This is a genomic window from Duganella sp. GW821-FHT01E12 (assembly GCF_059422325.1).
Map to the genome: position 1 here is coordinate 1 of NZ_JBWKWR010000019.1, position 47,799 is coordinate 47,799.

The window sequence follows — 47,799 nt, forward strand, 5'->3', positions numbered from 1 at the left end:
TAGAGCTCGTGTCCGAATGTCAGACTTGACCCCCAGCCCACGGCACAGGCCGTGTCCGAATGTCAGACTTGACCCCATCGATTGTCAGGCAACTAGTTGCACCACCACCTTGCCCTTGGCGCGGCCTTTTTCCAGATACGCCAGGCCGTCCTTGGCCTGCGCGAACGGGACCACCGCGTCGATCATCGGACGGATGTGTCCGGCCTCGATGAGCCGGGCGATCTCCGCGAGCTGCCCACCGTCCGGGCGCACGAACAGGAAGGAGTACGTGGCCCGCTGCCTGGCCGCGAGGCGGATGATCTTGCGGCTCAACAGGCCGAACACAAAGGTCATCAGGAAGTTCATGCCGCGCGCGCGGGCAAACGCTGCGTCCGGCGGGCCGACTAGCGAGACCACCGCGCTGGCAGGCTTGAGCACACCGACCGCCTTTTCCAGGCCGTCGCCGCGGGTCGTGCCGAGCACGGCGTCGTAGCCTTTCAGCACCTGCTCCACTTCCTGCCGGGTGTAGTCGACCACCTCGTCGGCGCCCAGGCCGCGCACCAGCCCGACGTTGCCGGTGCTGGTGGTCGTGCCCACCGTGGCGCCGAGGTGCTTGGCCAGCTGGATCGCGAACGTGCCGATGCCGCCGGAGCCGGCCGGAATGAACACCTTCTGCCCGGGCTTGAGCCGCAGCCGTTCCTTGAGCGCCTGCCAGGACGTCAGCCCGACCATCGGAACCGAGGCGGCCTGTACGAAGCTCAGATTGGCCGGCTTGAGCGCGGCGGCGGACTCGGGGACGGCGGCGTATTCCGCCAGCGAGCCGGTGCCCAGGTCGAAGATACTGGCGTACACCTCGTCGCCCACCTTGAACCGGCTCACGCGGCTGCCCGCTTCCACCACCACGCCCGCCAGGTCGCTGCCCATCGTGGCCGGCAGCTAGAACTTCAGGATGGGCTTGAACATGCCCTTCGGTATCATGTAGTCGATGGGGTTGAGGCCGGCCGCGTGGACCCGCACCAGGATTTCGTCCGGCTTGATCGCGGGACGGGGGATGTCGGCGAATTCGACCACGCCGGCCTTGCCATACCGCTTCAGGATGAGTGCTTTCATGTTTGCCTTTAATCGTTGTTTGCTAGCGCCGGCTTATGCCAGCCGCAAGTCCTTGCGTATGCCCGCGTCCATCACGCCGGCCGGCGCGAAGGTGCGCAGCAGGCGCAGGCGCCCCGCCAGGCCGCCGGCGGTGTAGCGCAGCTTGGGCGTGCGGGCCAGGGCCGCCTTCAGCACGGTCGCCGCCACCACTTCCGGCCCTTCCGCGACGGCCATGACTTCCTGCACGCGCCGGGTGACGGCGGCACGCACCTCGCTGTAGGCGTCGAGCTTGGCGTCCGCCGCCAGCATGTTGGCGTCGAACGGGGTGCTGGTGTAGGCGGGCTCGATGACGACGGCGCGGATGCCCCAGTTGCGCAGCTCGTGGTCCAGCGATTCCGTATAGCCTTCGACCGCGTGCTTGGTGGCGGCGTACAGCGCGCTATACGGCATCGGCAGGAAGCCGAGCACCGAGCCGATGTTGATGATGCGGCCGGCGCGCTGCGCCCGCATGTGCGGCAGCACGGCGCGTGTCATGCGCACCAGGCCGAAGAAGTTGGTGTCGAAGATGGACTGGGCCTGCCCGATCGAACTTTCCTCGGCGCCGGCCGGCGCGACGCCGACGCCGGCGTTGTTGACCAGCAGGTCGATGCGCCCCTCGCGCCGCATCACCTCGCCGACCGCCGCCTGCACCGAGGCGTCGCTGGTCACGTCCAGCGACAACATCTCGTAGCCCTGCCGCGCCGGCTGCGCGCCGCGGCGGCTGGTGCCGTACACCTTGAAACCCGCCTCGGCCAAACGCTGTGCCGTGGCGGCCCCTATGCCGGACGAGGCGCCGGTGACCAATGCGATCTTGCTGCTCATGGTGTTTCCTTTAAAGTGAATATGATGATCATCATATTTTCGTGCAAAAAAAAACGGCCGCCCGCCGCTTCAGGCGGCCGCCGGGGCGAGTTGTTTCAGGGTGGCCGCGCACAGCGCCGCCGACAGCTTGGGGTCGTCCACGGCGCGCGCCATCATGGTGGTGCCGATCAGGGAGCACACCAGCGCCATCGCCCGCTCGTGCGCCTGCGGCTGGCCCCAGTCGGGCATCTGGCGGGCGAACAGGTCGATCATCTCCTTGATGTGGATGGTCGCGGCGCGCCGCACCTCCGGCGCCTGGCGCGGCATTTCCGACCCCAGCGCGGAGACCGGGCAGCCGGTCTCGATGGCGCCGATGTGCTGCGGCGACAGGTAGGCCTGCATCATCGCCTGCAGCGCCTGGCCCGGCGGCGCGGCGGCCGCCACGCGCGCGGCCAGCGCGACCGACTCGGCGCCGGCGCGGTCGCCGGCCTCGGCCAGCAGCGCGTCGCGCGACTCGAAGTGCGCGTAGAAGCCGCCGTGCGTCAGGCCCGCCTCCTTCATGATGTCGGCGACGCCGGTGCCGTCGTAGCCGCTGCGCCGGATGGCGCGCGAGGCCACCTCCACGATGCGTTCGTGGGTGGCTTCCTTGCGGCTGACGGCTGCGCGTCGGGTTGATTTCGATTCCATGATGGTCATCATATCCTATTTTTTGGCGGCGTGCACGCGGCCGCGCAAAACCCGCTTGACACGGCGGCCGTCTTTGCCAATACTATACCTTATGGTTAACTATAAAGACGCCCAGCTGGACCTGATCTTCGCGGCCCTGTCCGATGCCACGCGGCGCGGCGTGCTGGCGCAGCTGGGCGAAGGCAGTTGCTCCGTCACGGAGCTGGCGCAGCGCTACGAGATGTCGCTGCCCGGCTTCATGAAGCACCTGGCCGTGCTGGAGACGGCCGGTCTGATCGCCCGCTCGAAGGAAGGACGCGTGGTGCGCTGCGAGCTGCAGGCCGCGCCCATGCAGGACGCCGCCGCGTGGATCGCCCATTACCAGCGTTTCTGGACCGAACAGCTCGATGCGCTGGGCCGCTATCTCTACCACCAGGAGGAAATCGCACCATGTCAACCACCGAACAACCCGCCCACGTCAGCCTCCGGCGGGTCTACCCCGTCGCCCCCGAAAAAGTCTGGCGCGCGTGGACCGACCCGCAAGCGCTGAGCCAGTGGTTCGGCCCCGGCCAGGCCTCGCTGACCAGGGCGGACATCGACCTGCGCGTGGGCGGGCAATACCAGCTCGCGTTCGCCGGACCCGACGGCGGCCTGAATCAACTGGCCGGCGTGTATCAGGAGGTGCAGCCCTTTACGCGGCTGGTGTTCACGTGGGCCTGGCACAGCACGCCGGAGCGGATGTCGCGCGTCAGCATCGACCTGACGCCGGTGGCGGAAGGCACGGAACTGCGCTTTGTGCACGACCGCTTCTTCGACCAGCAGGCGCGCATCAACCACGAGCGCGGCTGGGCCCTATTCTTCAACAGTCTTGATCGTTACTTTTCAGGAGGTGCGCTATGAAATACCAGGGAAGCTGCCATTGCGGCAGGGTGAAATTCGAAGCCGAAGGCGAGATCGCGTCGGCGCTGTCCTGCAATTGCTCGATGTGCCAGCGCAAGGGCACGCTGATGTGGTTCGTGCCGCGCCCGGACATGCGCCTGCTGACGCCGGACGACAACGCCAGCACCTATCTGTTCAACAAGCACGTGATCAAGCACCGCTTCTGCCCCACCTGCGGCATTGCGCCGTACAGCGAAGGCACGGCGCCCAACGGCGACCCGGTGGCGGCGATCAATCTGCGCTGCATCGAGGGCATCGACCTGGACGCCATCCCCGTCCATCGCTACGACGGCCGCTCGATTTAATGCGCTCGACCTCCTGAAGATTTGCTTTTAAAATAAGATGCTGCAAAACTACAGGAGGCTGAGGCATGAAGCGCTGGTCGATTCCGTTTGCCGTGCTGGCCGGGGGCGCCGTGGCCGGCGCGCTCGATATCACGTTCGCGATTTCCTTTGCCGTCTACAACGGCCTGACGCCCGAGCGCCTGCTGCAGATCGTGGCCAGCGGGCTGCTGGGCAGCGCGGCCTTCAGCGGCGGCGCGGCGACCGCGGCGCTGGGCATGCTGAGCCACTTCGCGCTCAGCTTCGTGTGGATGGCGCTGTTCCTGCTGGCGGCGCGGCGGGCGCCGGCCTTGCTGGCCAGGCCGCTGCTGTCGGCGGTGCTGTTCGGCGCCGTGGTGTTCCTGGCGATGCGGCTGGTGGTGCTGCCGCTGTCGGCCTTCCCCCGCCCCGTCACGTTCCAGCCGCTGGCGACGGTGCTGGACCTGGCTTCCCATATGTTTTTGTTCGGCCTGCCGATCGTGTGGGCCACCCGCAAGGCAATGCTCTCAAAAAGGTAAGGCATGAAATCGAGCTCCACCGATGCAACTGAAATGCTGTTCTCCTACGGCACGCTGCAACAGCCGGAAGTGCAGATGGCGACGTTCGGCCGCCTGCTGTCCGGCCGCCAGGACAGCCTGCCGGGCTATCGCCTGTCGGCGGTGGCGATAGACGATCCTGTCGTGGTCGCCACCAGCGGCAAGACGCATCATCCCATCGTTTCCCGCAGCGGGTCGCCGGACGACCAGGTAGCCGGCGCGGTGCTGGCGGTGACGATCGAGGAGCTGCGCGACTCGGACCGCTACGAGGTGGCGGCCTACCGCCGCCAGAGCGTGACGCTGGCTTCGGGTACGCTCGCCTGGGCGTATGTGGACGCGCGCGATGCAGCAGTTCTACCGTAAAAAGAGTTCTACAGGGATTTTCCGGGATGGGCTTCGCAGCGCGGCGCTTCCTGCGGCGGGCATTTCTTCCGAAATTAGTATTTTTTAGTTCCGAAAATAGCGCGAAGTCGCACGAAATATCGATGGTTAGTATTGGGTAGTAGTGGTTAGCGGGTTTTAGTAAAAGCCGAAAAAATAGCTCCCGCCCTGCACCTGTCCTCGGCGCGGCAATAAAAAAAGGGCAGCCCCGGCTGCCCTTCTCCCTACCAAACTACGCTAGATTCAGATCGCTGCAATCGCCGCGTTAAAGGTCGCGCTTGGACGCATGACCGCTTCGGTCTTGGCCGGGTCCGGATAGTAGTAGCCGCCGATATCCATGGCCTTGCCCTGCACCGAGTTCAGCTCTTCGACGATCTTGGCTTCGTTGGCCGCCAGCGACTTGGCCAGTGGCGCGAAGTAGGCTTGCAGTTCAGCGTCCTCGGTCTGCGCCGCCAGCGCCTGGGCCCAGAACAGCGACAGGTAGAAGTGGCTGCCACGGTTGTCCAGCTCGCCGGTGCGGGTCGATGGCGACTTGTTGTTGTCCAGCAGCTTGCCGGTGGCCTCGTCCAGCGTCTTGGCCAGCAGCTTGGCCTTGGCGTTGCCGGTCTTGATGCCCAGGTCTTCCAGCGACACCGCCAGCGCCAGGAACTCGCCCAGCGAATCCCAGCGCAGGTGGTTCTCTTCCACCAGCTGCTTGACGTGCTTGGGCGCCGAACCGCCGGCGCCGGTCTCGTACATGCCGCCGCCAGCCATCAGCGGAACGATGGACAGCATCTTGGCGCTGGTGCCCAGTTCCAGGATCGGGAACAGGTCGGTCAGGTAGTCGCGCAGGATGTTGCCGGTCACCGAGATGGTGTCCAGGCCGCGGAAGGCGCGCTCCAGCGTGTAGCGCATGGCGCGCGTCTGCGACATGATCTGGATGTCCAGGCCCTTGGTGTCGTGGTCCTTCAGGTAGACCTGCACCTTCTTGATCACTTCGTTCTCGTGCGGACGGTAGCTGTCCAGCCAGAACACGGCCGGCATGCCGGAGTTGCGGGCGCGGGTGACGGCCAGCTTGACCCAGTCGCGGATCGGCGCGTCCTTCACCTGGCACATGCGCCAGATGTCGCCCGCTTCCACGTTCTGGGTCAGCAGCACTTCGCCGGTGGCCAGGTCGGTGATGTTGGCGACGCCGGCTTCCGACACCTCGAAGGTCTTGTCGTGCGAGCCGTATTCCTCGGCCTGCTGGGCCATCAGGCCGACGTTGGGCACGGTGCCCATGGTCTTGGGATCGAAGTTGCCGTGCCATTTGCAGAAGCCGATCATCTCCTGGTAGATGCGGGCGAAGGTCGATTCCGGCATCACGGCCTTGACGTCCTTCGGACGGCCGTCGGCGCCCCACATCTTGCCGCCGATGCGGATCATGGCGGGCATGGAGGCGTCGACGATGATGTCGTTCGGCGAGTGGAAGTTGGTGATGCCCTTGGCCGAGTCGACCATCGCCAGTTCCGGACGGTTGGCGTGGCAGGCGTGCAGGTCCTTGAGGATCTCTTCCTTCTGCGAGGCCGGCAGCTTCTCGATCTTCTCGTACAGGTTGGCCATGCCGTTGTTGACGTTGACGCCCAGCTCGTCGAACAGCGCCTGGTGCTTGGCGAACGCTTCCTTGTAGAAGATGCGCACGCAGTGGCCGAACACGATAGGGTGCGACACCTTCATCATGGTGGCCTTGACGTGCAGCGAGAACATCACGCCGGTCTTGAAGGCGTCGTCGATTTCCTTCTCGTAGAACTCCAGCAGCGCCTTTTTGCTCATGAACATGCTGTCGATGATCTCGCCGGCCAGCAGCGAGACCTTCGGCTTGAGCACGATGGTCTTGCCGGAGGCGGTGATCAGTTCCATCTTGACGTCGCGCGCCTGGGTCAGCGTCAGCGATTTTTCTCCGTGGTAGAAGTCGCCATGGTGCATATGCGACACGTGGGTGCGCGACGCCTGGCTCCATTCGCCCATCGAGTGCGGGTGCTTGCGGGCGTATTCCTTGACGGCCTTGGGCGCGCGGCGGTCGGAGTTGCCTTCGCGCAGAACCGGGTTGACCGAGCTGCCGATGCACTTGCCGTAGCGGGCCTTGAGTGCTTTTTCCTCGTCGGTCTTGGCTTCTTCCGGGTAGTCCGGCAGCTTGAAACCGCGCGCCTGCAACTCGCGGATGCAGGTGGTCAGCTGGCCGACCGAGGCGCTGATGTTGGGCAGCTTGATGATGTTGGTGTCGGCGAGCTGGGTCAACGCGCCCAGTTCGGCCAGGGTGTTGGGGACTTTCTGCTCTTCGCTCAGGTATTCGGGGAACTCGGCCAGCACCCGCGCCGCCACCGAGATATCGCTGGAGGTCACGTTTACACCAGCCGATGCAGCAAACTTCTTGATAATAGGCAGCAGCGAATAGGTCGCCAGCATGGGCGCTTCATCGGTCAGCGTGTAGATGATTTTAGATTTCTGTGTTGCCATGTTCATTCCATGTCATGCGGGCGATACCCGCCGATTGAATTTCTCCGTTTCGGATTGCAAGATGATGTGTCGCAATCCGGCAACGGCCCCAGACTGCATTTTAGACCTGTTGGCGGCCCATGCCCAGTGGCGGTTTCTGCTTATGGTCTTTTTGTCCACCGCCCATGTCAAAAGAGCATCCACTTGAGTTGCCGCACGGCATCACTTTCGCAACTAATAGTTTCAAACATTGATCTCAATACATATTTCATTGTTGCACCAGTGTTGAAAGTGATTATGTGAGAGTTTCCTAGCCTCATAGGCCCACTAAGATCGTGGAAGCGTTCCACCAAATTCTCATTTGGATATTTGGAAGGCACATAAGCCCCAAGGAGGCGATATGAAATTTCAGAATTGGACCATAGCGAACCGGCTGGGCCTGGGTTTTGGCCTGTGTGCCGTGTTTCTGTTGATGATCATCGGGCTGGCCCTGGCCAGCATGCGCCAGATCCAGGGCCGCCTGGACGAGATCACCAAAGTCAACGACGTTGAGACCAAGCTGGCGCAAATAATGGACCTGACGGTTACAGAACGCGCGCTCGCCACACGCAATCTGATCCTGCTCAAGGAAGACAAGGAAATCCAGATCGAAGTCAGCCGCATCGCCGAGCAGGAGAAGAAATACGCGGACGCCCAGGACAGGCTGGGCCAGATGTTCACCAAGCTCAGCGGCACCTCGAACGAGGAAAAAGAGCTGCTGGACCAGATCCGCAAGCAGGCCGACCAGGCCACGCCCTTCGTCCAGCGCGCCGCCGCGCTGGCGCTGGAGCAGAAGCAGGACGAGGCCTACAAGCTGCTGCGCTATGAGTTCCGGCCGGTGCAGAAGCGCTGGTGGGAACTGCTGCGCAAGCTGATCGCGGTCGAGGAAAAGCAGAACACCGAGGCGGCCGCGGCGGCCGAGGTGGCCTACGGCGAGGCCCGCACCGTGATGCTGCTGATCGGCTCGCTGGCGCTGGTGACCAGCGTGGTGGCGGCCTGGCTGATCACCCGCGGCGTCACCCGCCAGCTGGGCTGCGAGCCGGGCGAGGCGGCCGAGATCGCCGGCCAGATCGCCGCCGGCAACCTCACCGTGCGGGTCGAACCCAAGGCGGGCGACGAGGCCAGCCTGCTGTACGCGATGCGCTCCATGCGCGACAGCCTGGCGCGCATCGTCAACCAGGTGCACGCCAGCACCGAGACCATCGCCGCCGCCGCCGGCCAGATCGCCTCCGGCAACCTGGACCTGTCCTCGCGCACCGAGCAGCAGGCCAGCACGCTGGAGGAGACCGCCTCGTCGATGGAGGAGCTCACCAGCACCGTGCGCCTGAACACCGACCACGCGCGCCAGGCCAACGGGCTGGCCGAGTCGGCCTCGGACGTGGCGGCCAAGGGCGGCGCCGTGGTGGCCCAGGTGGTCGACACCATGGCCGCCATCGACGTCTCGGCGCGCAAGATCGTCGACATCATCGCCGTCATCGACGGCATCGCCTTCCAGACCAACATCCTGGCGCTGAACGCCGCGGTGGAGGCGGCGCGCGCCGGCGAACAGGGGCGCGGCTTCGCCGTGGTGGCCACCGAGGTGCGCAACCTGGCCCAGCGCTCGGCCGCCGCGGCCAAGGAGATCAAGGACTTGATCGGCGACTCGGTCGACAAGGTGCAGGCCGGCAACCGGCTGGTCGAACAGGCCGGCACCACCATGCACGACGTGGTCTCCAGCGTCAAGCGCGTCACCGACATCATGTCCGAGATCATGCTGGCCAGCCAGGAGCAATCGTCGGGCATCGAGCAGATCAACACGGCCGTCACGCAGATGGACGACGTCACCCAGCAGAACGCCGCGCTGGTGGAGGAAGCGGCGGCCGCCGCGCACGCCATGCAGGACCAGGTCAACAGCTTGAACGAGCTGGTCAGCGTGTTCCGCACCGACGCCCAGGCCGGCGCGGCGCGGCCGGCGCTGCAGCGGGTGGCGGTCGCCGTTCCGGCGGCGATGCGCGCCCCGGCCCTGACCACGGCAGTGCGCCCGCGCGGGCCCGCCAAGGTCGATACGCAAGAGTGGGAACAATTCTAAAGCGGAGGAATGGGAATGGGTAAGCTGGACAAGATCGACGATACGGGCTTGCGCGGCGCGCAGCATATTTTCTGGCACGGCAGCCAGGTGACGGCCGACGCGCGCGCCCGGCAGGCCGGGCAGCGCGCGGCCACCGTCTGGCTGACCGGCCTGAGCGGCGCGGGCAAATCGACGCTGGCCAGCGCGCTGGAAGGCCGGCTGGTGCACGCCGGCCACCCGGCCTATGTGCTGGACGGCGACAACCTGCGCCACCACCTGAACCGCGACCTGGGCTTCTCGCCGGCCGACCGCCAGGAGAACATCCGCCGCAGCGCCGAGGTGGCGCGCATGATGAACGACGCCGGCCTGATGGTGATCTGCGCCTTCATCTCGCCGCTGCGCCAGGACCGCGAGATGGCGCGCCAGATCATCGGCGAGGACAATTTCCTGGAGACCCACATCAGCACCTCGGCGGCCGTGTGCGAGGCGCGCGACCCCAAGGGCTTGTACAAAAAGGCCAGGGCCGGCCTGATCCCCGAGTTCACCGGCGTGTCGGCGCCGTACGAGCCGCCGCTGGAACCGGCGCTGTCGCTCGACACCGGCATGCTGTCGCTGGAACAGTCGTGCGAGCGCCTGTTCCAGCAGCTGGCGCGCCGCTTCATCTGAGCCCGCCATGACACGCTACGACGTCTTCAACGGCGACGCCGACGGCATCTTCGCGCTGCACCAGCTGCGCCTGGACGCCCCGCAGCAGGCCGAGCTGATCACCGGCGTCAAGCGCGAGATCGAACTGCTGCAGCGGGTGCCGGGCGGCGCCGCCCGGGTGACCGTGCTCGACATCGCACTCGACAGCAACGCCGCCGCGCTGCGCCGCCTGCTCGACGACGGCGCCGAGGTCGAGTACTTCGACCACCACTCGGCCGACTGCGCCTTCGCCCACCCGCGCCTGCGCCTGCACTGCGACGGCTCGCCCGAGGTGTGCAGCAGCATCCTGGTGGACCGCCATCTGCAGGGGCGGCACCGGCCGTGGGCGGTGGCGGCGGCCTTCGGCGACAACCTGGCCGGGCCGGCCCGGCGCCTGGCCGACAGCCTGGGGCTGGACGCGGCCGCGGTGGCGGCGCTGGACCAGCTGGGGCGGGTGGTCAACTACAACGCCTACGGCGAGAGCGAGCACGACCTGCACATCGCGCCGGCCGCGCTGTACCGCGCGCTGGGCGGCCATGTGCAACCGTTCGACTTCATCGCCGGCAGCGACATCTACCGCACGCTGTGCGCCGGCTACCGCGACGATTGCGCGCGCCTGCAGGGCCTGCGCCCGCACGCCGAGCTCGACGCCGGCGCGGTCTACATCCTGCCCGCCAGCGCCTGGGCGCGCCGCGTCAGCGGCGTGCTGGCCAACCAGCTGGCCGCCGCGCACAGCGGCGCCTCGTTCGCCGTGCTCAACGAGCGCGACGACGGCTCCTACCTGGTCAGCGTGCGCTCCGGCGCGCCGCTGGCGCACAGCGCCTGCGGCTTCTGCCAGCAGTTCGACAGCGGCGGCGGACGCAAGGCCGCCGCCGGCATCAACCGCCTGCCCGCGTCCGAGCTGGGCCGCTTCATGGACAGCTTCCGCCGCTACTTCACCACCCCGCACGACCTCCACCTACAGAAAGAATGACCATGCAGAACACTACAAGCAGCCAGCGTCCCCGTCCGGCGATGATGATCCCCCTGCGCCGCTGCGGCAGCCACGCCCTGCGCCTGCGGCTCAACATGTCGCCGCAGTTCTACTCGCCCTACCCGCTGCACATCGTCGACATGATGCCGCTGCTGCCGCTGTACGGCGACCTGCGCGACGACCGCGCCTATTTCAACCTGGTGGTCGACGTGGTCGGCCTGCAGGCCGTGAGCATGGTCAAGTGGCCGGAGGTGGTGTTCGATCCGGTCGAGATCTTCGAGACGCTGCGCCACCAGCCGCGCAGCATCCACCGCGTGGTGTGGGAGCTGCTGCTGCGCGCCGGCGAGCGCCAGGGCGCCCGGGTGGTGATGGACAAGTCGCTCGACAGCGTGCACTACGCGCCGGAGCTGATGACGCTGTTCCCCGACATGCTGTTCGTCAACGTGGTGCGCGATCCGCGCGCGCAGGTGGCGTCGATGAACCGCGCCATCATCCACGACTTCGACACCCTGCTCAACGCCGAGACCTGGCTGGCCGCGCACCAGGCGGCCGACCGCGTGATGCGGCAATGGCCCGAGCGCGTGCTGACGATACGCTACGAAGACTTCCTGTCGCAGCAGCAGCACACGCTGGAGGCGCTGTGCCAGTTCCTGGGCATCGGGTTCCTGCCGCAGATGCTCGACGTGGCCGGCTCGCGCGAGGCGCGCCAGCTGTCGCAGATGTCGGCGCTGTGGTCGTCCAACTGCTACCCGCCGATCGCCGCCAACATCGACAAGTTCAAGCAGCAGCTCTCGCTCGACGAGATCAACGTGATCGAGACGCTGACCGGCGACTACATGGACCGCTACGGCTACACCCGGCTGGCGGCCGGCGACGCGCCGCTGCCGCTGGCGCGGCGCGAGCAGGCCGCCGTCCGCTCGACGAGCGGGCGCGAGCAGGCCTGGCGCGACCTGGAGCAGAGCAACTTCCGCGACTACGCGCTGCGCCGCAGCCGCGCCGACTACCTGGCCCGGCTGCGCGCGCGCCTGACGTCGCAGCCGGCCCGCAGCGAGCGCGAGCAGCTCGTCACGCTGGACCAGCTCGACCCGGCCGCCTTCGAGCCGGCCGACTGAGCCGGCGGGGCTCCATTATTTACACCCTCCAATAGGAGCGTTTGTTCAAGTTCCTTGCGGGGGGCACCCTGCCGCCCAGCGCGCCAGGCTTGGTTATTATTTGCCGCCTCGCTCTCCCATAATATCTGGTCGACTGCTGCACTAGCGGAGCCGATGAGAGTGCAGCCACATTCCGTCTTGCAGCCTTCGACCACAACAGGAATATCCCCTACGGTGAGTGATTTGTGAGCGGTGATGATTTTATTTACGCCAAGCAGGGCAACTCCGGGATAAACCTGAGGGCAGCAGAAAGTATCGTGAAGGCGCGCAATCGCCTCGTTTCCTATGTCATGGACCGGCGACCAAATGATGACTTTCCCACCGTGGCGTAGCCTGAAGGTTAGACCTCCGTTTAACTAGAAAAATCTTTTGCTTCGCAAGATAGTACAGGTCCATAGAGTCGGTGCCTCGATAAACCTGAGGATAGAAGGGAGCAGCAACAGCTCACTCTTGATAGAGCTTTTCGCTTGTAGCTTGAAGAATTGCACCACAACTGGTCTTGTGCCCTTCATAGGCTACTGGGCGACCGTCAATCGTGTGCTTGTCGTCGCCTTCGGTAATAGTGCAAATGCCGCCGTGCCCAACCACCGGACATGTGCATTGGTCGCCGATACATGCGACAGCCTTTCCATCTACTGTGAAGTGCGGCGCACTGCTGCTTACAACTTTACCGCCGTGCGACGTAGGATCGCCAACGCGAATTACCTTACGCATAACGTTCTCCTATTATTGTCTCGGTTCCTCATAATTTTTCGAATCTATAGCGAGAACGGTGGCATTCGTCCTGGATCGATATCTAAAATTACTAGCTGCTATCTCAGGATGACCTTCGTATTCTTTTCTTTCTCAAATTTTCCGATCAAGTGTACCCATAAATAATATCCGGCAGACAATCTTCCTATAAAATATATCGACAGCGGGACAGAGAGCATGCTAACAAAAAAGAGCGTTCCAAATTCTCCGCCGATCCTAGTTATTAGTTTTTGCAAGGGATAGCCAAGTGACGCGATGGGAAATAATATACCTACTGCTTTAGCATAAAATTTATTACTAGACTTTTTCTCTTTGCAATCATAAATATCCTTTATTTCGTCTCGATCCACATAAGAAGAAGATCCGCAAACCTCTATCTGATTTTCAAAATAACCAGTTTTTTCGAAAATTTTACGAATCCATCTTATTTCAAAAGCCGCCCATATCGCAGAAACAAAAAAATACAAAAGTAAAATAAAAATTCTCAAAAAATTGCTACCATGAGGAAATATCAAACATAGAATGAACGGCGCCATGCTAAATAAAATAATTGGCACAACACCGAACACCCCAATTATTAAGACAAAAAATTTTAAACGCAACGGGCCATTAGAAATACATCCAATTAAAAAAAACATCACAGATAAAAAAAATACAATAAAAAAAAGTAAAAATAATGGTTTTTTTTCATATCCTAAAATATCAAAAACAACAAAAAATAAAATCAATGTGAATGAATTTAACATGGAAAATGCCGGAATAATTCTTTTCCATGGGTTATCCATAATGGCGCGTCGGATAATCATTCCGTGAATCCTCCATATTTCATAGCTTGTTCCACAGCTGGACTGTAACCCTTATAATCAAGCGGCAATTCTCTCTCAAGCTTTTCTACGCTATTCTTTATTATGCCACTTGCTTTTTCGGAAATTTTGTTGCGCTTATCCAGATAATCAATCGTCCAGCCCACTAGAATGGAAACCACAACGGTACCCACAATTACAACGATAATAGGAGCGCCACCGCTAGCAGTAAGTAATCCCCACATCACGCAGGAAACAATTGCTGAATTCATTAAATTTTTACCGACATCCAAGCCGATTTTTATAAAAAGATCAGTTATATCCTGTTTTGGTTTTCCTGTAACCGGATCCCGTCGTTCATAGTCAGCGCTCCACTCGGCGATATCCAACGTCACGGTAAACAATATCGAAAGGAGGCCAGCACCTTTTGAATTTCCCTTTACGGTTGACCAAGTTCCATGACGAAGTCCCTCGGCAGAACCTGCGCCGAATGAGAATGCCAAAACCTTGGTGTTCTTTGCACTATAAAGCGCGGCGGTGATTTGTCGCCGAATCCTTGTTGAACCCGTCAAAATTACATATATCTTTCTTCCCGCGTTTTTGTGGTTAATCGCTTTCAAAAGGATTTTTTCATCCCATAACTCACGTATCCACACTTTATTATCGCTAACGTACGCTGATTGCGACACAACTTGATTCATTACCCAGTTATGTGTTACAACCCCGCCGGAAACTACAACCTCCTTTTCTCCGCCGTGCTTAAAAAAATCCGCGACCTCTCTCGGAACATCATCTTTTGACGCGTCTATTTCTACTATTTGAAGAAATTTCTCAGCTTCATAATTACTCAATATCGGTGGCGTGCTATAGCTTCCATCCGGCTGAACAACATCAAATGCTTTACGATTATCTGTTATTAAGTTATTTCTTATTATTATACTTATTGGGACTGGCTTGAAAGACGGATCAATGCTGTCAACACCGACATCAATGCTATTTATAACATATTCTCCAAGTTGTACTGCATCATGATAAAGTGCGATTTTTCCTTTAAAATTTCGACCAATCCACAAATGAAAAACCTCTCCATCGCCAAAGAAAACTTTTTCGTGTGGGTGTATTAATTTTTTTGTTCTGGTGTCATACATTTCTGAAATATCGGAAATTACGGTATATTTTCTTCCCAACTCCATTTGGATATCAAATATAACGTCGCGATGTTTTCTTAGAATAACTGTTACCGTCTCCGCATCGTCCATCCAACACTGAATTGGCTGACCAGGCAAATCAATTGGGACCGTCACTTTTTTACTTCTTTTTTTACTGTTACGCTTTTTTTTAGCATGCGTGTTTTCAGTAGGCATGATCGCTCCTGTTTTCAAAATCACGACCGACGGGACGGTTGAATCAGCATGAAACTACCGGTGGGAGCGTCTTTGATCGTCGCGGCTCCACCTCGGAGATTGCTCGCTACCTCTTGACTGTCCGTATGGAAAATAAGTTTGAGCGGTTCGCCGTCTGGGCTCTGACCATCAGCATCCACGAGCTCAATTCGCAGTTCCCGAACAGCTTTGGAAGTAGACTCCGAAAATTTAGGGAAGGCAGTGCTCATCGTGGCTCCGCCGACAAAGGGGAAGCTGGCACCATGATGAGTAATCGTGCCTTGAGTTCCAATATCAACGCCTCCGCCGATCTTGATAAACGATCCATCCTCGGCGATCAGCACTATTTCCTTGGCCATACCGACTAATTTTCCGTCGCTTGCTGTAAAGCTAATGTCCTTAGCCGAGTTAATGACCGTCCCATCGTGCTGACTTTGTAAAAGCAATTGACCATGGTGAGCGATTGCACGAAGGCCGCCGTATTGCGAAAATAATGACATTCCCTTCCCCGAATTGATTACCACGTTCTTCCCAGCTCCCATTTGCAAGTGCTGATTCGCGAACGAGTCCAGATTCATTCCTGCATAGCTGACTACCGTTCGAGGTGTCGCAAAGCTGATACCAACTGGCGCAGTTACACCGATCGCGGCATCGTGGCCGGAGCTGGCATCGGCTTTTTCTTTATCCCCCTCCCATCCGTCGATCACGCTACCCAAGTCATCCTGGGCGGTGATATCAGTAGGTAACCCTCGATGATCTTCCGCATAGTTTCCAAGCGCATGGGCAAGTTCTCCGCACTGATCCAGCAGGCTCAAGAACTCGTCTCTAGCCAACTGTTTGTCCGCGCCGCCCAAGTGCTGCCAAGCCGTCAGCAACAGGCCCTTTGCACCGCGAACAGCTATTGCGTCATCACTGCGCAGCTCCGCGCCCGTTCCTCTTCGATTACCGCTACCACCTCGTTTCGGCATCGTGAGAAAGCCAAGATTAAGTTCGCTTCGACCATGATCACTGGCTAATTGCGCGCTAATCTCCCCGTTTGTGTCATCGAACATAAGCTGATTCGCGCGTCCTCCTCGCACCTCACGGCTTTTTATACCGGAGAGGTAGCGATTGCCCGGCAGGTCACCAACGTTGCTGAGCGCTGGCGGCTGCGCTTGCTGGTTGTAGAGCTGCCCGACGATCACCGGCTTGTCCGGATCGCCGCCGAGGAAGTTGACCAGCACCTCCGTCCCCACCCGTGGCAAGGCGACGGTGCCGCATTGCTGCAGGCTGCCTGGTCCGTTGCCGGCCCAGTTCGACGCCACGCGCACCCAGGCCGAATCCCTGTCAGAATCGGATGCGCCGATGCCGGCGGCTTGCTCGTGGTCAGCCGCACGCGTGCCGGGGAAGCGGATTTTGACTCGCCCCATTTGATCGCAATGCACCTCCTCCCCTGCCGGGCCGACCACAATCGCGCTTTGCATCAGCGCCAGCGGCAGGTCGGTGCGTGGATCGTAGGCCGGCACGATGATCACCCCACGCCGCACGGCCGTGAACTGGATGTGCATGCGCAGCGGTCCCGACGCTACCTTGTCCGCCACATCCCTTTGCATCTGCAGCTCCTGGCCGCCCTGCATCCACCGGCTGCGGGCGAACAGCCTCTCCACGCGCGCCGCCAGCGCCTTGGGCAGGTTGTTCTGCGCGTTCACCTGCAAGGCCGTGACGATGAAATCCCGCTCCTCGGCCGGATGCCGGTCCACCTCGGGATGCTCGGCCAGCGTGAAGTACTCCCCCGCGCACAGGTCGCGCACGCTGCCTTCGCCATGAAAGCATTTCGACTCGTAATCGTGCCGGCTCATGCGCAGCTTGCCGAGGCGGCACAAGTCCTCGTTATCGGCGCCAGCATGGGGCGCCAGGATTTGATAGTCATCCAGGCTGGCGGCCAGCTCGTTGCCGTGGAGGCCTTGATCCACGCCGCTGGCCACATCCGCCATCATGAAGTCGCGCCCCAGCGGATTGCGATAGTCCCAGCTGTGCCGCGTCACCTTGCCCGCTTGCAGGCTGCGCACCGCGCTCCAGGAGGTGATCGTGTCCCGCTCCTCCGTCGCGGCGTCGCGGTGATAGCGAATCGTGCCGGCGGCGTTCCGGCGCAGGCTGTCGGCGTTGTTGAACAGCACCAGCGTGTGCACCGGAAATTCGCCGCCGACGGCGCGCACATACCAGCCGATGCCGCGCCGCTTCAGCAGGCGCCGGATGAAGGCCGCGTCCGATTCGTTGTGCTGCATCGTGAATTCGCGTTGCGGGTATTCGCGGATGGTGAAGAATTCATCCAGCTCGTGCTTGAAGCACACGCCCAGGATGGAACTGTTCTGCCGCCACTCGTTCAGGATGCGTTGCACGATCTCCACTTCATCCATGTTGCGGAACACGCGCGTGTTGTTGCGCTTTTCCAGCAACGCCAGCGCGTCGCGCAGCACCAACTGGTAGCTCGCCAGGCCGCCGTCGCTGTCGCCCGAGCAGGCCTCGGTGACGATGCCGCACACGCTGCGCAAGTCGCCGCGGTCGGTGACGAAGTCCAGCGCGGCCGGCACGGCGATCATCTCCTTGAGCGGCAGTTGCACATTGGCCGACACGCACAGCACGCGGTACTCGATGCCGCCGCACAGCGTTTCGGAGCCGTACACCCGCTGCGGCAGCAGCATGTCGTCGTTGACGCCTCCCGGCAGGTCCAGCCGCAGGCGCAACGGCCGGTTGCTGGTCACGAGTTCCTTGGCCAGGCCCATGAAGCTGAAAAAATCGTTGTCGCGGTCCACGTTCGCTCCTCAGGCATGCAGCAGGAATATCAGTTCTTCGCGGTCCCGGCGCTGCGGGTCATCCACCAGGCAGGTATCGACGTCCAGCCGCCGAACTTGCTGCCGCTGTGGTCGATGCGGGCGATGGGGCACCAAGGTATCGGCTGCGAGTAGTACGGATACAACATGCCCAGCAGCACTTCAGTGAAGCGGACGCAGCCATCGCTCAGCGGCTGGGCGATGCGGGAGTTGGGGGGGAAGGCAGAGGCCTGGATCAGCCGTTCGAGATGGAGATCGGCGCAGATCTCGCCCTGCGTCAGCAAACTGCCTGGCAACTTGGGGTGGCGACTTGCGAACTCGGCGCAGGTGCGCCGCCACATGCTCAGTTCGCGTTCGAGGTAGGGCAACCGTTTTTCCATCATGGCATCCGACGCAGATTTTTACCGCACAGGCTGCCGATGATGTCACGCCCACATGCCGGGCTTTTGATATGCCACAATCGCCTTGTCGCTAGCGCCAAACAACGATAGGCGTCATAACGCGTAGAACGGCGCCAGCGCCCGCTCCACCAGCACCACCCGGTTGTCCATCGGTGCTTCGATCTTGGCGCGAAACACGGCGTCGATCCATTTTATGGATGAGTGCTTCATGCCTGTCGGTCTCGTCGCGCGCTAGGCCAGCAACTCCACGCACTTGGCCAGCGCCAGCCGCAATTCGCGCAGCTTGGGCGGCTTGCTCAGCACCTGGTCGACGTGGACCGGCGCCTCGCCGCTGTCGGGGATCAGGCGCTGGCCCCAGCCGGTCAGCAGGATCACCGGCGTGGCCGGCGCCATCCGCTTGACCGTCTCGGCCACCTTGCGGCCGTCGACATACGGCATGCCCAGGTCGGTGATCACCACCGCGTAGCCCTGGCCGGCCTCCTCGGCCGCGCAGAAGGCCGCGATGCCGGCCTTGCCGCCGTCGGCCTTGGTGACCTGGTGGCCGTCCAGGCTCAGGATGGTCTCCAGCGAGGCCAGCACGGTGGGGTCGTCGTCCACCACCAGTATCCTCAGCCCCGATTCGGGCGCCTGCGCCGGCGCCGGCGCCGCGCCGTCCACCACCGCCGGCGCCACCGGGAAGTACATCCGCACCGCCGTGCCCTCGTTCAGGCGCGAGGCGATGGCGATGCGGGCGCCGTGCCGCTCGGTCATGCCGTACACCGTGGCCAGCCCCAGGCCGGTGCCGCGCTCGCCCTTGGTGGTGAAGAACGGCTCCAGGCAGCGGCGCTGGGTCGTCTCGTCCATGCCGGCGCCGGTGTCGGCCACCTCCACCAGCACGTAGGGGCCGCTGCCGTCGTCCAGCCGCTCCAGCAGGGCGGTGCGCAGCGTCACCGTGCCGCCGTCCGGCATGGCGTCGACCGCGTTGAAGATCAGGTTGGTCAGCGCCTCGCGGATCTCGCCCTCGACCCCGAGGATGGCCGGCAGCTCCGCGCCCAGCTCCTGCCGCATCTCGATCACGATGCCGCGCTGCTGCGGCATGTCCGACCAGCGCGCCCGCGTCAGGTCCACCACGTGCTGCATCATCAGGTTGACGTTGACCGTGCTGTGGGTGAGCTGCGGCTCGCGCTGGCGGTAGAACTCGCGCATGCGCGCCACGGTCGAGGCGACGTCGTCGATGGCGCGCTCGATCACCTGCAGGCAGGCGCGCCCGTTCTCGCTCAGGCCCCGCTCGTTTTCCAGCAGCGATTCCGCGTACAGGCCGATCGGCGAGATGGCGTTGTTGATGTCGTGCGCGATGCCGCTGGCCATCTGCCCCAGCGCCCGCAGGCGCTCCTGCTTGGTCACCTGCACCTGGCTTTGGTGCAGGTCGTCGTAGGCCTGCTGCAGCGCGCCGTACAGCCTGGCCTGGTTGGCGGCCAGCGCCACGTGCTCGCTGAGCTGGCGCAGGAATTCGCAGTCGGTGCTGGAGAAGGCCGCGGTCTCGGCGCGCGCCACGATCAGCACGCCGAACACCGTGCTCTCGGCCAGCAGCGGCGCCAGCACCATCGAGCCCATGCCGGCCCCGGCCAGGCGGCGCGGGAAGGGGAAGCCGACCTCGCGGATGTCCGGCTCGTACACCAGCTGGCCGCGCACGCAGCGCGACAGGCCGTTCTCGTCGATGGCGATCTTGGCCGCCTCGTCCATCCCCATCGCCTGCGACAGCGCGTGGCTGCGCATGCCCACGCAGCTGACCACCAGCTCGCCGCCGTCGTACAGGCAGATGGCGCCGAAGGCGATCGGCAGCTGGTCCTCCAGGCAGCGCACCACCACCTGGAAGATGCTGGGCAAGTCCTGGCGCTCGCCGATCGAGCGGGTGATCTGGTGCAGCAGGCTCATGCGCGCCAGCTGGGCCACCACCTTGTGCTCGGCCGCCAGCCGCTCCGCCACCTCGGCCTGCAGCGCCCCGTTGGCGTCGATCAGCTCGTCGCGCGAGACGGTGGTCTGGCGCAGCCGCTCGACCATGCCGTCGAAGGCGCGCGCCAGGCTGCCGATCTCGTCGTCGGAACGCACGTCCAGCGCCACGTCCAGCCGGCCCGAGCCGACCACCTCGGTGGCCCGGTGCAGGCGCATCAGCGGCTTGCTGACGCTGCGGATCGTCAGGCCCATCGCGCCCAGCACCACCAGCAGCACCAGCCCGGCCAGCACGGCGCCGGCCAGCACCAGGTCCGACTGCGCCGACAGCATGTTGTCGCGGCTCAGGCGGGCCAGGTCCTCGGCGTCCGACATCATCGCCTGCGCCCGGTTCATCATCAGGCCCGACAGGCGCGCCTCCAGCTCGCGCAGGATGGCGCTGCGCTCGGGCGTGCGGGTGAATTCCGCCTGCACGCCCTGCAGCTCGTCGAACAGGCCGGCCAGCGACCGGTGGCGCTCGCGGATGTCGCTCAGCAGCGCCAGCTCGGCCTGGCCGTCGAAGCTGCCGTCGGCGGCGATCACCCGCTGCAGCGACTGCTGCCGCTGCAGCCACTGGGCCCGGGTGCGGGCCAGGTGGTGCTGCACGTACTCCAGCGACAGGTAGCGCAGCGAGGCGGCGCCGCGCAGCACCTCGCCGGTGACCTCGGCCTTGGCGATCTCGTGGCGCATCTCGCGCGCGGTCCTGGCGAACACCACGGCCATGATGGCCAGCAGCACGATGCAGATGACCTGGGCCAGCTTGAGGCGGGTGGAGATTTTCACGCGGCGTCCCTAGTAGATGATGGTCACCTCGGTCGGGCTCACGGCCTTGAGCCCGTCGAGGTAGATGTAGTCGAGGAAGTTGGGCACCTCGCGCGCGCCGGTCAGCCCGCCCTTGATCGCCCAGCGCGACTGGTCCTCCAGCACCAGCAGCAGGCTCTGGTCGAGCTCCAGGCCGAAATGGTGGGCCGGCCAGGCCGCCAGCATGGCCGTGGCCTGGCCGGCCGACAGCTTGGGAAACAGGGACACCGACGCGCCCGGATGCTCGCGGCAATAGCGCTCGCCCTGCTCCAGCGCCTGCAGCAGCCGCACCATGGTGTCCGGATGCTGGTGGATGTAGGGCGCCAGCGCCACCATGTTGTAGATGCTCTCGTAGACGTCGGCCCCACCGAAGCGGATGGCGTTGCCGCCCAGGCTTTCCTCGGCCGCGCCCAGGAAGGGATCCCAGCCGCTGATGGCGTCCACCGCGCCGTCGGTGATGGCTTGCTGCAGGCCGGCCGGCGGGTAGTTCACCAGCTGCACGTCGTGGGTGTCGAGGCGCTGGCGGTTGAGGAACACCTCCAGCGTGAAATGGCCGGAGGTGCTGAGCGTGACGCCGATGCGCTTGCCCTTGAGGTCGGCCGGGGTGGCGATGCCGCGGTCGCGCCGCGCCACCAGCCCGTGGTCGCGCCCGGTGCGGAAGATGGTGCTGACCACCTGGATCGGCGTCCCCTCCATCGCGAAGAACATGATCGGGATGTCGGCCACCGTGGCCATGTCGGCCCGGTTCGAGGTCACCGCCTGCAGCGCCTCGCGGCCGTTGGTGTAGGGCTGCAGCTGCACCGCCAGCTGGCGCGCGGCGAAATAGCCCCGGGCCTGGGCCGCCATCACCGGGCACGCCCCCACGTACTCGGTGTTGGTGGCGATGACGATGGACTGCGGCGCGGCGGCCGGCGCGGCGGCCGGGCGCAGCGCCAGCCACAGCGCGGCGGCCACCGCCAGCGCCGCGGCGGCCGGCCACATGGCTCGGAGATGTAAGCGCTTCATACGGACTCCCGGCTCGGGCGGTTGGGGTTCAGGCCGTCGCCTGCCTGTTTAAACGACATGTTGGTTCGGGCTGCGGGCGCCGGCCTGGGCCGCGGCGCTGCTTTGCAGCGGCAGATCGATGCGGAAGGTGCTGCCCTCGCCCGGCTTGCTTTCGACGCTGATGCGGCCCCGCATGGCCTCGACCAGGCGCTTGGTGATGGTCAGGCCCAGGCCGGTGCCCTCCTCGTCGTCCTCCTCGCGCCCGGCGCGGCCGAACGGCAGGAAGATGGTCTCCAGCTGCGCCGCGTCCAGCCCGATGCCGCTGTCGCTGATGGCGATGCTGGCGTAGCCGCCGCGCGCCGCGCTGCAATGGACCGTCACGCTGCCGTGCACATGGTTGTACTTGATGGCGTTGGAAAACAGGTTCACCAGGATCTGCTTGAGCCGCATGCGGTCGGCGCACAGCTCCAGCCTGCACTCGGCCGGCATCATCAGCGCCACCATGCGCCGCTCGGCCAGCGGCGCGACGATGGCGAGCACCTCGCGCAGCACCTCGTCCAGCATCACCGGCCCCAGCACCAGCGACACCTTGCCGGCCTCGATCTTGGACAGGTCCAGCATCTCGTTCACCAGCAGCAGCAGGTGCTTGCCGGACGAGACGATGTTCTGCGAAAAGCGCTGGCGCTCGCCCTCGCCCTTGGGGAATCTGTCGCTGGCCAGGATCTGGGCGAAGCCGAGGATGCTGTTGAGCGGCGTGCGCAGCTCGTGGCTCATGTTCGACAGGAAGGCCGATTTTTCCTCGTTGGTGCGCTCGGCCTCCTTGCGCGCCGCGTCCAGCACCTGGTTGAGCCGGCCCAGCTCGTCGATGCGCTCGCGCAGCGCCGCCTCCAGCTGCAGGTTGTGCTGGCGCAGCTGGCGCGATTCCAGCGCGCGCGTCAGCACCGGCAGCAGCGTCGCGGCCTTGAACGGCTTGATGATGTAGTCGAAGGCGCCGATCTTCATCGCCTTGACGGCGGTGTCGACCGTGCCGGCCCCGGTCATGATGATGCAGGCGATGCTGGCGTCGAGCGCCTTGGCCGCCTCGATCAGCGCCAGCCCGTCCAGGCCGGGCATGTTCATGTCGGTCAGCAGCAGGTCGCAGGCGTGGACGCGCAGATGGGCCAGCGCGGTCTCGCCGGTGGGAAAGCCCACCGGGTCCAGGTTGTGCTGCCCCAGGATGTCGCACAAGGCTTTCAGATGGGCAGCCTGATCGTCCACGACCACGATCCGCGAACGGGGGACTAGCTCAGACATACCGCCTCCTGATACCAATGTTGGCTCCAACAATTATGCCTAGTTTACCGGGCGAAAAACTCACCAATACTATCCGTCCGGCCGCTCATCCGGCGGCCGCGCCGGCGATTTGCCGAACATCATTTTTTGATACCGGAAGGCATCCCGAATATTCTCGCGCAGCACCAGGTCGTCCCAGGGCTTGGTGTAGAAGCGGTAGATCTCGCCGCGGTTGATGGCGCTGAGCACCGCCTCCAGCTCGGTGTAGCCGGACAGGATGATGCGTATCGTCTCGGGATACATGTCCTTCACGCGGCTGAGGAATTCGGTGCCGTTCATGCCCGGCATGCGCTGGTCGCTGAGCACCACCTGCACCGGGTGGCTGGCCAGCAGGTCGAAGCCCTCCTCGGCGCTGTTGGCGCGCAGGATGCGGTAGCCGTCCGGCCGCAGCAGGCGGGTCAGCGCGGCGCGGATGCTGGGCTCGTCGTCCACCAGCAGCAGGGTCTGCTGCTCGCCGGCCGCCGCGCCGGGCGCCGGCGGCAGGCCGCGCTCCGAGCGCAGCAGCGCGCCGAAGTCGTCCGCCGGCAGCGGCTTGCTGAACAGGTAGCCCTGCATGTCGTCGCACTGGTGGCGCCGCAGGTAGGCCAGCTGCGCCTCGGTCTCCACGCCCTCGGCGATGACCTTGAAGCCCAGCGACTGGCCCAGCGCGATGACCGAGCGCACGATGGCCGCCACCTTGGGCTCGCTCAGCATCTCGCGCACGAAGGACTGGTCGATCTTCAGGTAGTCGACCGGGAACAGCTTGAGGTAGGCCAGGCTGGAATAGCCGGTGCCGAAATCGTCGATCGACAGCGCGATGCCCATCTGCTTGAGCTCCCTGACCACCGCCACCGCGCCGTCGACGTTGTGCATCACCAGGCTCTCGGTCAGTTCCAGCTCCAGGTAGCGCGCGTCCAGGCCGCTGTCGGCCAGCGCGGCCCGCACCTCCCGGCCCAGGCCGGGGTCGCGGAACTGGCGCGCCGACACATTGACCGCCACCCGCAGCGGCGCCAGGCCGTCCCGCTGCCACTGCGCGTTCTGCCGGCAGGCGGTGCGCGTCACCCAGCGGCCGATCTCGACGATCAGCCCGGTCTCCTCGGCCACGCCGACGAAGCGCGCCGGCGACACCATGCCCAGCGTCGGATGCTGCCAGCGCAGCAGCGCCTCCATGCCGACCACGGCGCCGGTGCGCAGGTCGACCTTGGGCTGGTAGTGCAGGCGCAGCTGGTCGCGCGCCAGCGCGTGGCGCAGCTCGGCCTCGATCATGGTGCGCTCGGTGATGCGGTTGTGCATGGCCGCCTCGTAGAACTGCAGCTGGTTGCGCCCGCCCTCCTTGGAGCGGTACATGGCGATGTCGGCGTGCTTGAGCAGCTGCTGCGCTTCGCCGCCGTCGGTCGGGTAGACGCTCACGCCCATGCTGCAGGTGACCGTCAGCAGGTGGCCGGCAATGGTCAGCGGCGCGGCCACCGTGGCCAGCACCTGGTGCAGCACGGCCGAGGCCGGCGACTCGGGCGTGTCCGACAGCAGCAGCAGGAACTCGTCGCCGCCGAGCCGGGCCACGGTGTCGCTGTCGGCCACGCAGGCGCGCAGGCGGTCGCCGACCGCGCGCAGCAGTTCGTCGCCGGCCAGGTGGCCCAGGCTGTCGTTGACCAGCTTGAAGTTGTCCAGGTCGATGAACACCACCCACAGCGGATGGCCGTAGCGCTCGGCGTAGCCGATGGCCTGCGCCATGCGGTCGCCGAGCAGCGCCCGGTTCGGCAGGCCGGTCAGCGGGTCGTGGTTGGCCTGGTGTTCCAGCTGCTGCTGGTAGGTGATCGACTCGGTCATGTCGGTCAGCACGCACACGTGGTGGCTGGGCGCGCCGTCGCCGCTGCGCACCGGCGCCACGTGCAGGCGGGCCCACATCAGGTAGTGGTCGCGGTGGGCGATGCGCAGCGTGATGGTCAGCTCGTGCACGCCGCCCAGGGCGTCGCGCAGCGCGTCGCGGTCGCCGTCCTCCTGCTCCAGCAGCATGTCCAGCTGCCGCCCCGCCGCCTCGGCCTCGGTGTAGCCGAACAGGCGCGTGAAGGCCGGGTTGGTGTACTCGATCAGGTCGCCGCCGGGGCCGTGCGCGGTGATCACCACCGCGTTGTCGCTGGCCTCGAGCGCGCGCCCGCGCAGGCGCAAGGTCTGCTCGGCCTGCCTGCGCCCGGTGATGTCCTCGATGGTCCCCACCACGCCGATGATGTTGCCGTGCTGGTCGTAGAACGGCAGCTTGTTGATCAGGTACCAGTGCACGCGGCCGTCCTCGCGCAGCAGCTGGTCTTCGGCGTTGAGGCGGGGCTGGCCGGTGGCGGCGATGGCGCGGTCGTCGGCGCGGATGCTGTCGGCGTTGTGCCGCCAGGGGAAGTCGTGGTCGGTCTTGCCGACCACCTCGTCCACCGTCCGCAGCCCGGCCGCGCTGGCGAACACGGTGTTGCAGCCGCAATACCTGCCGTCCAGGTCCTTCCAGAAAATTTGATGGGGAATGTGGTCGATCACCAGCTGCTTCAGTTCGCGCGAGGCGTACAGCTCGGCCTCCATGCGCAGCTGCTCGGTCACGTCGTGCGCCGTCACGAAGCGCGCCGGCCGCCCGGCGATGGTCAGCGAGTGCGAGGAAATCTGCACGTCGAGGCGGACGCCGTCGCGCCGGACGTGGGTCCACACGCCGGCCCGCTCGGGGCCCCTGGCCGGCGCCGCCGCCAGGTTGCGCTCCAGCGCGGCCAGCGCTTCGGACGGGCGGATGTCCTTGATCGTCATCTGCAGGAACTCGGCCTCGGTGTAGCCGTAATGCGACACGGCGGCGGCGTTGACCATCAGGAAGCGCAGCGTTTGCAGGTCGTAGATCCACATCGGCTGCGGATGGTGCTCGAACAGGCGCTTGAAGCGCAGCAGCGATTCGTACACGTCGTAGTCGTTGAGGTCGTAGGCCAGGCACAGATAGCGCGCCGGCCGCTGCTCGCTCGCGGGCTGCAACTCGATCGTTTGCGTCACCGGATGGAAGGCGCCGTCGGCGCCCAGCAGTTCGAGCTCGCCGTGCCACCAGCCGCTCTGGCGCGCGGCCACCAGCGCCGCGTCCTGCAGCACCTGCGCCGCCCAGTCGGTGTACAGCCGCGCCACCGGCTCGCCCAGGCGGTAGGCCCCCAGGCGCTGCCGGCCGTACAGATTGAGCGCCGCCACCCGGCCGTCCATGCCGACCGTGAACACGAAGTAAGGGCAGTGGTCGTACTGCGTCTGCGGATCGGCGCCGCTGACGCCCGAGCGCCCGTCGCTGGCCTGGGGCATCGGCTGATCCGCTATCAAGGCTGGGCTTGGATCGATTTGCATAGGACAGAGTGGCGCCACGGCGCGTTGGGAACACTGTGTTTTCATCTTAACAGAAGCAAACAATGCGCAGCGTTCCGTAACGGCCGTCCGTGGCGCGGCGCACCTACTGCGCGCGGTCGTACGCGAACTGGATGCCGGCCGTGCCGCCGGTCGACACGAACAGGTCGATGAAGGCCGGCACGGTGTCGGTGCGGCGCCAGTCGCGCTGCAGCTCGCAGAACAGCTGCACCGTGCTGATCATCTTGCCGCCGGCCTGCTCGATGCGGCGCAGCGCCATCTCGTGCGCGGCCACCGAGGTGCCGCCGACCGCGTCGGCCACCACGTAGACCTCATAGCCGGCCGCCAGGGCGTCCAGCGCCGGGAAGGTCAGGCAGGCCTCGGTCCACAGCGCGGTCATGATCAGCTTTTTGCGGCCGGTCGCCGCCACCGCCTGGCGGAACTCGATGTCTTCCCACGAATTGATGGTGGTGCGGTCGACGGTCGGGTAGGCGTCCAGCACCTTGCGCAGCTGCGGGATGGGCGGCTGGTTCAGGCCGGTCTTGACGTTCACGGTCGAGTGCACGATGGGCAGGCCATAGGCCACGGCGGCCTTGGACACGCCGACGATGTGGTTGATCAGCAGCTGCCGGTCCATCGAGGCGATCGAGTTCACCTGCACCGGCTGATAGTCGATGACGATCAGGGCGCTGTTCTGCGGCGTGAGCAGATGGTCGCCGGCGGGGTTGCGGATGGTTTCGCTGGTCATGGTAAGTCCTTGGGTGGTTGAAAACGCAGCGATGATAGGGCCGCCGTAAAGTTAGCGAAAGTGACATAAAATGCCGTCAGTGTTCCTTATTTGAAACAACGATGGATTTAAACGATATTTACTACTTCGTGAAGGTGGTCGAGCACGGCGGCTTCACCCAGGCCGGGCGCGCGCTGAACATGCCCAAGTCCAAGCTGAGCCGCCGCATCGCGGCGCTGGAGGCGGCGCACGACGTGCGCCTGCTGCAGCGCACCACCCGCCACTTTTCCGTCACCGCGCTGGGCCGGGAGTTTTACGAGCGCTGCATCGGCGTGCTGGTGCAGGCCGAGGCGGCGCGCGAGGTGATGCAGCGCGAGCACGCCGAGCCGCAGGGCATCATCCGCATGAGCTGTCCCACCGCCCTGCTGGACTACCGGATCGGCGACCTGCTGGCGCGCTTCATGGCCGCGTATCCCAAGGTGCAGGTGCAGCTGGACGCCACCAACCGCCGCGTCGACGTGCTCGGCGAGGGCCTGGACCTGGCCTTGCGGGTGCGCTTTCCGCCGCTGGAGAACATCGACCTGGTGATGCGGGTGCTGTCGGCCAGCCCGCAGCGGCTGGTGGCCAGCCCCGCCCTGCTGGCGCGGCACGCCGCGCCGCTGCGGCCGTCCGACCTGGCCGGCCTGCCCAGCCTGGACTGGGGGCCGGTGCGCGAGCACGCGTGGCAGCTGGACGGCCCCGACGGCGCGCAGGCGCAGGTGCGCCACCAGCCGCGCTACATCACCGACGACATGACGGCGCTGCGCCAGGCGGCGCTGCGCGGCACCGGCATCGTGCAACTGCCGCACATGGTGGTCGAGGAAGACCTGCGGCGGGGCGCGCTGGCCGACGCGCTGCCGGGCTGGGCGCCCAGGGGCGGCATCATCCATGCGGTGTTCCCGTCGCGCCGCGGCCTGCTGCCCGGCATACGGCTGCTGATCGATTTCCTCGCCGAGCACATCCAGAAAGAATGAGCGTGGCGCCGGCGTGATTGTCATCGCGTGGCAATGGGGCTAGACTGGCCGCCATGGCCGCGGGCAGCCGGCCGGTACCGTGACCGTCACTCAAGGAACCTGGTCCATGCAGAACGTGCATTATCACTTTCGCTTCGCCGACGGCCACACCGCCAGCTGCGCGGTCGCGGCCGACGACGCGCCGGCGCCGGCCGAGTTGCCGGACTGGACCGCGCTGAGCTGCCAGCAATGCGCCAATTGTCCGCTGCAGCCCGCCAGTTCGCCCCACTGTCCGATGGCCGTGCGCTTCGTGCCGCTGGTCGCCATCATGGGCAAGCTGCGCTCCTACGAGCAGGTCGAGGTGCGGGTGGACATGGCCGAACGCAGCGTCAGCAAGTGCACCACCGTGCAGCGCGGCGTGGGCGCCTTGATGGGGCTGCTGGCCGCCAGCAGCGCCTGCCCGCGCGTCGACTTTTTGCGGCCCATGGCGCATTTCCACCTGCCCTTCGCCACCGAGGAGGAGACCATCTACCGCGCGGCCTCCACCTATTTGCTGGCGCAGTACTTCCTGTCCCGCCAGGGCGGCGTGCCGGACTGGGAGCTGCATGGCTTGAAGGCGCGCTATCAGGCGCTGCAAGGGGTCAACGCCGCCATGGCCAGGCGCCTGCGGCAGGCGGTGGACGAGGACGGCGCCATCAACGGCCTGATCATCCTCGACCTGCTGGCCAAGGCCCTGCCCTATTCCATCGACGACAAGCTGGACGACATCCGGGCCGCCTTCGCGGCCTGACGCGCGCGCCCCGGCGGGTGACAATGCGTGTATTTTCGCCGCGCCTGTACTGATAGACTCGACGCAAGGTCGGCGCATCGGGCCATCTTTTCAGACGGAGGCGAGCTGGATGAAGCTTGAACGCTTGGCACATGCGGCACTTGTCCTGGTCGTCGACGACGATCCCTTCATCCGCCTTCTGGCGCGCGACAGCATGGAGAAAATCGGCCTGCAGGTGGTCGAGGCGGCCGACGCCGACGCCGGGCTGGCCGCGATCGGCGTCCACGCCCCCGACATCATCCTGCTGGACGTGCTCATGCCCGGCACCAATGGCTTCGACGCCTGCCGCCAGGCGCGCCAGCTGCCCAATATGGAATTCTGCCCCATCGTCATGCTGACCGCGCTGGAGAACGCCGACTCGGTCACGCAGGCGTACGAGGCCGGCGCCACCGATTTCATCGGCAAGCCGATCAACTGGCAATTGCTGCAGTACCGGGTGCGCTTCATCCTCAAGGCCGCCGCCTCGTTCCGCGCGGTGCAAAAGAGCGACGTGCAACTGGCCAACGCGCAAAGGATCTCGTCGGTCGGCAGCTGGGAATGGAGCATCGGCCCCGACCTCGTGACCTGGTCGGCCGAGATGTACCGCATCTGCGACGTGCCGCCCGCCGCCTTCGGCGCCAGCTGCCGCGACTTCCTGGCGCCGGTGCATCCGGCCGACCGGCCGCAGGTGGAGCGCGCCATGCGCGATGCGCTCGACCACGGGCCCGCGTACGAGCTGGAGCATCGCCTGCTGCGGCCCGACGGCACGCTGCGCATCGTGCACGGCAAGGCCGACGTGGTGTTCGGCCCGGACGGCAAGGCGCTGTCGATGAGCGGCACCTGGCAGGACATCACCCAGCGCAAGCAGGCCGAGCAGCGCATCCACTACCTGGCCAACTACGACGAGCTGACCGACCTGCCCAACCGCAATCTGCTGCAGGACCGCCTGCGCCAGGCGCTGCTGCAGGCCCGCCGCAACGGCCAGCGGGTGCTGGTGCTGTGCCTCAACCTCGACGCCTTCAAGCTGGTCAACGACAGCTACGGCCACGCCGTCGGCGATGGCCTGCTGCAGGCGGTGGCCGCGCGCGTCAAGGCGGCGCTGCGCGAATCGGACACCGTCGCGCGCTTCGGCGGCGACCAGTTCGTGCTGATCATTCCGGAGCAGGGCGACAACCGCGATGTGCTGCGCTCGGCGCAGCGGGTGCTGGACCTGTTCGCCGCCCCCTTCCTGATCGATGCGCGCACGCTGCACGTGACGGCCAGCATCGGCGTCTGCCTGTCGCCCGACGACGGCGACGACGTCGACGGCGTGCTCAAGAACGCCGACGTGGCCATGTACGAGGCCAAGGGCGGCGGCCGCAACTGTTTTAAATTCTATGCGCAGGAAATGGGCCGCCGCATCGAGCACTATGTCGAGATGGAGAACGCGTTGCGGGTGGCGCTGGAACAACAGCAGTTCGAAGTCTACTACCAGCCCAAGGTCAACCTGCGCAGCGGCCGGTGCAGCGGCGTGGAGGCGCTGGTGCGCTGGAACCAGCCCGGGCACGGCGTCGTCCAGCCCGGCACCTTCATCCCGCTGGCCGAGCAATCCGGCCTGATCGGCCCGATCGGCACCTGGGTCTTGCGCACCGCCTGCCGCCAGGCCAGGCAGTGGCACGACCTGGGCTTTGACGACCTGACGGTCGCGGTCAACCTGTCGGCCAACCAGTTCGCGCAGCAGAACGTGGCCGAGCTGACGGCGCAGATCCTGGCCGAGACCGGCCTCGCGCCGCGCCACCTGGAACTGGAGCTGACCGAGAGCATGCTGATGAGCGACAGCGACAGCATGCTGGCGGCGCTGCGCGGCATCAAGGCGGTCGGCGTCGCGCTCTCGCTCGACGACTTCGGCACCGGCTACTCCAGCCTGGCCTACCTGAAGCGCTTCCCCATCGACGTCATCAAGATCGACCGCAGCTTTATCAGCAACATCACGACCGATCCCAACGACGCCTCGCTGACCAGGACCATCGTGCTGATGGCCAAGTCGCTGAAGATGAAGACGGTGGCCGAAGGCGTGGAAACGCCGGGGCAGCTCGGCTTCCTGCGCGCGATCAAATGCGACGAGGTGCAGGGCTATTACTTCAGCAAGCCGGTGCCGGCCGCGGCGCTGACGGCGCTGCTGCACGCGCAGCGCGAGCGCCCCATGCTGCCGCTGGCCCCCGAGCCGCAGCGCACCATCCTGCTGCTGGACGACGAGCCGCACATGCTGAGCGCGCTCAGGCGCGTGTTCCGCAACGAGCACTACCAGGTCCTGCACACCACCTCGGCGCTGGAAGCCTTCGAGCTGCTGGCCATGCACCCGGTCCAGGTGATCCTCAGCGATCAGCGCATGCCCAATATGTCCGGGACCACCTTCCTGTCCAAGGTCAGGGAGCTGTATCCCGACACGATACGCATCATTCTCTCCGGCTATACCGAACTGGAGTCGGTGATCGACGCCATCAACCGCGGCGCCGTCTATCGTTTCTTCACCAAGCCCTGGGACGACCAGCAACTGCGCGACCAGGTCCGGGAAGCGTTCGACTACCATTGGCGGCTGCACGGCGAGCCGGACGGGCAATCCGCGCCGGGGGCCGGGCAGCCGGCCTAGCGCTGATCAAACAGGAGAGCGGCATGAGGGCATGGGCGCAGGCGTGGCTGCTGGCACTGCTACTGGCGGCGGGCGGCGCGCCGGCCCAGGAGCGCCCGCTGGTGGTGGGCAGCGAGCAGGAATTCCCGCCCTTCTCGACCGGCACCAGCAGCGCCACGGCGGGCGGCTTCACGGTGGAGTTGTGGCGGGCGGTGGCCAGGGAGCGGGGGCTGGCCTACACCCTGCGCGTGGCCCCGTTCAATCAGATTCTGCAGGAATTCAAGGACGGCAGGATCGACGTCCTGATCAACCTCGCGCAGTCGGACGCGCGGCGCCAGTTCGCCGATTTCACCGTGCCGCACGTGACCGTCAACGGCGCCGTGTTCGTGCGCAAGGACGGCAGCGCCATCAATACCGTCGCCGACCTGCGCGGCAAGGCCATCATCGTCCTCAAAGCCGATCTCGCGCATGACTACGCGCTGGCCCAGGGTTGGCAACGCCAGCTGGTGGTCGAACCCACCGCGGCGGACTGCTTCGCGCTGCTCGCCTCGGGCCGGCACGATGCCGTGCTGATCAGCAAACTGGTGGGCTTGCAGACGCTGCAGGCCGGCGGTATCCGCAACGTCAGGGCGCTCGACCTCAGGCTGGGGTTTGCCCAGAAGTTTTCCTTCGCGGTCCAGAAAGGCAATGCCGATCTGCTCGCCAGCATCAACGAAGGCATGTCCCTCGTTAAACTGAACGGCACCTACGACCAGATCCACGACAAGTGGTTCGGCATCTATGAGGAGCGCAAGGTGTCGCTGCGCGACGTGCTGCCCTACCTGATGCCGGGCCTGGTCGTGCTGCTGCTGCTGACCGGCTACCTGGCGCACCGGCGCCGGGTCGAGAACATGCTGCGCCAGGCGAACGAAACGCTGGAGCAGCGGGTGGCGCTGCGCACCGTCGAGCTGGAGGCGGCCAAGGACCTGGCCGTCTCGTCGAGCCAGGCCAAGAGCAATTTCCTGGCCAATATGAGCCACGAGATCCGCACGCCGATGAACGCCGTCATCGGACTGCTGTACCTGACGCTCAAGACCGAGCTCAAGCCAAAGCAGCGCGACTATCTGGACAAGATCAACGTGGCCAGCAAGCATCTGCTGGGCGTCATCAACGACATCCTCGACTTTTCCAAGATCGAGGCGGGCAAGCTGGAGATCGAGACCGTCGACTTCGACCTGAAGGGCGTGCTGCAAAACGTCTACGACCAGGTCTTGTTCCGGGCGCTGGAGAAGAGCTTGCGGATACGGCTGGAAATCGATCCGAAGCTGCCGCGCTATCTGCGCGGCGACCCGCTGCGCCTGACCCAGGTGTTGCTGAACTTCGCCAACAACGCGGTGAAATTCTCCTCCAGCGGCGAGATCGCGATCAGCGCCACCGAGGCCGGCGCCGACGGCAACCACAGCCTGGTGCGCGTCGAGGTGCGCGACCAGGGACCGGGCATCGGCGGCGCCGAACAGGAAAAACTGTTCCAGCCGTTCCAGCAGGCCGACACCACCACCACGCGCCGCTACGGCGGCACCGGCCTGGGGCTCATCATCAGCAAGCAATTGGTGACGCTGATGGGCGGCGCGGTCGGCATGCATAGCCAGCCAGGCCAGGGCAGCACCTTCTGGTGTGAAATACGCTTCGCCTTTGGCCGCGCACCGCTCGGCAACGACCTGGCGCAGGCGCCGCGGCACCTCGCCTGCCTGCGCGGGATGCGCATCTTGCTGACCGAGGATAATTTGCTCAACCAGCAAGTCGCGCACGACCTGCTGGCCGACGCCGGGGCCCAGGTCGCGGTTGCCGAGCACGGCGCCGAAGCGCTGGACCTGTTGCGCCAGCAGGCTTTCGATTGCGTGCTGATGGACATCCAGATGCCGGAAATGGACGGTCTGGAGGCGGTCGGGCATATCCGGGCAGATCCGGCCCTGCGCGCGCTGCCGGTGATCGCCCTCACCGCCAACGCGCGCAGCGAGGAGCGCCGGCAATATATCGCGGCAGGCATGAACGACGTGGTCAGCAAGCCGATCGACGCCACCCTGTTGTTCGACGTGCTGCTGAAGTGGGCAGGCCGGCCCGAGGCCGGCCCCGGCCTGGCGGCGCGGCCGCCGGAACCCGCGCCCCAGCCGGCACCGCAGTTGGGGCCGGAGGATTTCGACCTGTCGGTCTTGGCCGGCCTCAGCGTCGGCAACCCGGAACGGCTGGAGCGCTACATCGACGTCTTCATGGACTCGCTGGAGCAGTCCATGGCGGAGCTCAACGTCGCCATCGCGCAGCAGAACAGCGCCGGGGTCGGCGCGTTGGGCCACCGTATCAAATCCACGGCCAGCGCGGCCGGCGCCAGGGGCTTGGCCGAGCTGGGCCGTTCGCTGGAAGCCGCGCGCGCGGACGGCAGCCTGCGGCAGGCGCGCGAGCTGGCCGCCCGGCTTCCGGCCTACCTGGAAGCCATCCAGCGCCAGGTCGACGCGCATAAGACGCCTTGGCAACCGGCCAGAGAGTAAAATGATGGTAGTCTCCCATTCCATGTCCCGCGACAGGATCGACCGTGAGAACTCTCGCCATATCGATGTTGTGCCTCGGCCTGCTGCAAGCGAGCGTGGCCAGTGCGGGCCAAACAATATTGCTGGCCCATCCCTACCCGAAGGAGACCAGCTACGCGCCGCGGGTGCTGGCGCTGATCTGCTCGGACGCCTTCCGGCAATTGAGCATGCGCGCCGAGGTACGCCTCTATCCGCCGCTGCGCGGCGCCATCGAGGCCGAGTCCGGCAAGATCGACGGCGAGGTCGGGCGCGCCTATACCTACGGCGACAACCATCCGAACCTGATCCGCGTGGACGTCTCCCTGGTCTCCCTGCGCGTGACGGCGTTCACCCGGATTCCGGGCCTGAAGATCAGCGGCTGGGATAGCCTGAAAGGCAGCCCGTACCGGGTGCAGTACCGCAGCGGCTATGCCACCTTCAAGACTCGGCTGGAGCAGATATTGCCGCTGGCGCAGATCTCGTCGGTGGTGGACAGCCAGACCGGCCTGCAGAACGTCGCCCTCGGCCGCACGGACGTCTTTGTCGACCTGGAGGAATATGGCCAGCTGCAACTGGACAGACTGCAGAACCGCTACGGCATGGTGTACAACGCCGGCCTGGTGCAGGACACGCCGGTCTACATCTATCTGCACAAGCGGCATGCGGCGCTGGTGCCGCGCCTGGCGGAGATCCTGGCCAGGATGAAGGCCAGCGGCGCCATCGGCCGCCACATCGCCCGGGCGCTCGGCGAGGACGGCGGCCCCGCGCTCCCGCCATGACGGCCGGCCTGCCGCAGCGGCAGGCGATGGCCGCAACGGCTCAGCGCACCTCGAGCAGTTCGACGTCGAAGATCAGGTTGGCGTTGGGCGGGATCGGGCCCGCGCCGTTTTCGCCGTAGCCCATGCTGGCCGGCACGATCAGCGTGCGCTTGCCGCCGACCTTCATGCCCTGCACGCCTTCGTCCCAGCCGGGGATGACCCGGCCGGCGCCCAGCGGGAAGCTGAAGGGATCGCGCCCCACCGAGGAATCGAACTGCGCGCCGTGCTGCAGGGGCGCGTTCGGTTCGTACAGCCAGCCGGTGTAGTGGACCACGGCGGTCGCGCCGGCCACCGCTTCCTTGCCGCTGCCGGCCACGGTGTCGATCTTTTGCAGGGGCGCGGCGCTGGCGGCGGCAGGCAGCGGCGGCTTGGCGCGGTCGCAGCCGGCCACCGCCAGGCTCAGGGTGAGGCCAATAACGCAGGAGGAGAGCAATTGTTTCATCGTGTTCTTTCGTGGACGGCGGCGACCAAGCAAAAAGGGCAGCCACATCGGCTGCCCTTCTACATACTGGAGCGGGAGAAGAGTCTCGAACTCTCGACCTCAACCTTGGCAAGGTTGCGCTCTACCAACTGAGCTACTCCCGCGTGGAGTTCAGATTGTCGGGCGGCGAGGAGCGGAGTCGAACCGGCCCGGACGGCTTTGCAGGCCGTTCGCCGCCTGACAAATCAAGGGCTTGGCATTTTACCTCTCCAGCTGCCACATTGGTGGAAAACCGCTCCGAATTCTTATAAGGAATCAAAAACGACGAAAACTTCTGAACTGGTAAGCGGCGTGCCGGCGCCACCTAAACTGCATAGCGGAGGCCGCGTCGCGGACCAGCGCAGGCCATCGGCAACACCATCAATTTGATGTCGTTTATCCTCGCGCAATCAAGCGGAATTAATTCACCGCGAGACCTGAACCACCCTACACACTCACCGTCCCATACGACTTCAAACTCACCGAATTCGGTATCTCCGCCATCGACAATATCCGCATGTGCGGGATCATCCGCTCGGACAGCGCCCGCACGTGGCGGCGCAGGTCGGGGGAACACAGCAACACCGGCAGCATATTGGCCTTCATCATGCGATCCGATTCCGCCGCCAGCTTCGCCTGCAACTGTTCCGCGTACTTCGGCTCGATCGCCATGCTGCTGCCGCTCTCGACGCTGCGTATGCTCTGCAGCAGCACCTGCTCGATCGCCGGGTCCAGCGTCAGCACGTTCAGCGACGTCATCTCGCCCAGCAACGCCTGGCAGATCGCCGCGCCCAGCTTCTGCCGCACCACCTCGGTCAAATAGCCCAGGTCCTTGCTGTTGCGCGCCATGTCCACCAGCGATTCCAGGATCACCTCCAGATTGCGGATCGACACCTTCTCGCGCAACAGGTTCTGCAGCACCTTCTGCACGTCGCTGACCGACAGGATGGTCGGGATCAGCTCCTCGACCAACCCCGGCTGCTGCTGGCGTATGCGTTGCAGCAGACGGTCGGTCTCGGTGCGCGTGAGCAGCTGGGCCGACTGCTGCTTGAGCACCTCGCTCAGGTGGGTGATGAACACGGTCGACGCGTCGACCAGCGTGTAGCGCGCGGCGCGGGCGATCTCGCGTTCGGACTCCTCGATCCAGATCGCCGGCAGGCCGTAGGTCGGCTCGCGCGTGGCGATGCCCTTGATCTGCCGCTGGTCGCCGCCGGCATGGATGGCCATGGTGCGGTCGATCATGATCTCGCCCTTCCCGGCCGGCACGCCGAACACCTGCAACTCGTAGGCGTTGGCGCCCAGCTGCGGCGCGTCGCGGAAGCGCACGCGCGGCAGCACCATGCCCGAGTCCAGCGCATACTGCTTGCGGATCGCCGCGATGCGCTCCATGAACACGGTCTTCTCGCCGCTCACCAGCGGCACCAGGTTGGCGCCCACCATCACCTCGATCGGCTCCACCTTCAGCATGTCGTAGGCGTCCTTGTCGCCCTCCTTCTCGCCCTCCTCGGCTTCGGCCTCGGCGCCCGGCTCGGCGGCCTGGCGCGATTTGCGCAGCACCACGAAACCTATGCCCAGCAAGGCCAGCACCAGGAACAGCACCGGCAGCGACGGGATGCCCGGCAGCACCAGCATCACCGACAGCGCGGCCGCGACGATGAACAGGGTCTTGGGGAAGGAGGTGATCTGCTTGAGCACCTCCGAGCTGAGGTTGCCGTCCGACGCCGAACGGGTGACGATGATGCCGGTGCCGACCGCGATCACCAGCGCCGGCACCTGGGTGACGATGCCGTCGCCCACGGTCAGCAGCGTGAAGGTCTGCAGGGCCTGGTCCCAGCGCATGCCCATCTGCATCACGCCGATCACCAGGCCGCCGATGATGTTGATCAGCATGATGACGATGCCGGCGATGGCGTCGCCCTTGACGAACTTGCTGGCGCCGTCCATCGCGCCGTAGAAGCCGGTTTCCTTTTCCAGCGTCTTGCGGCGGCGCTTGGCCTCGTCCTGGTCGATGAAGCCCATGTTGAGGTCGGCGTCGATGCTCATCTGCTGGCCCGGCATGCTGTCCAGCGTGAAGCGCGCCGCCACCTCGGACACGCGCTGCGCGCCGCTGGTCACCACCACGTACTGCACCACCACCAGGATCAGGAACACGATCATGCCGATCACGTAGTTGCCGCCCACCACGTAGGAACCGATGGCGGCGATCACATGGCCGGCGTCGGCGTCGGACAGGATCAGCCGCGTGGCCGCCACGTTGAGCGACAGCCGGAACAGCGTGGCGATCAGCAGCAGCGACGGGAAGGTCGAGAACTCCACCGGGCGGCCGATGTAGAACGTCAGCAGCAGGATCAGCAGCGCGAAGCTGATGTTGGTCAGGATCAGGAAGTCCAGCAGGCCGGACGGGATCGGCACGAACAGCACCGTCAGGATGCCGACCACCAGCAGGGCCATCACCAGATCGGCGTTGTTATTGAATATGCGACGGAGAGACGACATCGAACTACCCTTTCGAAGCGCGGCGTTTGGCGTCGCGCATTGTATAAACCCACACCATGATCTTGGCGACCTGGGGGTACAGCTTTTCCGGCACATAGCCGTCGTAATCGACCTCGCGGAACAGCGCCCGCGCCAGCGCCCGGTTCTGCACCACCGGGATGTGGTGGCGGCCGGCCAGCTCGCGCATCTTGCGCGCCAGGTCGCCGGCGCCCTTGGCCACCACCTGCGGCGCGCCCGACTTGCCGTGGCTGTAGCTGAGCGCCACCGCCAGCCGCGTCGGATTGGTGATCAGCACGTCGGCGCCGGGCACCTTGGCCATCGACTTGCTGCGCTTGAGCATTTCCTTGCGCAGGTCGCGGATGCGCGAGCGGATGCGCGGATCGCCTTCGCGGTTCTTCGACTCGTCCTTGACGTCGCGCTTGCTCATGCGCATGCGCTTGGCGAACTCCCAGCGCGTGAAGCCGAGGTCGATCAGCGCGATGCACAGCAGGGTCAGCACCAGCTTGACCAGCAGCGAGCCCACCAGCGCGAGCAGCATGCGCATATAGCCCTTGGGCTCCATCGCCGACAAGCCCATCAGGCCGGGGATGGTGTCGCGCACCAGCATAGTCACCACCGTACCCAGGATGACCAGCTTGACGATGCTCTTGGCCGATTCGAACAGCGTGCGCATGGCGAAGATGCGCTTGAAGCCGGCCATCGGGCTCAGGCGCTCCAGGTCGGGCTTGAGCGGATGCATGCTGAAGATCGGCCCGGTCTGGACCAGGTTGGTCAGCACCGCCACCACCGCCAGCGTCAGGAACAGCGGGCCCAGCACGTGCAGCATGCCGCTCAGCAGCTGGCCCATCCAGGCCGCCACCGCGTCCACGCTCCATTGCTGGCGACCGGCGCCGGCCAGCACCTTCTGCTGCAGGGCCAGGGTCTGGCGCAGCGCGTCCCAGCCGCCGGCATAGATGGTCACCACCAGCGCCGCCATCATGGACATCGCATTGAAGTCGTTGCTGCGGGCCACCGAGCCCTTCTTGCGCGCCTCGTCCAGCTTGTGCGGCGTGGCCTGTTCCGACCGGTCGGCATCCTGCTCAGCCATCTACGTCAGCACCTGTTCCCAATAAATAAAAATCGAACCATACACGCGCGCCATCAGCGGCTGCAGGGTTCCCATGGTGGTGGCCAGCACCGCCAGCCCGACCACGATCTTGACCGGCACGCCGACCACGAACACATTCATCTGCGGCAGCACGCGCGACACCACGGCCAGCCCGGTCTCGGCCAGCAGCAGGCACAGCATCACCGGGATGATCAGCGCCACGCCCAGCGAGAACATCAGGCCGAACTGGCGGATCGCCGCCTCCGGGTCGAGCCCGTGGAAGCCGGCGCCGGGCGCCATCTGCCGCAGCGAGAACGCCATGCCGCGCAGCAGCGCGTGGTGGGCGTCCATGCCGAAGAACACCGCCACCGCCACCAGGTTGAAGATGGTGGCGAACAGCGGCGCGCCGGCGCGCGTGACCGGGTCGTACACATTGCCCAGGCCGAAGCCGCTCTGCACGTCGAGGATCTTGCCGGCCACCGAGAACGCGCCGAACGCGGCGAAGATGCCGAACGCCAGCGTGACGCCGGTCACCACCTCGGCCAGCGCGTTGAGCAGCACCGGCCCGAGCTCGAGCGCCGGCGCCGGCAGGCCCGCGTGCAGGCCGGACACCAGCAGCGCGCTCAGCGACAGCGTCAGCAGCACGCGCACCGTCACCAGCCCGGCCAGGTTGGAAAAGATCGGCGTCATCATCAGCACCACGCCCAGCCGCAGCGCGGTGTAGAACACGGCCAGCAGCCAGGCCGGATCGAGAGCGATGCCCATGGTTCAGAAATAGGTCGGGATGTTGCCGATCAGGCTGGCGGCATAGCCGACCAGCCGCTTCAGCATCCACGGCCCGCACACCACCATCACCACCACGGCGGCGATCACCTTGGGGATGAAGGTCAGCGACGCTTCCTGCACCTGCGTGACCACCTGGATCACGCTCACCAGCAGCCCGACCACCAGCGTGGCGGCCAGCAGCGGCGCCGAGATCAGCAGCGCGTTCCACAGCAGGTCGGACAGCAGCTGCATCGCCAGGTCCGGCCTCATGCGGCGCTCCCGGCGCCGACGGCCACGCTCTTAATCGGGCACATGCTGCTTCGCGATCTCCGCCAGGTTCTGGCCGAAGGCGCCCTGGCGCGACGCCAGCAGGCGCATCGCCAGCCGGCTGAAGCGCTGCGGGTCGGCCGTTTCGCCGGCCAGCACCATCTGCGCGTAGCGCGCCGACAGGCTGTCGCCGTCCAGCCTCAGCGCCCGCTCAATGCCGGCCTCGGCCAGTTCGCGCCGGCCCTGCATGGCCTGTACCACCGCCAGGCCGCCATGGCTTTCGCCGAAGTTGTGGTCAAGGTCGAGCGCGGTCTGGAAGGCGGCCTGCGCGCTGTCGAGCTGGCCGGCCAGCAGACGGCTCCAGCCCAGCAGGTGCCAGCTGCCGATGTGGGACGGCATGTGCCGCACCGCCTGCTCCAGCTGCTGCTGGGCGCCGGCCAGGTCGCGCCTGAGCAGGCTGGCGGTGCCGAGTCCGGACCAGCTGCGTCCCTCGGCCGGATTGAGCGCCAGCGCCTGCTGGAACTGGGCCGCGGCGGCGTCGCTGTCGACCCGCGCCAGCGCCAGCGAGCCGGCCGTGACCAGCGCCTCCAGCGGCGCCCGCGGACGCGGCTGGGACGCGCCCAGCGCCAGCGCGGCCGCGCTCAGTTGTTCGGCGCGCTCCAGCAGGCCGGCGTCGAAGCACACCAGGCTGGCGGCCGCGTTGAAGGCGGCGTCGCCCGCGCAAGCGGCCATGTGGGCCTCGGCCAGCGCGATCGCGCGCTCGCCCTCGCCCAGGTGGTGCAGCGCGCGCACCAGCAGCGTCACCATGGCCGGCGACAGCGCGTCGGCCTCCAGGTAGGGCGTCATGGCCGCATAGGCGTCGGCATGGCGCCCCAGCCAGACATAGGCGTAGGCCAGGTTGTAGGCCAGGTTCAGGTCGGGGTGCCGGGCCAGCAGGCCCTCGAACACCGTGGCCGCCTCGCTCCACGCCTGGCATGCCAGATGGGCGCTGCCCAGCCGGGCCAGGAAAAACATGTCGTCCGGATAGCGCGCCAGCGCGGCCTGCGCATGGCGGCGGGCGCGTTCGCCCTCGCCGGCCGCCAGGCTCAGGTCGATCACCTCGGCCAGCAGCTCCGTGTTGCCGGGGTCGGCGGCCAGATAGCCTTCGCGGCGTTCCAGTTGTTGCATCAGGTCGTTCATCTTTTTCCTTTTATTCTTAAATTTCCGCCAGCAGTTGTTCGATGGCCCTGGCCACCAGCGCGCTGCAGTGGGCATCGCCTTCCATGGCCAGATGGACGTCGTCGACCATCTGGAAAAACCGCGGGTCGTTGACCAGTCCCTCGCCGAACTGCGACAGCAGCACCGCCTCCAGAAACACGCGGAACGCCTTGCGCCCGCGGTTGGGGTCGTCGCGGGCGATCTGGCGCACCCGCAGTTCGATCAGCGACGCCAGGTTTTCCTGGGCATAGCGGTCGCCGCCCGCCGGCACGCCCGCCGCCGGTTTCCTGCCGGTGGCCGCCGGCGCCGCGCGCGCCGACAACTGGGTCTGGATCACCCGGACCAGCTGCGCTACCGAAGCTATCGCTGACGTCATGGCTTGCGCTCCGCGGCGTCAGTGGCGCTGGCCGGTGTAGGCCGACAGCAGGATGTGCGGGCTGTCCCCGGCCGGCGCCGCCGGCGCCTCGGCGCCCGCGCCGCCCTGCAGCTGTTCGATCTGGCCCATGATGCTCTGCATGTCGTGGTTGAGCGCCGGGTTGGCGCTGTTGCGCTGCACGCCGGCGGCCAGGCAGCGCAGGGCGTCGGCCAGCTCCTCCTTGATCAGGTGCCGCAGGCCGGCGCCGAACTGGTGCAACGGATCGTCCTCGGCCAGTTCGGCCAGCGGCTCCAGCACCTCGGCGGCGCGGCCGGCGTTGTTGGCGCCCAGCCACAGCAGGCCCAGCTGCAGACGCGCCGTCGACAGCGCCGGATCGAGCGCGACCGCCGCTTCCATCTCCTCGATGGCGCGCTCGTACATCTTGATCTGCGCATATTCGGCGCCCAGCAGGTAGTGCATGACGCCGGTGGCGTCGGCGCGCCCGACCGCCGCCTTCAGATAGGCGATGGCGCTGGCGGAATCGCCGCCGGCGCTGGCGTTCAAGGCCAGTTGCTGCAATTCGGCGGCGTCGAGCATTGCGAGTGTGCCATTAGTCATTTTTCATTTCCGTTCATGTGTTGATCATGTGTTGATCAGGTTTTCAATACCATCGAAAAAAAATCCATCCCCCGGCGCGCCCTAGCCGCTCCAGTCCAGCTCGCTTGTGGCGCGCAGCGCTTCGCGCAGCTTCAGCAGGGCCTGCTTGTGCAGCTGCGCGATGCGCCCCCTGGTCAGCTGCATCAGCTCGGCGATCTCGTGGAACGGCAGCTGCTGCAGGTAGTGGTAGCTGACCACCTGCCGGTGCTTGGCCGGCAGCCCCTCCAGCAGCGCCTTGATCCGTTCCTGCAACTGCTTCAACTCCACCCCGGCGTAGGTGTAGTCGCGGTAGTGCGCCTCCTGGGCCGCCGACTGGTACATGCCGGAATGTTCCAGCACGAAGCCGACCGCCAGGCCCACCGCCAGCTCGGCCAGATAGCCGAACAGGTCGGCCGGCGCCTCCAGCGGCCGCTCCGGCTCCGCCAGCGCCGCCACCCGCGCCTGCACCGCGCGCCGCCGCGCCGCCACCTGCTCGTGCACTTCGCTGTACGCTTCCATGCCGCTGAGTATAGCGCCGTTGATGCGGCTGGCCGCGTAGGTCTCGAACTTGTAGCCGCGCCCGGCGTCGAAGCGTTCGATCGATTCCAGCAGGCCGACCCGGGCGTATTGCAGGTAATCGTCGAACTCCACGTTCGCGTGGGTGCGGGCGGCGTACATCTTGGCCGCCATGATACGGGCAAACGGCAGGTACAGCGACACCAGCTGCTCGCGCAGCCCGGCGTCGCGGCTGGCGCCGTAGGCGCTCCACAGCCGCGCCGCCGCGCCGGTATCCTGGTCGGTGCCGGTCGTCATGGCAGCCGTCAGGCGAACGTACCCAGCAAGGCGCGCACCACCAGGTTCCAGCCGTCGATCAGCACGAACATCAGGATCTTCAGCGGCAGCGAGATCGACGCCGGCGGCACCATCATCATGCCCAGCGCCATCAGCGCGCTCGACACGATCAGGTCCACCAGCACGAACGGCAGGAAGATCACGAAGCCGATCTGGAACGCCGTGCGCAGCTCGGACAGCATGAAGGCCGGGATCAGCTGCACCAGGCTGATGTCGTCCATGGTCTTGGGCTGTTCGGCCTTGGCCAGCTCGACCATCAGCGCCAGGTCCTGCTCGCGCGTCTGCCGCACCATGAACTCGCGCAGCGGCACGATGGCGCGCTGGGCCGCAGTTTCGGTCGATATCTTGCCGGCCATATAGGGCTGGAACGCCTTGGCGTTCATTTCCTGCAACGCCGGCGACATGGTGAAGAAGGTCAGGAACAGGGCCAGGCTGATCACCACGGTGTTGGGCGGGGTTTCCTGCATGCCCAGCGCGTGGCGCAGCATCGACAGCACGATCACGATGCGCACGAACGAGGTCATCGACATCAAAATGGCCGGCGCCAGGCTCAGCACGGTCAAGCCCAGCAGGATCTTGATCGCCGACGAGATTTCCGCCGGATTGCCGCCGGCGCCCAGGCTCAGCTGCATGCCCGGCAGCGCCAGCGCGCCCGCGTCGGCGGCGGCGCGGGCGGCCGGCATGGCCGCCAGCAGCGCCGCCAGCAGCACGCCGCCGAGCGCCAGCCGCCTGGTCGACGCCCGCCTCATGGCGCCTGCTCCGGCGCGGCCGGCGCGGCTGCGCCCGCCGCCTGCGCCAGGCAGCTGATGCCGTGCTCGCCTTGCGCGATCAGATAGCGCCCGCCCTCGAACTCGACCACCGACAGCAGCGCGCGCGGCCCCAGCCGCTCGGTCTGCAGCACCCGCACATGGCGCGCGCCCGGCTTGCCCGGCAAGGGCAGGTTCAGGCGCTTGCGTATCCAGTACACGGCGACGATGGCCAGCGCCGACACCAGCAGCACGCCCAGCGCGCCGCCCGGCAGCGCGGCCGCGGCGCCGGCGCCGTCCTGCTTGAACGGAATCGCGCCGCCATCGGCCAGTGCCCAGCCGCTGGCGGTGGCCGTCCAGCCGGCCCAAAGCGCGCGCCTCACGCGGCCGGCGCCACGTCGGTGATGCGCACGCCGAAGTTGTCGTCCACCACCACCAGCTGGCCGCGCGCCACCACGCTGCCGTTGAGCATGACGTCGACCGGATAGTCGGCCTTGCGGTCGATCTTCAGCAGCGACGATTCCTGCAGCGACAGCAGTTCGCCGACGGTGCTGCAGGCCTCGCCCAGCATCACCTGCAGCTTGACCTGCACGCTGTCGAGCAGGCGCAGGTTGCCGCCCATCAGGCTGGCGCCGCCCGGCGCCGGCGGCGCCAGTTCGGCCAGCGCCACCAGTTCGGTCACCGCGGTATCGGCGACGGGGGATTTACGACTCATAGTTCACTCCAAAGGTTGTATCGTGGGGCGCCAGTTCCAGCGCCAGCTGCTCGCCGGCGCGGCCCAGGTAGCCGTCAAACAGGGGGGCGCCGGACGGGCCGGCCACCCGCAGCGCGCGGTCGGCCGCCGTGTCGAGGCGGATGACGTCGCCGACCTGCAGGCGCGTCAGGCTGCCCAGGTCGACTTCGGCCGCGCCCAGCGCCACCGGCAGGCGCACCGGCAGCGCCGCCAGCAGGCCGGGGTAGTCGAGCGCCGGCAGCGGCGCCGGCGGCGCGCCCCCGGCCAGCGCCAGCACCGTTTCATGGTTCAGCAGCGCGCAGCAGGTGTGGCGGCCGATGCGCAGCACCAGCAGCACCGCGCCCGACGCGTGGCGCCAGTCGGCCGGGGATGGCGCCTGCGCGTCCGCCGCCGGCGCGCCGCCGCTCAGCGCCGCGCCCAGCGCTTGCAGCAGGTCCTGCCACGCGGCCTCGCCGGCCGCCGCCGCCGTGACGGCGGCGCCGGCCGGGCCGTACTGGCGATCTGGCGCGTACAGCAGGCGCTGCACCTGGGCCGGCATCTCGCCGGCCCAGCACAGCGCCACCGAGCGCGCGCCGGCGCGCCAGCACTGGCGCCAGACCGGCGCGGCCGGCAGCTGCGCCGCGCCCTCCCAGGCCCGCAGGCACTCCAGCTCGACGTCGGCGCGCGCCACGCCCCAGCCGTCGCACCAGGTTTGCAGCGCCTGGCCGGCCTGCTGCCGCAGCTGGTCCAGCACCTCGGCCCGGATCAGCGCATAAGGACTGCACTGCATCAACGGTGCCCCTTCATGTCGAACAGTTCCTGGATCATGTCGTTGGCGGTGCTGATCACGTGCGAGGCGGCCTGGTAGCCGCGCTGCATGACGATCAGGTTGCTGAACTCCTCGGCCAGGTCGACGTTCGATCCCTCGCGGTGGCCGGCCGTCAGCGTGCCGAAGGCGTCCACGCCGGCGTAGCCGTAGCGCACCACGCCGTCGCGGGTCTTGGTGAAGGCGCCGCCGCCGGCCTGCTCCAGGTCGGACTCGGTGACGAACTGGGCCAGCGCAAGGCGCGGACCCTTGACGCTCTGGCCGTTCGAGTAGCGCACCTTGATGGTGCCGTCGCTGTCGATGGTCTGGTCGGTGCGCACGCCGGCCGCGTAGCCGTCCTGCGACGAGCTCACGCCGGACGGGCCGCCCTGCGCCACGGTGCCGGAGAAGTCCAGCTTGACCGTCTGCTGCAGATAGGTCAGGTTGAAGCCGTCCGAGCCGGACACCGGCGCGCCGCCGGCGAACTTGATGGTGCCGCTGCCCACCACCACCGCCGGCGCCGTGCTGTCGGCGGCGTTGACGGTGTAGCTGCCGCCGCCGGCGTCCTTGATGGTCAGCGTCAGGGTGTGCGAGGTGCCGGCGGCGTCGATCACGGTCACGCCGTTGACGGTGGTGTCGACCGGCGGCACCGCCACCGCCGTCGTGATGTTGCCGGAAAACTTGACGGTGGCGCTGGCCTTGGCGGCGCTGCGCTCCAGTCCGCCAAGCGTGATGTCGACCAGCTTGCCGCTGGCGTCGAGCGCCTGCACGTGGTCGCCGGCGCCGTTGGTCAGCACCTCCTTGGCGTCGAACAGGAAATCGCCGGCGCGGCTGTAGCGCAGCTCGCCGTCGCGGCGCAGCGTGAACATGCCGTTGCCGTTGATGCTCTGGTCGAGCGCGTTGCCGGTGGACTGGTCGCTGCCGGGACGGAAGTTGAGCCGCGCGCCCAGCGAGGCCACGCCCTGCCCGGCCGGTTCGCGCTGGCTGTCGTGCGCGATCACGCCGCCGCCCTGCTCGAACAGGTCGGCAAACTGCAGCTGCGAGCCCTTGAAACCGGGCGTGTTCACATTGGCCAGGTTGTTGCTGACGATTTTCAAGCCCTTGGCATTGCTCAGCAGGCCGGAGGTGCCGATAAACAGAGTGTCGAACATGGGGTTTCCTTATGGACGGATATTCAGCAGCTGCGACGGGCTGATGTTGTTCTGGAACGCGCCGGTGGCGGTGGTCACCGTCAGCATCGGCGTGCCGCGCGACACGTCCAGCGCCGTCACCCGGCCCGAGACGATGAAGCCGTTCTGGTTGACGTCGACCGTCTTGCCCAGCAGCCCCACCGATTGCACCGACGACTGCACCGTCAGCAGGTCGTCGATCTTGGCGTTGAGCTGGCGGCTCTGCTCCAGCGTCGCGAACTGCGCGATCTGGGCCACGAACTCCTGGTTGTCGACCGGCTTCAGCGGGTCCTGGTTGTTCAGCTGCGAGGTCAGGATCTTGAGGAAATCCTGGATGCCGATATTGCTCGATTGCGCAGGCGTTCCGGTGCCCACTGCCGGGGTTGAACTGATGGCCATTTACACTGCTCCGTTTGCGTTGATAGTCCATGGCGACGGCGCCTCCGCCGGCGGCGGAGCGGCGCTGTCGCCGGCGTAGTCGTCCCGTTGCGGGCGGCCGGCGCCCGGCGCCAGCGGCAGCCGCTGGCCGTTGACGGTCAGCGCCGCCAGCGGCGCGCCCGCGCTGCCCAGTTCGGCCGCCATGGCCTGCGCCACCAGGCGCGCCTGCGCCGTGCCGAGCTCGGCGTCGCGCAGCCAGGCGTGCACGCCGTCCGCGTCGCGGTACACATGCAGCAGCCGGCTGGCGTATTGCTCGCCGTCGGCCTGCGCGCGGCGCCCGGCCGGCGGCGCCTGCTCGGCATGCTCGGCCTGCTCGGGCCGGCCGCCGGCGGGGCGCGGCGCGGCCGGGTCGGCCGCGGCGGAGCCGGCCAGCGTCCAGCCCGGCGCTGCCGCGGCTGTCTTCTGCACCGTCAGCGCCGCGCCGCCACTGCCGGACCCGCCCCGTTGCAGCGCCGCCGCTGCCGCGCCGTACAGGCTTTGCACGGCGGCCGGCGACGGCGTCCCAGCATCCCGGGCGGCCGCGCTGGCGGCGACCACCGCCTCCGCTGCGCCGGCTTGCGCCAGCGCGGCGGCGGCGCCGTGCGCCGGGCCGGCGCCGTCCGCGCTGGCGGCGCTGTCTGTGCGGGCGGCGGCGCCCGTTCCGGCCGCGGCGGCGGCAGGCGCCGATC

At 66.1% G+C, this 47,799-nt stretch carries 41 protein-coding genes, 2 tRNA genes and 4 pseudogenes; 14 read left to right on the plus strand and 33 right to left on the minus strand.

The annotated features are described in order from the left end of the window. Window positions 1-84: 84 nt before the first annotated feature. The 3 genes and pseudogenes from AC07WS_RS29420 to AC07WS_RS29430 all read right to left on the minus strand — a co-directional run bounded on the left by AC07WS_RS29420 (window position 85) and on the right by AC07WS_RS29430 (window position 2,607). A pseudogene (locus tag AC07WS_RS29420) lies at window positions 85-1,089 on the minus strand (NADP-dependent oxidoreductase). 33 nt (window positions 1,090-1,122) lie between these two features. Next, window positions 1,123-1,929, minus strand: a complete 807-nt coding sequence (locus AC07WS_RS29425; protein ID WP_494732481.1) for an oxidoreductase — start codon at window positions 1,927-1,929, stop codon at window positions 1,123-1,125. 69 nt (window positions 1,930-1,998) lie between these two features. After that, window positions 1,999-2,607: a TetR/AcrR family transcriptional regulator gene (locus AC07WS_RS29430; protein ID WP_494732482.1), complete on the minus strand. Its 609-nt coding sequence runs from the start codon at window positions 2,605-2,607 to the stop codon at window positions 1,999-2,001. 79 nt (window positions 2,608-2,686) lie between these two features. On the opposite strand from AC07WS_RS29430, the gene AC07WS_RS29435 reads away from it, so the two are divergent. From AC07WS_RS29435 to AC07WS_RS29455, 5 genes are all read left to right on the plus strand, one after another. After that, the gene (locus AC07WS_RS29435) at window positions 2,687-3,124 is read left to right on the plus strand and encodes an ArsR/SmtB family transcription factor (RefSeq protein ID WP_494732483.1); all 438 of its coding nucleotides are present in this window, start codon (window positions 2,687-2,689) and stop codon (window positions 3,122-3,124) included. Beyond that, window positions 3,025-3,474, plus strand: a complete 450-nt coding sequence (locus AC07WS_RS29440; protein WP_494732484.1) for an SRPBCC family protein — start codon at window positions 3,025-3,027, stop codon at window positions 3,472-3,474. Before AC07WS_RS29435 ends, AC07WS_RS29440 begins: the two co-directional genes overlap by 100 nt. Further along, window positions 3,471-3,818 (plus strand): GFA family protein, encoded by a 348-nt coding sequence (locus tag AC07WS_RS29445; RefSeq protein WP_494732485.1) that lies wholly within the window; start codon window positions 3,471-3,473, stop codon window positions 3,816-3,818. Before AC07WS_RS29440 ends, AC07WS_RS29445 begins: the two co-directional genes overlap by 4 nt. A 65-nt stretch (window positions 3,819-3,883) precedes the next feature. Next, a complete protein-coding gene (locus AC07WS_RS29450) occupies window positions 3,884-4,351 on the plus strand; it encodes a hypothetical protein (protein ID WP_494732486.1) in 468 nt (155 codons plus the stop codon). A 3-nt stretch (window positions 4,352-4,354) separates the two neighbouring features. Then, window positions 4,355-4,732, plus strand: a complete 378-nt coding sequence (locus AC07WS_RS29455) for a gamma-glutamylcyclotransferase family protein (protein WP_494732487.1) — start codon at window positions 4,355-4,357, stop codon at window positions 4,730-4,732. A 261-nt stretch (window positions 4,733-4,993) separates the two neighbouring features. On the opposite strand, the gene AC07WS_RS29460 is transcribed toward AC07WS_RS29455, so the two are convergent. After that, window positions 4,994-7,225, minus strand: a complete 2,232-nt coding sequence (locus AC07WS_RS29460) for an NADP-dependent isocitrate dehydrogenase (protein WP_494732488.1) — start codon at window positions 7,223-7,225, stop codon at window positions 4,994-4,996. A gap of 379 nt (window positions 7,226-7,604) precedes the next feature. Here AC07WS_RS29460 and AC07WS_RS29465 point away from each other — a divergent pair, with 379 nt between their 5' ends. From AC07WS_RS29465 to AC07WS_RS29480, 4 genes and pseudogenes are all read left to right on the plus strand, one after another. Beyond that, on the plus strand, window positions 7,605-9,311 hold the full coding sequence (locus AC07WS_RS29465; protein WP_494732489.1) for a methyl-accepting chemotaxis protein: 1,707 nt from the start codon (window positions 7,605-7,607) through the stop codon (window positions 9,309-9,311). A gap of 15 nt (window positions 9,312-9,326) precedes the next feature. Next, window positions 9,327-9,956 carry an adenylyl-sulfate kinase gene (gene cysC / locus AC07WS_RS29470; protein ID WP_494732490.1) on the plus strand — a complete coding sequence of 210 codons (630 nt, stop codon included), beginning with the start codon at window positions 9,327-9,329 and terminating at the stop codon, window positions 9,954-9,956. Window positions 9,957-9,963: 7 nt separating this feature from the next. Next, entirely contained in the window at window positions 9,964-10,947 is a 984-nt protein-coding gene (locus tag AC07WS_RS29475; RefSeq protein ID WP_494732491.1) for a hypothetical protein, read from the plus strand. Beyond that, window positions 10,944-11,975 (plus strand): annotated as a pseudogene (locus AC07WS_RS29480) (sulfotransferase family protein); the annotation flags it as partial. The gene AC07WS_RS29475 and the pseudogene AC07WS_RS29480, both read left to right, overlap by 4 nt. On the opposite strand, the pseudogene AC07WS_RS29485 reads toward AC07WS_RS29480, so the two are convergent. The 11 genes and pseudogenes from AC07WS_RS29485 to AC07WS_RS29535 form a co-directional block, all read right to left on the minus strand. Beyond that, window positions 11,948-12,415 (minus strand): annotated as a pseudogene (locus AC07WS_RS29485) (PAAR domain-containing protein); the annotation flags it as partial. The pseudogenes AC07WS_RS29480 and AC07WS_RS29485 sit on opposite strands and share 28 nt — an antisense overlap. A 127-nt stretch (window positions 12,416-12,542) precedes the next feature. Continuing rightward, a complete protein-coding gene (locus AC07WS_RS29490; RefSeq protein ID WP_494732492.1) occupies window positions 12,543-12,812 on the minus strand; it encodes a PAAR domain-containing protein in 270 nt (89 codons plus the stop codon). 98 nt (window positions 12,813-12,910) lie between these two features. After that, complete coding sequence (locus AC07WS_RS29495) at window positions 12,911-13,657, minus strand: hypothetical protein (protein WP_494732493.1); 747 nt, start codon at window positions 13,655-13,657, stop codon at window positions 12,911-12,913. Beyond that, window positions 13,654-15,018, minus strand: a complete 1,365-nt coding sequence (locus tag AC07WS_RS29500) for a hypothetical protein (RefSeq protein ID WP_494732494.1) — start codon at window positions 15,016-15,018, stop codon at window positions 13,654-13,656. Before AC07WS_RS29500 ends, AC07WS_RS29495 begins: the two co-directional genes overlap by 4 nt. Window positions 15,019-15,038: 20 nt before the next feature. Then, on the minus strand, window positions 15,039-17,828 hold the full coding sequence (locus AC07WS_RS29505; RefSeq protein ID WP_494732495.1) for a type VI secretion system Vgr family protein: 2,790 nt from the start codon (window positions 17,826-17,828) through the stop codon (window positions 15,039-15,041). Window positions 17,829-17,857: 29 nt separating this feature from the next. Further along, window positions 17,858-18,226 (minus strand): type VI secretion system baseplate subunit TssF, encoded by a 369-nt coding sequence (locus AC07WS_RS29510; RefSeq protein WP_494732496.1) that lies wholly within the window; start codon window positions 18,224-18,226, stop codon window positions 17,858-17,860. A gap of 252 nt (window positions 18,227-18,478) precedes the next feature. Beyond that, window positions 18,479-20,998, minus strand: a complete 2,520-nt coding sequence (locus AC07WS_RS29515) for an ATP-binding protein (protein ID WP_494732497.1) — start codon at window positions 20,996-20,998, stop codon at window positions 18,479-18,481. A gap of 9 nt (window positions 20,999-21,007) precedes the next feature. Further along, window positions 21,008-22,021: an ABC transporter substrate-binding protein gene (locus AC07WS_RS29520; protein ID WP_494732498.1), complete on the minus strand. Its 1,014-nt coding sequence runs from the start codon at window positions 22,019-22,021 to the stop codon at window positions 21,008-21,010. A 48-nt stretch (window positions 22,022-22,069) separates the two neighbouring features. Next, window positions 22,070-23,293 (minus strand): hybrid sensor histidine kinase/response regulator, encoded by a 1,224-nt coding sequence (locus AC07WS_RS29525; protein ID WP_494732499.1) that lies wholly within the window; start codon window positions 23,291-23,293, stop codon window positions 22,070-22,072. Window positions 23,294-23,362: 69 nt separating this feature from the next. Then, complete coding sequence (locus tag AC07WS_RS29530; protein ID WP_494732500.1) at window positions 23,363-26,614, minus strand: EAL domain-containing protein; 3,252 nt, start codon at window positions 26,612-26,614, stop codon at window positions 23,363-23,365. 145 nt (window positions 26,615-26,759) lie between these two features. Continuing rightward, entirely contained in the window at window positions 26,760-27,401 is a 642-nt protein-coding gene (locus AC07WS_RS29535) for a hydrolase (protein WP_494732501.1), read from the minus strand. 101 nt (window positions 27,402-27,502) lie between these two features. Between AC07WS_RS29535 and AC07WS_RS29540 the strand changes: the two genes are divergently transcribed. The 5 genes from AC07WS_RS29540 (at window position 27,503) to AC07WS_RS29560 (ending at window position 35,107) form a co-directional block, all read left to right on the plus strand. Further along, on the plus strand, window positions 27,503-28,393 hold the full coding sequence (locus AC07WS_RS29540; protein WP_494732502.1) for a LysR substrate-binding domain-containing protein: 891 nt from the start codon (window positions 27,503-27,505) through the stop codon (window positions 28,391-28,393). A gap of 106 nt (window positions 28,394-28,499) precedes the next feature. Next, a complete protein-coding gene (locus AC07WS_RS29545; RefSeq protein WP_494732503.1) occupies window positions 28,500-29,162 on the plus strand; it encodes a DUF6901 family protein in 663 nt (220 codons plus the stop codon). Window positions 29,163-29,271: 109 nt separating this feature from the next. After that, window positions 29,272-31,809, plus strand: a complete 2,538-nt coding sequence (locus AC07WS_RS29550) for an EAL domain-containing protein (protein ID WP_494732504.1) — start codon at window positions 29,272-29,274, stop codon at window positions 31,807-31,809. Window positions 31,810-31,832: 23 nt separating this feature from the next. Further along, the gene (locus AC07WS_RS29555; protein WP_494732505.1) at window positions 31,833-34,310 is read left to right on the plus strand and encodes a transporter substrate-binding domain-containing protein; all 2,478 of its coding nucleotides are present in this window, start codon (window positions 31,833-31,835) and stop codon (window positions 34,308-34,310) included. 44 nt (window positions 34,311-34,354) lie between these two features. After that, complete coding sequence (locus AC07WS_RS29560) at window positions 34,355-35,107, plus strand: substrate-binding periplasmic protein (RefSeq protein ID WP_494732506.1); 753 nt, start codon at window positions 34,355-34,357, stop codon at window positions 35,105-35,107. Window positions 35,108-35,147: 40 nt separating this feature from the next. On the opposite strand, the gene AC07WS_RS29565 is transcribed toward AC07WS_RS29560, so the two are convergent. The 18 genes and pseudogenes from AC07WS_RS29565 to AC07WS_RS29650 all read right to left on the minus strand — a co-directional run. Continuing rightward, window positions 35,148-35,588, minus strand: a complete 441-nt coding sequence (locus tag AC07WS_RS29565) for an FKBP-type peptidyl-prolyl cis-trans isomerase (protein ID WP_494732507.1) — start codon at window positions 35,586-35,588, stop codon at window positions 35,148-35,150. 67 nt (window positions 35,589-35,655) lie between these two features. Beyond that, window positions 35,656-35,731, minus strand: a tRNA-Gly gene (locus AC07WS_RS29570). 20 nt (window positions 35,732-35,751) lie between these two features. Beyond that, window positions 35,752-35,838, minus strand: a tRNA-Ser gene (locus AC07WS_RS29575). Between the two features lie 215 nt (window positions 35,839-36,053). Beyond that, window positions 36,054-38,102 carry a flagellar biosynthesis protein FlhA gene (gene flhA, locus AC07WS_RS29580; RefSeq protein ID WP_494732508.1) on the minus strand — a complete coding sequence of 683 codons (2,049 nt, stop codon included), beginning with the start codon at window positions 38,100-38,102 and terminating at the stop codon, window positions 36,054-36,056. Window positions 38,103-38,106: 4 nt separating this feature from the next. Beyond that, window positions 38,107-39,189 (minus strand): EscU/YscU/HrcU family type III secretion system export apparatus switch protein, encoded by a 1,083-nt coding sequence (locus AC07WS_RS29585; RefSeq protein WP_494732509.1) that lies wholly within the window; start codon window positions 39,187-39,189, stop codon window positions 38,107-38,109. After that, entirely contained in the window at window positions 39,190-39,954 is a 765-nt protein-coding gene (locus tag AC07WS_RS29590) for a flagellar biosynthetic protein FliR (protein ID WP_494732510.1), read from the minus strand. It lies immediately after the preceding gene. Window positions 39,955-39,957: 3 nt separating this feature from the next. After that, the gene (gene fliQ / locus AC07WS_RS29595; RefSeq protein ID WP_494732511.1) at window positions 39,958-40,224 is read right to left on the minus strand and encodes a flagellar biosynthesis protein FliQ; all 267 of its coding nucleotides are present in this window, start codon (window positions 40,222-40,224) and stop codon (window positions 39,958-39,960) included. A gap of 30 nt (window positions 40,225-40,254) precedes the next feature. Next, window positions 40,255-41,400 (minus strand): tetratricopeptide repeat protein, encoded by a 1,146-nt coding sequence (locus AC07WS_RS29600; RefSeq protein ID WP_494732512.1) that lies wholly within the window; start codon window positions 41,398-41,400, stop codon window positions 40,255-40,257. 16 nt (window positions 41,401-41,416) lie between these two features. After that, on the minus strand, window positions 41,417-41,794 hold the full coding sequence (locus tag AC07WS_RS29605; protein WP_494732513.1) for a hypothetical protein: 378 nt from the start codon (window positions 41,792-41,794) through the stop codon (window positions 41,417-41,419). Window positions 41,795-41,812: 18 nt separating this feature from the next. After that, window positions 41,813-42,391 carry a hypothetical protein gene (locus AC07WS_RS29610; protein ID WP_494732514.1) on the minus strand — a complete coding sequence of 193 codons (579 nt, stop codon included), beginning with the start codon at window positions 42,389-42,391 and terminating at the stop codon, window positions 41,813-41,815. Window positions 42,392-42,472: 81 nt separating this feature from the next. Continuing rightward, window positions 42,473-43,222: a sigma-70 family RNA polymerase sigma factor gene (locus tag AC07WS_RS29615; RefSeq protein ID WP_494732515.1), complete on the minus strand. Its 750-nt coding sequence runs from the start codon at window positions 43,220-43,222 to the stop codon at window positions 42,473-42,475. Between the two features lie 8 nt (window positions 43,223-43,230). Further along, window positions 43,231-44,010 carry a flagellar type III secretion system pore protein FliP gene (gene fliP / locus AC07WS_RS29620; RefSeq protein ID WP_494732516.1) on the minus strand — a complete coding sequence of 260 codons (780 nt, stop codon included), beginning with the start codon at window positions 44,008-44,010 and terminating at the stop codon, window positions 43,231-43,233. Continuing rightward, entirely contained in the window at window positions 44,007-44,390 is a 384-nt protein-coding gene (locus AC07WS_RS29625) for a flagellar biosynthetic protein FliO (RefSeq protein ID WP_494732517.1), read from the minus strand. The genes fliP and AC07WS_RS29625 overlap by 4 nt, the downstream gene beginning before the upstream one ends. Next, window positions 44,387-44,722 (minus strand): FliM/FliN family flagellar motor switch protein, encoded by a 336-nt coding sequence (locus AC07WS_RS29630; protein WP_494732518.1) that lies wholly within the window; start codon window positions 44,720-44,722, stop codon window positions 44,387-44,389. Before AC07WS_RS29630 ends, AC07WS_RS29625 begins: the two co-directional genes overlap by 4 nt. Beyond that, window positions 44,712-45,509, minus strand: a complete 798-nt coding sequence (locus AC07WS_RS29635; protein ID WP_494732519.1) for a FliM/FliN family flagellar motor switch protein — start codon at window positions 45,507-45,509, stop codon at window positions 44,712-44,714. Before AC07WS_RS29635 ends, AC07WS_RS29630 begins: the two co-directional genes overlap by 11 nt. Further along, a complete protein-coding gene (locus AC07WS_RS29640; RefSeq protein ID WP_494732520.1) occupies window positions 45,509-46,675 on the minus strand; it encodes a flagellar hook protein FlgE in 1,167 nt (388 codons plus the stop codon). The genes AC07WS_RS29635 and AC07WS_RS29640 overlap by 1 nt, the downstream gene beginning before the upstream one ends. A 9-nt stretch (window positions 46,676-46,684) precedes the next feature. Then, window positions 46,685-47,092: a flagellar hook assembly protein FlgD gene (locus AC07WS_RS29645; RefSeq protein ID WP_494732521.1), complete on the minus strand. Its 408-nt coding sequence runs from the start codon at window positions 47,090-47,092 to the stop codon at window positions 46,685-46,687. Beyond that, window positions 47,093-47,799, minus strand: a pseudogene (locus tag AC07WS_RS29650) (hypothetical protein); the annotation flags it as partial. It lies immediately after the preceding gene.

Excerpts from the sequence above, each read along its gene's own strand:
- AC07WS_RS29425 (WP_494732481.1), bottom strand. The coding sequence starts at position 1,929 with ATGAGCAGCAAGATCGCATTGGTCACCGGCGCCTCGTCCGGCATAGGG.
- AC07WS_RS29430 (WP_494732482.1), bottom strand. The coding sequence starts at position 2,607 with ATGATGACCATCATGGAATCGAAATCAACCCGACGCGCAGCCGTCAGC.
- AC07WS_RS29435 (WP_494732483.1), top strand. The coding sequence starts at position 2,687 with ATGGTTAACTATAAAGACGCCCAGCTGGACCTGATCTTCGCGGCCCTG.
- AC07WS_RS29440 (WP_494732484.1), top strand. The coding sequence starts at position 3,025 with ATGTCAACCACCGAACAACCCGCCCACGTCAGCCTCCGGCGGGTCTAC.
- AC07WS_RS29445 (WP_494732485.1), top strand. The coding sequence starts at position 3,471 with ATGAAATACCAGGGAAGCTGCCATTGCGGCAGGGTGAAATTCGAAGCC.
- AC07WS_RS29450 (WP_494732486.1), top strand. The coding sequence starts at position 3,884 with ATGAAGCGCTGGTCGATTCCGTTTGCCGTGCTGGCCGGGGGCGCCGTG.
- AC07WS_RS29455 (WP_494732487.1), top strand. The coding sequence starts at position 4,355 with ATGAAATCGAGCTCCACCGATGCAACTGAAATGCTGTTCTCCTACGGC.
- AC07WS_RS29460 (WP_494732488.1), bottom strand. The coding sequence starts at position 7,225 with ATGGCAACACAGAAATCTAAAATCATCTACACGCTGACCGATGAAGCG.
- AC07WS_RS29465 (WP_494732489.1), top strand. The coding sequence starts at position 7,605 with ATGAAATTTCAGAATTGGACCATAGCGAACCGGCTGGGCCTGGGTTTT.
- cysC (WP_494732490.1), top strand. The coding sequence starts at position 9,327 with ATGGGTAAGCTGGACAAGATCGACGATACGGGCTTGCGCGGCGCGCAG.
- AC07WS_RS29475 (WP_494732491.1), top strand. The coding sequence starts at position 9,964 with ATGACACGCTACGACGTCTTCAACGGCGACGCCGACGGCATCTTCGCG.
- AC07WS_RS29490 (WP_494732492.1), bottom strand. The coding sequence starts at position 12,812 with ATGCGTAAGGTAATTCGCGTTGGCGATCCTACGTCGCACGGCGGTAAA.
- AC07WS_RS29495 (WP_494732493.1), bottom strand. The coding sequence starts at position 13,657 with ATGATTATCCGACGCGCCATTATGGATAACCCATGGAAAAGAATTATT.
- AC07WS_RS29500 (WP_494732494.1), bottom strand. The coding sequence starts at position 15,018 with ATGCCTACTGAAAACACGCATGCTAAAAAAAAGCGTAACAGTAAAAAA.
- AC07WS_RS29510 (WP_494732496.1), bottom strand. The coding sequence starts at position 18,226 with ATGGAAAAACGGTTGCCCTACCTCGAACGCGAACTGAGCATGTGGCGG.
- AC07WS_RS29520 (WP_494732498.1), bottom strand. The coding sequence starts at position 22,021 with ATGAAGCGCTTACATCTCCGAGCCATGTGGCCGGCCGCCGCGGCGCTG.
- AC07WS_RS29525 (WP_494732499.1), bottom strand. The coding sequence starts at position 23,293 with ATGTCTGAGCTAGTCCCCCGTTCGCGGATCGTGGTCGTGGACGATCAG.
- AC07WS_RS29530 (WP_494732500.1), bottom strand. The coding sequence starts at position 26,614 with ATGCCCCAGGCCAGCGACGGGCGCTCGGGCGTCAGCGGCGCCGATCCG.
- AC07WS_RS29535 (WP_494732501.1), bottom strand. The coding sequence starts at position 27,401 with ATGACCAGCGAAACCATCCGCAACCCCGCCGGCGACCATCTGCTCACG.
- AC07WS_RS29540 (WP_494732502.1), top strand. The coding sequence starts at position 27,503 with ATGGATTTAAACGATATTTACTACTTCGTGAAGGTGGTCGAGCACGGC.
- AC07WS_RS29545 (WP_494732503.1), top strand. The coding sequence starts at position 28,500 with ATGCAGAACGTGCATTATCACTTTCGCTTCGCCGACGGCCACACCGCC.
- AC07WS_RS29550 (WP_494732504.1), top strand. The coding sequence starts at position 29,272 with ATGAAGCTTGAACGCTTGGCACATGCGGCACTTGTCCTGGTCGTCGAC.
- AC07WS_RS29555 (WP_494732505.1), top strand. The coding sequence starts at position 31,833 with ATGAGGGCATGGGCGCAGGCGTGGCTGCTGGCACTGCTACTGGCGGCG.
- AC07WS_RS29565 (WP_494732507.1), bottom strand. The coding sequence starts at position 35,588 with ATGAAACAATTGCTCTCCTCCTGCGTTATTGGCCTCACCCTGAGCCTG.
- flhA (WP_494732508.1), bottom strand. The coding sequence starts at position 38,102 with ATGTCGTCTCTCCGTCGCATATTCAATAACAACGCCGATCTGGTGATG.
- AC07WS_RS29585 (WP_494732509.1), bottom strand. The coding sequence starts at position 39,189 with ATGGCTGAGCAGGATGCCGACCGGTCGGAACAGGCCACGCCGCACAAG.
- AC07WS_RS29590 (WP_494732510.1), bottom strand. The coding sequence starts at position 39,954 with ATGGGCATCGCTCTCGATCCGGCCTGGCTGCTGGCCGTGTTCTACACC.
- fliQ (WP_494732511.1), bottom strand. The coding sequence starts at position 40,224 with ATGAGGCCGGACCTGGCGATGCAGCTGCTGTCCGACCTGCTGTGGAAC.
- AC07WS_RS29600 (WP_494732512.1), bottom strand. The coding sequence starts at position 41,400 with ATGAACGACCTGATGCAACAACTGGAACGCCGCGAAGGCTATCTGGCC.
- AC07WS_RS29605 (WP_494732513.1), bottom strand. The coding sequence starts at position 41,794 with ATGACGTCAGCGATAGCTTCGGTAGCGCAGCTGGTCCGGGTGATCCAG.
- AC07WS_RS29610 (WP_494732514.1), bottom strand. The coding sequence starts at position 42,391 with ATGACTAATGGCACACTCGCAATGCTCGACGCCGCCGAATTGCAGCAA.
- AC07WS_RS29615 (WP_494732515.1), bottom strand. The coding sequence starts at position 43,222 with ATGACGACCGGCACCGACCAGGATACCGGCGCGGCGGCGCGGCTGTGG.
- fliP (WP_494732516.1), bottom strand. The coding sequence starts at position 44,010 with ATGAGGCGGGCGTCGACCAGGCGGCTGGCGCTCGGCGGCGTGCTGCTG.
- AC07WS_RS29630 (WP_494732518.1), bottom strand. The coding sequence starts at position 44,722 with ATGAGTCGTAAATCCCCCGTCGCCGATACCGCGGTGACCGAACTGGTG.
- AC07WS_RS29635 (WP_494732519.1), bottom strand. The coding sequence starts at position 45,509 with ATGCAGTGCAGTCCTTATGCGCTGATCCGGGCCGAGGTGCTGGACCAG.
- AC07WS_RS29640 (WP_494732520.1), bottom strand. The coding sequence starts at position 46,675 with ATGTTCGACACTCTGTTTATCGGCACCTCCGGCCTGCTGAGCAATGCC.
- AC07WS_RS29645 (WP_494732521.1), bottom strand. The coding sequence starts at position 47,092 with ATGGCCATCAGTTCAACCCCGGCAGTGGGCACCGGAACGCCTGCGCAA.